This window comes from Terrabacter ginsenosidimutans, from assembly GCF_039539425.1.
Taxonomy (GTDB): Bacteria; Actinomycetota; Actinomycetes; order Actinomycetales; family Dermatophilaceae; genus Terrabacter; species Terrabacter ginsenosidimutans.
The window spans coordinates 810,280-865,805 of sequence record NZ_BAABDC010000001.1; the positions used below are offsets into that span (position 1 = coordinate 810,280).

The window sequence follows — 55,526 nt, forward strand, 5'->3', positions numbered from 1 at the left end:
GGGCGAAGCCGGTCCCCGGGGAGTGCGCCGCTGCAACGGCATCTGCACTCCCCGGGGCCCGGTGTTTCCGGGTGTGCCGTCCGCCGGTGGGCGGAGGCCGACGTGCGTTCCGGGGTGGCCGGTCAGCCGCGCAGGGCGGCCATCCCGTCGTAGCTGACCTTCGAGAGCTCCATCGACTGGTTCGGAGCTGCGGTCCCGCCGGGAGCGGTGTCCATCTCCCACATCGGGTTGTGCGAGCCCTTGGCACCGACCCGGCGCAGGAACGTCGAGTAGTCGATGTCGCCCTGGCCGAAGGGGGCCATGACGTAGCCGTTGGCCTGGGTCGTGTCGACCTTGCCGTCCTTGGCGTGGAACAGCGGGAAGCGCGACGTCTGGGCGGCGACCACCGCGGCCGGGTCGAAGATCGAGGTGACGACCGACCCGTCCGGAGCCGTGTACGACTTGTGCTTGTACTGCGCGACGTGGGCCCAGAAGATGTCCATCTCGAGGTGGACGTACTTCGGGTCAGTGTTGGCGAGGAAGTGCTCGAGACGACGGATGCCGGACGACCGGGTGGGTCGACCGGCGGCATCGAGCGGCCCGCTGTCCAGCAGGAAGCTGTAGGCGATGTCGTGGTTGTGCGTGTACAGCTTGAGACCGTGAGCGGCAGCGCGCTCGCCGTAGAAGTTCCAGCGCGCAGCCGCCGCCTCCCAGTCGGCGACGTAGGCGCTGCTCGTGGGGTCGCTGCCCGTGCCGATGTGGCCCATGCCGAGGATGTTGGCGATCTCGCAGGCCGCGTCGAACGCCGCGATGTTGGCGTCCGTGATGGTCGCCGGGACGGAGCCGTGGTTGCCCTCGGCCTCGAGGCCGAGGTCGTCGAGCCACGTGCGCAGCTGCTGGGCGCCCGCGACGGTGTTGAGGTCGGCGCCGCCCTCGGCGTTGGCGTGCTGGCGGAAGCCGGCGAACTCGATCTGGCGGTAGCCGATCGAGGACAGCTCGGTGAGCACCTCCTTGAAGCCGGAGGCGTACGGCGAGGTCAGCGGGTCGCGGCTGACGGCGTCACGGACGGTGTAGAGGATGATGCCGCGGCGCGGCGCCGGGATGAGGACACCGTTGGCGCCCGAGCCGCCCGTGGCAGCCTGCGCGGCAGCCGTACCGGTGAGGGTCACGGCGGCGGCGACGCCCGTCGTGGCCGCGAAGAACTGGCGGCGGTTGAGTCCGAGCTTGGTGACGAGCTTGAGCGGGTTGACGTCGTTGTCGTGCATGTGAGCTTGCTCCTTCGGAGGGTGACAGAGACTTGACGTGCGGGTGAGCCGATCTCCTTGTCTGGCAGTCGTGCTGGGATGGAGCTGGTGAGGCCGGAGTGGTCCGCAGCGGTCAGGACATGGCCGGTGACGTCGCGTGGGCCCCGTCGATCGGGGTCCAGGACCCCTCCCGTTCCACGCTGGTCTCGACCGCCGACAGGATCCGCTGCACCTGGAGCCCGTCGGAGAAGGAAGGACGAGGGTCGGCGCCCTCGGCGATGGCGGTCAGCAGGTCGACCGCCTGGTGGGTGAAGCCGTGCTCGTAGCCGAGCACGTGACCGGGCGGCCACCAGGCCGCCACGTAGGGGTGGGTGGACTCGGTGACGAGCACCCGGGTGAAGCCTGCGTCGCGGCTCGGGACGCGGCCGTCGAAGACGTGCAGGACGTTCATGTCCTCGAAGTCGAAGGCGATCGAGCCCTCGGTCCCGTTGACCTCCAAGCGGATCGCGTTCTTGCGCCCGTTGGCGAAGCGGGTCGCCTCGAAGGTGGCGAGGGCGCCCCCGCTCATGCGGGAGACGAGGACCGCGGCGTCGTCGACGGTCACCGGACCGGTCGTGGCCGAGCCGTTCTGCGCCGCCGTGGCGCTGATGCCGCCGACACCCACGGTCGTCGGGTCGGCCACGGGGCGCTCGCGCACGAACGTCTCCGTCAGCGCCGATACACCGGTCAGCTGCTCACCCGTCACGAACTGGGCGAGGTCGACGATGTGGGCCCCGATGTCGCCGAGGGCCCCCGAGCCGGCCCGCTCCTTCTGGAGCCGCCAGGTCAGCGGCGACTCGGGGTCGACGAGCCAGTCCTGCAGGTAGGCCCCGCGCACGTGGAGGATGCGGCCCAGCCGTCCCTCCGCGACGAGGCGACGCGCATACGCGATGGCCGGGACCCGGCGGTAGGTGAAGCCCACCATCGAGCGGACCCCCCGGATCCGGGCCGCCTCGGCCGCCACGACCATCGCCTCGGCCTCCCCGACCGAGTTGGCGAGGGGCTTCTCGCAGAGGACGTGCTTGCCGGCCTCGAGCGCGGCGACCGCGATCTCGGCGTGGGTGTCGCCCGGCGTGCAGATGTCGATGATGTCGATGTCGTCCCGCTCGAGCAGGCGCCGCCAGTCGGTCTCGACGCCCGCCCACCCGAACCGGTCGGCGGTGTCGCGTGCCGCGGCCTCGTTGCGCCCGGCGACCGCGACGAGGCTCGGCGCGGCCGGCACGTCGAAGTAGCTGCGCGCGTTGCGCCAGGCCTGGGAGTGGGCGCGCCCCATGAAGGCGTAGCCGATCATCCCGACCCCGAGGGTGGGCTTGCTGGGTGTGGTCATGACGTCCTCACATCCGACGTGGGGGTGTGCTGCCTGGCGTTCGGGTCGAGCTGGCCGTGCTGGTCGGGCGCCCGCGCCGCAGCGCCTCGTGGCAGGGCGTGCCACAGCGCGGGCACCGACCGGTCAGGACTCGAAGCCCAGGGGCAGGTACTGGTCGACGTTCTCCTTGGTCACGACCGGCGCGTTGAGGACGATGCGCCGCGGGACCTCGACCTGGACGAGGTCGCTGATGCCCTTGCCCTGCGCGATGAGACGCGCGACCTTGATGCCGTCGGCCGCCTGGGTGGGCGGGTAGAGGACGGTCGCCTCCATCTTGCCCTCCTTGATCCAGCGCATCGCGTTGGCCGAACCGGCGCCACCGATGAAGGCCATCTCGTGGCGGTTGGCCTGGTCGAGGGCTGCCATGACGCCGACACCCTGGTCGTCGTCGTGGTTCCAGAGGATGTCGATCTTCGGGGCGGCCTGGAGCAGGTTGGAGGCCTGCTTCTCGCCGGACTCGACGGTGAACTCGGCCGCGACGCGGTTGTCGACGGTCTGGCTGCACGCCTTGAGCGCGTCGGCGAAGCCCTTGCTGCGGTCCTGCGTCAGCGGGAGGGCGTCGATGCCGGCGATCTCGGTGATGACCGGGTTGCTGAGGTTCTTGTCCTTGACGAGCTTGCAGGCGTAGGTGCCGGCCGAGACACCCATGCCGTAGTTGTCGCCGAGCACGGTGGTTCGCGCGGCGAAGGGGCTCGAGAACTCGCGGTCGACGTTGATGACCGGGATACCGGCCTGCATGGCCTTGGTCGCGACCTCGGTGAGGGCGGCGCCGTCGGTCGGGAGCAGGACGATGGCGTCGACCTTGTCGTTGATGAACGTCTCGATCTGGCTGATCTGCAGGCTGGCGTCGTTGGTGCCCTCGGCCGCCTTGAGCTCGACGTCGGAGTACTTCTTGGCCTCGGCGAGCGCCGAGTTGTTGATGGCGGCGAGCCAGCCGTGGTCGGCGGCCGGACCCGAGAAGCCGATGACGACCTTCTTGCCCGGTGCGTCGTTGTCGCTCGCGGCGTTGCCCGCTGCCGACTGGGTCGACGCCGCCGGAGTCGTGACCGGGTCGTTGCTCGTGCAGCCGGCGGCGACGAGGGCGGCGCTCATGGTGATCGCCAGGACGGCGACGCGCTTGGTCGAACGGAAGAGTGATGCGGACACGCTGACTCCTATGTGAGCGGTGAGGTTGCTGCTGTGAGGGTTGGTGCTGTGTGAGTGGTGGTGCTGTGCCGTGCCGGAGCTGTCGTCGACCGACCCCGCGGCTAGGTCGACCTCGTGCGGGAGACCCGCTGCTGGAGCAGGACGGCGGCGACGATGATCGCCCCCTTGGCCACCGCCTGCGTCGACGTGTCGAGGTTGTTGAGGGTGAAGACGTTGGTGAGCGTCGTGAAGATGAGGACGCCGAGGACGGTGCCGACGATCGTGCCGCGGCCACCGCTGAGGAGCGTGCCGCCGATGACGACGGCGGCGATGGCATCCAGCTCGTAGAGGGTGCCGTGGGTCGAGGTACCGGTCGTCGTGCGGGCCATGATCATGACGGCCGCGATGCCGCAGGCGACGCCGAGCAGGATGTAGAGGTACATCGTCTGGCGCTGCACGCGGATGCCGGCGAGGCGGGCCGCCTCGGGGTTGCCGCCGATGGCCAGGGTGCGTCGTCCGAACGTCGTGCGGTTGAGCAGGACCCAGCCGACGACGGCGACGATGGCGAACATGATGACGAGCACCGGGATGCCGAGCACGCTCCCGCCGAAGAAGTCGATGAAGCCACGCTCGCGGATGATCTGGGTGCGGCGCTTGGCGATGATCTCGGCCAGGCCGCGGGCTGCCGCAAGCATGGCCAGCGTCGCGATGAACGGTGCCATCCGTCCGTAGGCGATGAGCACCCCGTTGACGAGTCCGCAGGCGGCTCCGACGACGATCGCGGCGACGACCATGACGATCCAGTGGTAGTTCGCGGCCATCGTCTGGGTCGCGACGGTGGTGGCCCACACGGAGGAGAGGGCAACGATGGCGCCGACCGACAGGTCGATGCCACCGCCGGAGATGACGAAGGTCATGCCGACGCTGACGACGCCGATGACCGAGCCGAGGCGCAGGATCGTCAGGGCGTTCTCGGGACTGGCGAAGCGGTCCCCGGCTGTGATGATCCCGACCACGATGAGGAGCACGAGCGCCAGCACGAGGCCGGCGCTGCGCCCTGCGGGACCGCTGAGGAAGCCGGCGAGGCCCCCGTCGCGGCGGGGCGCGGCCCCACCGACGGGCGGCCCGCTCGCCGTGGTGGCGGCGGCGACCGGCTCCCCTGCCTGGTCGACCTTCGTGACGTCGGCGCTCATGCCGCGTCTCCCTTCAGGATGATGTCGAGGACGGCGTGCTCGTCGAGCTCGTCGGCCGGCCCCTCGTGACGGACGGTGCGGTCGGCGAGGACCAGCACCCGGTTGGACAGCCCCAGCACCTCGGGGATCTCGCTGGAGACGACGACGACGGCGACACCCTCGTCGGTGAGGCGGCGGATCAGGGCGTAGATCTCGGAGCGGGCCCCGACGTCGACGCCGCGGGTGGGCTCGTCGAGGAGCAGGACCTTGCAGCCCCGGAGCAGCCAGCGGGCCAGGACGACCTTCTGCTGGTTGCCACCAGAGAGGGTGCGCGACTCGCGGTGCACGCCACGGGGGCGCACGTCGAGCGACTCGAGCAGCTCCTCGGCGGCCTCGACCTCGGCTGCGCCGTCGAGCAGTCCCCCGCGCGAGAAGCGCGGCAGCGTCGCGAGCGTGATGTTGGAGGCGAGCGAGGCTCCGAGCACGAGGGCCTGGCTCTTGCGCTCCTCGGGGCAGAGCCCGATCCCGGCGGCGACGGCCGCGGCGACGGACCCGCCGCGGACCGTCCTGCCGTCGACACGGATGCTTCCGCTCGTGGCCTTGCGGGCGCCGAAGATCGTCTCGACGATCTCCGAGCGACCCGAGCCGACGAGTCCCGCCAGCCCGACGACCTCGCCGGGGCGCACGTCGAACGACACGGCCGCGAACTCGCCTGCCCGGGTGAGCCCCTGGACACTCAGGACGGGCTCCACGTCGGCGACGACCTCCGGCTTGGGCGGGAAGACGTACTCGATCGAGCGGCCCGTCATGAGCCGGATGAGCTCCTGCGTCGGGGTGGACCTGGCATCGAGGCCGGTGGCCACGGTCTTGCCGTCCTTGAGCACGGTGACCCGGTCGCCGATCTCGCGGATCTCCTCGAGGCGGTGGGAGATGTAGACGACGGCGACTCCCTGGTCGGTGACCTCGCGGATGACGCGGAAGAGCTGCTGCACCTCGCCGGCGTCGAGCACCGCGGACGGCTCGTCCATGATGATGAGCCGGGCGTCGCGGGACAGGGCGCGGGCCATGCTGACGATCTGGCACGAGGCCGCCGAGAGGGTGCCCACCTCGACGGAGGGCGAGATCTCGGGGTGGCCCAGGCGGGCGAGCAGGGCGGCGGCCTCGCGTCGTGCGGCCGACCGCTGCGAGAAGCCGAACCGCGTCGGCTCGTGGCCGAGGAAGATGTTCTCGGCGACCGTGAGCCCCTCGACGAGGTCGAGCTCCTGGTACATCGTCGCCACACCGAGGTCCATGGCGGCCTGCGGGTGGTGCAGGGTGACCGACCGGCCGAGCCACTCGATGGTGCCCTCGTTGGGCTCGTGCACGCCGGCGAGCACCTTGATGAGGGTGCTCTTGCCGGCGCCGTTCTGGCCGAGCAGGCAGTGCACCTCACCGGGGAGGACGTCGAGGTCCACGCCCCCGAGGGCGACGACCCCGGGAAAACGCTTGACCACATTGGTCATTCGCAGCAGTGGTGCGTCGGCTCCATCTCGCCGTCGAGATTCCATGGGTCACACCGTGTCCCACTTTTGTCGGGGCGTCAAGCAAAAGTTTTATCGTGGACATGCCAAAGCCTCGTGCATGACATCTGGAAGTTGCATGTGCTTGACTTGAAGGGTGCGTCCAGAGCCGATGTCGTCCGCGTATGCCGCCAGCGCCGTGAGCGGCGCCGGCGAGCTGCTCCAGCTGCTGCGTGACGAGACCCCACGCACCCGGGCCGAGCTCGCCAAGCTCACCGGTCTGGCGCGTTCGACCGTCGGCGCCCGTGTCGACGCCCTCCTCGCGACCGGGCTGCTCGCCCCCAGTGGCGAGGCGGCCAGCACCGGGGGCCGGCCGCCCGTCCGCTTCGCCTTCAACCCCGAGGCGCGCGTCGTCGTCGGCGCCGACATCGGCGCCACGCACGGCCGCGTCGCCCTCACCGACCTCAGCGGTCGACCCATCTGCGAGATCGGCGAGAGCCTCGACATCACCGACGGGCCCGAGGTCGTCCTCGACTGGCTCGTCGCCACGACGCGGCGCCTGCTCGAGCAGGCGGGACGCCAGCCGCGCGAGCTCATCGGCATCGGCATCGGGGTGCCCGGGCCCGTCGAGCACTCGAGCGGGCGCCCGATGCGGCCGCCGATCATGCCCGGTTGGGACGGCTACGACGTGCCCGGGCACCTGCACCGCGACTTCGACGTGCCGGTCCTCGTCGACAACGACGTCAACATCATGGCCCTCGGCGAGCACGCCATGGCCCACCCCGACGTCGAGCACCTCCTCTTCGTCAAGGTCGCAACCGGCATCGGCGCCGGCATCATCAGCGGCGGCCGTCTGCACCGCGGAGCCGTCGGCGCCGCCGGCGACCTCGGTCACGTCGCCGCACCCCACGCCCCCGAGGTGCTCTGCTCGTGCGGCAACGTCGGCTGCCTCGAGGCCGTCGCCAGCGGACCCGCGATCTCCAAGTCGCTCAAGGAGATCGGCATCGTCGCCGAGTCCAACTCCGACATCGTCGACCTCGTCCGCGGCGGCAACATCCCCGCCGCCCTCGCTGTCCGCCAGGCCGGGCGCACCATCGGCGAGGTGCTCGCCACGTGCGTCAGCCTGCTCAACCCGTCCGTCATCGTCATCGGCGGTTCGCTCGTCCAGGCAGGTGAGAGCCTCATCGCCGGCGTGCGGGAAGTCGTCTACGGCCGGTCGCTGCCACTCGCCACCGGAGTGCTGCAGATCGTGCCCGCCACGACCGGAGTGCAGGCCGGCGTCATCGGCGCCGCGACCATGGTCATCCAGCACGCGCTGACGGCCGACCGCGTCGACCTCGCGATCGCGCAGCAGTCCGCATCCTGACGGCCCTGACGGTCCTGACGGTCCTGACGCTCCCGGGCTGGGCATCCACGCGGGCGACGGCCCGACCCACCACAATGGGTCCATGACCGATCACCGGCCCGTCGAGACCTGGCTCACCGACATGGACGGCGTCCTCGTGCACGAGGAGGACGCGATTCCCGGCGCCGCCGAGTTCATCACGGCACTAGAGCAGTCCGGCCGGCCCTTCCTCGTCCTGACGAACAACTCGATCTTCACGCCGCGCGACCTCCGGGCGCGCCTGCTCATGAGCGGGATCGACGTCCCGGAGCGGGCGATCTGGACCTCGGCGCTGGCCACGGCGCAGTTCCTGGCCGAGCAGCGTCCGGGCGGCTCGGCCTACGTCGTCGGCGAGGCCGGGCTCACGACGGCGATGCACGACGTCGGCTACGTCATGACCGACCGCGACCCCGACTACGTCGTCCTCGGCGAGACGCGCACCTACTCCTTCGAGGCCATCACCCGCGCGATCCGCTTGATCGAGAAGGGCGCCCGCTTCATCGCGACGAATCCCGACCCGAGCGGCCCCAGCCCCGCCGGGACGCTGCCGGCGACGGGGTCGGTCGCCGCCCTGATCTCGACGGCGACCGGGCGGCAGCCCTACTACATCGGCAAGCCCAACCCGCTCATGATGCGCAGCGCCCTCAACCGCCTCGACGCCCACTCCGAGACGACGATCATGGTCGGCGACCGCATGGACACCGACATCATCAGCGGTCTCGAGGCCGGCCTGCGCACCGTCCTCGTCCTCACCGGGTCGACGAGCCGCGCGCAGGTCGAGCACTTCCCCTACCGGCCGAGCCGCATCGTCGACTCGGTCGCCGACCTCGTGCAGTTCGTCACCGACCAGGACGGGCAGCAGCACTGAGCCGCAAGGGCTTTCACACCCGAGACGACGTATGCCGTCACCCCCCTCGCGACGGGAGTGACGGCATACGTCGTGGTGGCGCCCGTCAGGGCAGGTAGTACGTCGGGTTCGGCAGCTTGACCGCGCGGTCGGCGTGGCCGCCGATGAGGTCGCTGTACTGGTCGCCGAGGTTGGCGACGACGTCGTAGCCGAGGTCCTTCTCGACGTGCGCTCGGGTCGCCGACTTGTACTCGATCGTCGTGCACGTGGGGTAGGCCTTGCACTGACCCTGCATCCAGACCGGCGGCGTCTCGCTCGAGCGCCACTTGGTGAAGTAGAGGTCGTCGGTGAACTGCGGGTAGCCCTGCTCGTGCAGGTTGGCGAGCGTCGCCGCGCGCTGGCCGCTGTTGCGGCCCGTGAGACCGATGACCGCGCAGCCGGAGTCGGCGACGGCCTTGACGAGAGAAGGCATCCCGGGCGTAGCCGGGAAGAGCTTGTTCTGGACCCAGTAGTCCTGGCGGGCCGGGTTGAAGACGAACTTCATGTCGGCGACCTCCATGTCGTAGGTCCACAGCGTCGTGTCGTCGGCGTCGAACACGACGGCCGGCTTCGAGCCCGCGCGGACGCCCTGCCGGCACTCGCTGACGAGTCGCTGGGTGTTGCGCTGCTCGAGCGCGGCGAGCTCGGTGATGTAGGGCGAGCTCGTCTTGTCGGCGATGCCGGTGCCGGGGTCGCCGTAGTAGGTGGCGATCGTCTTCTTGACCGAGTCGATGTTGGGGATGCCCTCACCGCTCTCGGTCAGACCGCTCGTGCCGTCGGGCTTCATCACGAAGTGGGTGCGCGGCGTCATCGACGGCTGCTCGACACCCGGGAGGTTGGGCGACGGGAGGTAGTAGGTCGGGTTCGGCAGCTTGACGTTGCGGTCGGCGTAGCCACCCTGCAGGTCGGACCACTGGTCGCCGATGTTGAGGACGATGTCGTAGCCGAGGTCCTGCTCGATGTGCTTGCGGGTGCCGGCCTTGTACTCCACCGTCGTGCACTTGGCGGTGACGCAGGTGATGTAGGAGGGAGGCGTCGAGCCGGCCCACTTGGTGAAGTAGTGGTCGGGCGTGAAGGCGTTGTAGCCGACGTCCTTGAGGTTGCCGATCGTCGCGTCCTTCTGGGACGCGCCGCGACCGGTCAGGCCGAAGATCGTGAAGCCCATGGCGTCGGCCTCGTTGACGAGGTCGACCATGGTCGGCGTCGCCGGGAAGAGCTTGTTCTGGACCCAGTAGTCCTGGCGCACGGGGTTGAAGACGAACTTCATGTCCGCCACCTCCATGTCGTAGGTCCACAGCGTCGTGTCGTCGGCGTCGAAGACGATGGCCGGCTTCGTGCCGGCCCGCTCGGCTGCGGCATACGTGCGCTTCAGCGAGGCCCGGAGGCCGTCGGTGATCGAGCGCATCTCGGAGATGTAGGGCGAGCTCGTCCGGTTGGCCAGGCCCGTGCCGGGGTCGCCGTAGTAGCTGTAGATCGTCTTCTTGACCGAGTCGATGTTGGGGATGCCGGCACCGTCGGCGCGGGCGCCGCTCGAGCCGTCTGCCGCCATGACGAACTGGGTGCGCGGGGCCAGGGTCTGGTCGTGACGACCGCCGGCGTCGCCGTGAGCGAGGGCCGGGGACGCGCTGGCGACGACCAGCGAGCCGATGATCGAACCGACGGTCGTGACGGCGAGTCCGACGCTTCGGGGGGTGGGACGCCTCATGGGTTTCACCTCGGGGGCTGCGGAGGAGTGCGGGGGTGGGCGGCACGACGCTAGTCCCGCTCCCACCCCCGCGGGCGCCTTCGCACCCGACGCATCTCCATTCCCAGACAACTGGCATGCAGTTGCCAGACTCCTCCCAGCCTCGATCCGGCTCAGGCGAGGTGATGGGTCTCCGCGAGGGCGTAGACCGGGGTCGCGATGCCCTCGAGACGCGCCTTGAGCTGCAGCGCGAGGTAGCGCGAGTAGTGCCTCGACTGGTGCAGGTTGCCGCCGTGGAACCACAGGTTGTCCTGGCGGGTGGGCTTCCACATGTTGCGCAGCTCGCCCTCCCACGGTCCCGGGTCCTTCGTCGTGTCCGAGCCCAGGCCCCAGCACTTCCCCACGGTGTCGGCGACGTCCTGGCTGATGAGCCGGGCGGCCCAGCCGTTCATCGAGCCGTAGCCGGTGGCGTAGACGACGGCGTCGGCCTCGAGCTCCGTGCCGTCGGTGAGGACCACGGCGTGCTCGGTGAGGTGGTCGACCTGGCCGCGCACGAGCCGGATCGCGCCCTTGGCGATCAGCTCGGAGGCGCCGATGTCGATGTAGTAGCCCGAGCCGCGCCGGAGGTACTTGAGGAAGAGGCCCGAGTCGTCGTCGCCGAAGTCGAGGTCGAAGCCGGCCGACTCGAGCGCGGCGTAGAAGTCGGCGTCCTGCTCGCGGATCGCGTCGAAGGCCGGCCGCTGGAAGTCGGCGAGGATCTTGTAGGGGATGGACGCGAAGACGAGGTCGGCCGTGTCGTGGTCGATCCCGTTGGCGACGGCCTCCTCCGAGTAGAGCGGGCCGAGCACCTTGTCCATGAGCGACTCGGAGCGGACGATGTGGGTGCTCGACCGCTGGAGCATGATCGGCTCGGCGCCGTTCTGCCACAGGTCGGCACAGATGTCGTGGGCCGAGTTGTTCGAGCCGACGACGACGACCTTCTTGCCGGCGTAGCGCGCTCCGCCGGGGTGCTTGCTGCTGTGGTGCTGGTCGCCGGAGAAGACGTCCTGACCCGGCAGCGTCGGCACGTTGGGGATGCCGCTCATGCCGGTCGCGAGGACGAGCTGCGCCGGATGGAGCACGACCTCGCGGCCCTCGCGGCTCACGTGGACCGTCCACGCGCCGGTGGCCTCGTCGAAGCTCGCCGACGTCGCCTCGCTGCTGGTCCAGTAGTCGAGCTCCATGACGCTGACGTAGCTCTCGAGCCAGTCGCCCATCTTGTCCTTGGGCGTGAAGACGGGCCAGTGGTCGGGGAACGGCAGGTAGGGCATGTGGTCGTACCAGACCGGGTCGTGCAGGCACAGCGAGTGGTAGCGGCTGCGCCACTGGTCGCCGGGCCGCGGGTACCTGTCGATGACGAGCGTGGGCACGCCGAGTCGCTTCAGGCGGGCCGCGAGCCCGATGCCGCCCTGGCCGCCGCCGACGACGAGGACGTAGGGCTCCGCGTCGACGCCGTAGGACTCGACCTGCTGCTGCCGCTTGTCGAGCCAGTTCTCGGTCGAGACGTTGACGCCGTGCTCGGCACCGCGCGGGCGCCGGACGCCCGATGGTTCAGGGTGGTCCCTGAGCGCCTGCGCGCTCGTCAGCAGGGTCCACGCCCTGCCGTCGCGGACGCGGACGAGGCCCTTGCCGGTGAAGGTCGCGTTGCCGAAGGTGAACCACGCCTCGTGGACGCCGTCGGCCTCGGACTCGCTCGTCGTCTCGAGGTCGGTGGGCCACGCGCCCGGCTCGACTCCCGAGAGCATGGCGCCGATCTGCTCGCGGCCCTCGGCCGTGTGCAGGTTCCACGTCATGCTCGTCAGGTCACGCCAGTAGCACTCGTCGCCGAAGAGGCCGGTCACCCGGTCCACCTCGCCGGAGGCCAGCGCCTCGGAGAACCGTCCGAGCCACTCGCTCGCCGTCAGCTGCTCACCCATCGCCAACTCCTTTGTCCACGTGGTGGGGTCGTGGCTGACGCTAGGAGCGGACGCGGTCGCCCGACAGGGTTGCAGAACGTTGCAGTCTCCCGGGCGGACCGCTGACGCGACCCATGGGCGTATGCCGGGTGCTCAGGTCGCGTCGGGCCGCACCGTCGCGCGCGCGGTGAGGCGGTAGGGCCGGCTCTCGATGAGGCCGCCGAGACGCTTCCGCAGGCGTGACATCTCGGCACGGATCGTCACGGGCGTCGTCGCGCCGTGCAGCAGCGCCATGAGGGCAGCCGTGTCGAGGCCGGCCGGGTGCCGCGCCAGCAGGGCGACGATCTCGGCATGCCGCTCGCTGAGGGCGATCTCGACGACGGCGCCTCCCGTCGTGACGAGGACGTGGGGGCCGGGGTGCCGCACCACCTCCACGGTGGCCTCGGCGCTGACCTCCTCGTGGAGCACCCAGCCGCCGTTGATCTGCTCGGCCCGGACCTGCCCGATCTCGGGGACCCAGAGCGACCCCTCGCGCAGGGTGCTCGGCACCCAGACCCGCTCGCCGACGCCGTAGCCCTCCGCCCGGGCCACCCACCCGTGACGGTCGACGACGACGAAACGCCCGGTGCCGGCATACGACTCGCTCGTCCGGGCGACCCTGCGCAGGTCGCGGTCGTGCTGCCCAGCGAGGGTGTCGACGGCCTCGCGCACGGCCATGGTCACGAGCATGAGCGTGTGCGGGTGGGCGGTGCGGAAGGCGCCGCTCAGCGTGACGACCCCCAAGGGCACCCGTGCTCGGCGGTCGAGGATCGGGGCGCTCGTGCACACCCACGCGTGCTGGTCCTCGCGGGCGTGCTCGGGACCGAAGATCTGGACCGGGCGGCGCTCCTCCATCGCGGTGCCCAGCGCATTGGTGCCGACGTCACCCTCGCGCCAGCGGGCACCCTCGACGAAGCCGAGGCCGTCGCTGCGCCGGCGGATCGGTGAGGGGCCGAACATCCACAGCGGATAGCCCTCGTCGTCGCTGATGACGAGCTCGTTGCCGGCCTCGTGCGCGAGCGGGAGCAGCCTGTCCTTGAGGACGGGGACGACGGACGCGAGCAGCCGCGAGCGCTCGCGCCGGGCGAGCAGGGCCTGGTCGGAGATCGGCGTCGAGATCTTGTCGCCCTCGGGCGTCTGTCGCAGCCACGACCGGGCGACGACGCCGCGGGCACCCGCGGGCACCTCGTGCGTGTGCGCCCAGGTGCGGTGCAGGCGCAGCAGGTCCCGGGCCTTGGCTGCGGGGTCCTCGAAGGCCGTGAGGGCCGCCTCGAAACCGGGGACTGTGGACATGCGCACCTTTGCGACGGGTGGCCCCGGCGCGAGGTCGTGCGCGTGGGGTCACGGCTTCCCGTGATGGTGACACGCGGGCGGCGGCTTGGGTAGGCCCTGTCGAGCGTGCGGTCGGCCCGTCGGCTCAGCTGCGGCCGAGGAGCCGGCGCCACCACGAAGGCCGTGCCTCGAGCTCGACGGCACGCGCCGCGGCCCGCTCCTCGCGGGCCCGGCGCTGCTGCTCCCCGAGCTCGGCCCGCAGGGGACGCCAGCGCTCGACCATCTCGTCGGCGTCGAGCGTCTTGGCGATGAGGGGCGGCAGGTTGCCGACGGCCGGACGCAGCCGGTCGGCGAGGACGCGCCTGTTGTAGTCCTCGATGATCTCGCGGACCTGCGCCTCGGTGCGCACGTCGACGAGGGACTCGGGATAGCCCGCCGCCTCCTTGCGCAGGGCGAGCGCCCCCGGGAGTGCGCCGCCGAGGTCGAGGTTCTCCCGCGCCGCGAACCGCTTGACCCACCAGTCGGGGTCACCGGAGTCGCTGAGGTCGAGGGGCTTGCCGGCACCGGGCAGGTTGTCGAACTCCCCACGCTCCTGCGCCTCGCGGATCTGCTTCTCCACGGCGCTCTCCCAGTACGGCTGGCCCGTCATGCCGACCACGCTAACCGACGCCGTGACGGACATCCGCGTCTGCGACTCGGGCATGGTTCACGCGCGGAGCGCCATCGAGGCCGGGGCGGGGGGACTGCCCTCAGTCGGGCGGCCCGTCTCGCCGCACGAGCAGGGCTGCGGTCTCACCGTCACCGAGCTCGAGGCGGTCGCCGTCGACGACGAACGCCCGGGGTGCGTCGAGCAGGGCGAGCAGGCGCTGCTCCTGCTCCATCGCCCCGGGGGGCCCGGCCATGCGGGTCGTGGCGGCATCGAGGACCGCGAGCGTCCCGTCGGCGACCTTGTAGCGGCCCATGACCCGGTTGACTCCTGTGGTGCCGGTGACCCGGCCGTCCTCGCCGAACGCCAGCTGCGGCCTCGGGTCGGCCGTCACCGCGCCGCCGAGCTCCTGGACCACCCACGACGTGCCCGCGATCGCGCTGTCTGCCATCCGCCCACGGTATCCGGATGCGCCCTGACGGATGCATGGACGAGTACGCGTACGGACGCGGGCGACACCCCGCTCGGAGCATCGTGGGCACATGACGGAGCAGGACTCGCCGACAGCGGCGGCGGTGTGGGCTGTGGCCCTCGTCGTCGTGACGGGCGCCGTGCTCGCCGCGCTCGACTGGGCGGTGCTCGTCCTGCACGGCCTCACCTACGGGATGGCGCAGGTGATCGGCACGTCCGAGCTGTCACCCCCCGACACCGACCGCTACGGCTGGGCCCTTGCCGTGGGCGTGGTCGTCGACGTCGTCGCCACGGCCGCGGTGCTGTGGCTGCTCCGGCACGCCGCCGTGCAGTGGCCGTCGTGGGCGACCGCCCTGCTCGCCGCCGCCGTCGGCGGTGTCGTCGCTGCGTGCGCCCTGCTCGCCGTGCTCGGGATCAACCCGCTCGACGTGCTGCCGTTCCGGTGACGGCGCCGACCTTCACCACTTCGCAGTCTTCGCCGCCACCCGGGGCGAGGAGCCGTTGACCTACGAGCTCTCGCTCCCAGCGCCCGACCGCTGAGTCGGGGCGTGGCCGTCCGGCTGCTCGCCCCCGCCTCGCCGGGCCTGCACGACCGCGATGACGAGGCATGCGACGAGCCCCAGGACGAGGAGCGGCAGGGCTGCGAGGTAGCCGAGCAGGATCACCATGTCGGAGGGCGGGGGCGTGCAGCCGAAGCCGAGACCGGTGCACTGACCGGAGGCATTGTGGTCCGGGAGCAGCAGGTGCAGGGCGAGCACGAGGACCGCAGGCGCGACCCAGAGCAGCCCGAGGGCGACGAGGTAGGGGCGGAGGCTGCGTCGGTGCACCGCACCAGCCTCGCCGGCCACCGGACGAGCCGCATCCGCGCCTCTACTCAGGCCGGGGCCGGCCAGGTGTCACAGCTCCTTGCGGAGGTGCACGTCGGCCGCGTCCGGCGTCGGCACTCCCTGCCAGCGGAAGATCTCGCGGTAGCCCTGCTTCTCGTAGAAGCCCGGCGCCTGGAACGTGAACGAGGTGACGAAGACGTGCGTGCAGCCGCGCGAGCGCGCCTCGGCCTCGAAGTCGGTCAGCAGCCGCTCGCCCAGGCCCGTGCCCCGCGCGGCCTCCCGGACCCACGTCATGCCGATGCCGGCGGCGACGCCCCACGTCCAGCCGCTGACACCTGCGGCGAGCTCGCCCGACGCGTCGACGACCCGGACGGTCAGCTCGCGCGCGGCCGGTGTGCCCGCGGTCGCCGCGGCGTTGACGGCGTCGAGCTCGTCGGACAGTCGCTGGTCGAGGGCGGCGTCGGCCTCGCCGACCGCGAACGAGTACGCCTCAGGCAGGGTGCGGTTCATGACGGGCGATCCTGCCACGCCGACGGGGTGCGCCGTCCAGGACCGCGCACCCCGTCGTCCCCCGCCGTCCCGCGTCAGGCCCGGGTGTTGGAGCTGCGCACCCAGCTGCCCGTCGCGGGAACGTAGCCCTCGATGGTCGAGGGGAGCGAGACCCGCGTGTTGCAGTCGATGACGGAGTAGTGCAGGTGCGGCGCGCTCGCGGCGCCCGTCATGCCGGTGTAGCCGATGATGCGGCCCTGCGGGACCCAGTTGCCCGGCTCGTAGAAGGACTGGTTGAGGTGGGCGTACTGCGTGCACTGGCCGTTGGGGTGACGGATGATCACCTCGATGCCGTTCTGCCAGTAGGGCGACCAGTTGGAGATGACGATGGTGCCTCCCTGCGTGGCCGAGACCTCGTAGTTGGCCGGCAGCGCCAGGTCCCACGCGTAGCGGTTGTAGGCGTCCGTGTGCGAGTAGCCGCCGCCGTTGCCCTGGCTGACCTGGTAGCTCTCCCCTGCCGGGTAGGGCGCCTCGAAGTAGCCGGCCGCCGTGGCTGAGGTCGCCCCGGTGAAGGCCGTCGTGGCGGCGAGCGCGACGGCGCTGACGAGCACGCCGACCCTGCGGGCCAGCGCGTTCTTCTTCTTGCGTCCCGGGCCGGCGACGGTGGTCTTTCCGAACATGTGAGTCGTCCTCTCGCTGGGTGGTGTGGCACGTGCGGAGGCCCAGTCCAGCCAGCGACGGCACCGGCGGCAATCCTTCAAGCACCCGACTTGATCGTTCCGCGACTCGGGTGGCGGGCCCGGGGGCGTCGTGCGACGGTGAGCACGCCCCCTGCACTGAATGTCGCCATCAGCGAGGAGCGGTCGTGCTGCGCTACGAGATGACGCCCACTGACGTGAGCACCTGCAGGTTCGGCATCTCGCCACTCAACGAGATGTGCCTGTCGTTGCGGAGCCTGCGTGCCCCCGGCGCCTACGGCCCCCGCGTCGCCCAGGCCTTCCTGGCGATGCCCGAGTCCCGCGACCACCGGGAGACGCTGCTGGCGCTCGTCAACGACGAGTTCTCGACGCCCGACGTCATCAACCCCCGGCCCGAGTCTCCCTCGCCGCGGCTCGCCGTGGAGATGAGGTGCGTCGCGTCCGCGCCGGCATCGGTGCTGACCCAGGACCTCGAGCGGCTCTGGCACGACGGCGTGCCCACGGCGGTGCGGGGACCGTCAGCCGTGGTGATGACTCGCGTCCTGAGCGCCCTCGAGGCCTACTGGACGTGGGCGTTCGCCGCCTTCTGGGCGAGCCACCGGAGCATCCTCGAGGCCGACGTCCGCCACCGCGCGTCCCAGTCCGCCGGCTTCGGGCTCATGCACGCGCTGTCGGAGCTGCATCCCAGCATCACCGTCGACGACCTGGCCCTGAGCGCCCGCAGCCGGGTCGGGCCGTCCTACTCCGCTCCGGTGCGCGGGCGGCGACTCGTCTTCGTCCCGTCGCTGTTCACGCTCGCCGCGTCGCATCCGAGCAGCGACGCCGTCCCGCCGATGGTCATCTACCCGGCCCGTGGGCAGCGGCAGGAGCTGTCACCGACCTCGTCGGCCACGGCGACCGCGCTGCTCGGGCCGGCCAAGAGCGAGGTCATGCGGGCGCTCGTCGAACCCCGCACCACGACCGAGCTGGCCGCGATGCTCGGCAAGACGCCCTCGGCCGTCAACCAGCAGCTGCACGAGCTGCGCCGCGCCGGGCTCGTGCGCAGCGCCCGGTCCGGCAAGTCGGTGCTCTACTCGTTCACCGCGTCAGGCCAGGCACTCATGTCGTTCGGACCGGACGAGACATCCCGGGCAGCCTCGCCCTGACGCGGCCGGCACCGTCAGAGGCGCGCGATGACCTCGTCGAGCATCGCCTCGGTGAGCTTCCCCGTGAACGTGTTCTGCTGGCTGACGTGGTAGCTGCCCACGAGACGCACCGGGTGGCCCGCCGCCGTCCTCAGCACGACCTCGGCTCCGTGGCCGAACCTCGGCTTGGGGCGTGGCACGAGCCACCCCCGCCGCCGAGCGGCTCCCAGCGCCGCGTCCCACGCGATCGACCCGAGGGCGAGCATCGAGCGCAGGCGCGGCTCCGACAGCTCGAGGTCGCGGTCGAGCCACGGCGCGCACGTCTCCTTCTCCTCGGTCGTCGGCTTGTTCGCGGGCGGGGCGCACCGGACGGTCGCGACGATCCGCAGGCCGGTCAGCACGAGCCCGTCGCCCGAGGCGACCGACGTCGGCTGGCTCGCGTAGCCCCCTCGGTGGAGCGCGGCATACAACCAGTCGCCCGAGCGGTCGCCGGTGAACATGCGCCCGGTCCGGTTGGTGCCGTTGGCCGCCGGCGCCAGGCCGACGACGAGCACCTCCGCGTCGGGGTCACCGAACGACGGGCCCGGACGTCCCCAGTAGGGCTGGTCGGCGAACGCCGCGCGGCGCCCCTCGGTCGCCACCGACTCGCGCCACTCGACGAGCCGCGGGCACGCGCGGCACACGCTGACGCGGGCATCGAGCTCGCGAATGCCGTCCGCCCCCTTGGCGAGCCGGCGCACCTGCGCAGGCGTGGCCGCCACCGGGGTCTCGGCTGCTGCGGGGTCACCCGGCCATCCGGTTCCGGGCGGGACCGGCGACAGGAAGAGGCCTCCCGTGACGGGGTGCTGGGCCGGGTTCGGCATGGCGGCAGGGCACATGGCCCCACGCTAGGCGGGGACCGGGGCGGACGGCATACGCACCCGCCGGAGACGTGAGACGGTGCAGGGGGCTGGCCACTGAACCGGAGCAGGCGCGCAGGCGTCTTCGGACAGGGAGCACCAGTGAGGAGGTGGCGGCGGCATGCCGCTCGACGACGAGGCGGTCGCGGAGATCTACCGCGAGCACGGGCCGATGCTGCGGCGGGTCGTGTGGCGCGCGACCAGCGACGCGAACCGTGTGGAGGACATCGTCCAGGAGGTCATCCTGCGCGTCTGGAAGCAGGCGCCCGAGGCAGAGAACCTGCGCGCCTACCTCATCACCACCGCGCGGCACCTCATCGTCGACCAGTACCGCGCCGCCGGCCGCCGGCCCCAGCAGGCGCAGCTCGTCGAGATCGCCGAGCAGGACTCCGCCCTCGACCGAGCCCTCGACCAGGTCCTCGTCGAGGAGGCCCTCGGCCGGCTCCAGGCCAACCACCGTGAGATCGTGCGCTGCCTCTACTACGAACGGCTGACCGTCGCCGAGACGTCAGCGCGGGTCGGGGTGCCAGAGGGCACCGTGAAGTCCCGCGCCTACTACGCCGTGCGCAACCTGCGTGTCATCCTCGACGAGATGGGAGTGACCCGATGAACCCCGGATCGGACGACCTGCACGTGCTGCTCGGCGCGTACGTGCTCGGTGGCCTGTCCGACGAGGACCACCGCGCCTACAGCGAGCACCTGCGCACCTGCGTCCCGTGCCAGACGGAGCTCGGTCAGGTCTCGGGGCTCCCGCGGCTGCTCGACCTCGCCGGCCCCGAGGGTGGTCCGCACCTGGCCGTGCCGGACGGAGGTGCCCTGGCCGTGCCGGCCTCCCACCTGACCGAGCCCGACGACGAGCACGTCACGACGCTGCTCGCCGAGGTCGCCCGCCGCCGTCGCCGCCGCCGCCGCTGGGTCTCGGCCCTGGCGGCCGCGGCGGCAGCGGTGTTCTTCGTCGGCGGGGCGTGGCTCGGACCGAAGCTGACGGAGCCGACCACCCCTGCGCTGCCGACCACCCACGTCGTGGCAGCCCCGGCACCCGGGTCGTCGGTCAGGGTCGAGGTCGCCCTCGTGGCACGCGGCTGGGGCACGCAGCTCGACCTGAACTGCGAGGACATGCCCACCAACGGCGAGCTGCTGCTCTACGTGATCGACCGCAACGGCAGGGCGACCACGGCCGCGTCCTGGCGTGGCACAGCGACGGGCTACTCGAAGCTGACCGGCGCAACGGCATTGCGCCCCAGCGAGATCCAGGCGCTCGAGGTGCGAACCGGCACGGGCCAGGTCCTCGCTTCGGCCCGGACCTGAGCGCGGCTCAGAGACCGGTGGGCAGCTGGGTCCGTGGCGGCGTGACCGTGACCTTGGGCCCGTCGAAGGTGACCTGGCTCAGCCACATGGTGCGGCCGGGCACCTCGGAGCCGATCGAGTCGGGAGCCCACGCGTGGTAGACCATGAGCACCCGGCCGTCCTTTGTCTCCAGCAGGGCGCAGTGGCCCGGCCCGGCCGCGACGTCGGTGCTCGTCAGGACCGGGTCCGCGTCCTTGGTGAACGGGCCGGTCGGCGACGAGGACGTCGCGTGCCCCACGGCGTACTTGTCGCTGCCGTAGTCGTTGGCGGAGTAGAAGAGGTGGAAGACGCCGTCGCGCTCCCACACGAAGGGTGCCTCGACGAGGGTCCCCTCCCAGGGGAGGTCCTGTCGGATCAGGCGCTTCGGCTCACCCTCGAGCCGCGTCCCGTCGGCCGACAGGCGCTGCACCGAGATCCACGTGTCCATGCCGACGGCGTTGCCGTCGTTCTTCCAGTAGAGGTATGCCGTGCCGTCCTCGGCGACGAAGGGTGACGCGTCGATCGACCCGCCCTGCTCCTGCTCGCACACGAGTGGCTTGCTGCTCGTGTCGCGGTAGGGGCCCTTGGGGTCGTCGGCGACGGCCAGGCCGATGCACTGGATGGCCGGGTCGGGCGCCATCGTCGTGTAGTACATGACCCACTTCGTGCCGAACCGGTGTGCCTCGGGAGCCCACACCTTGCCGGGCGTGCTCCACGAGGCGACCTGGGGCAGGGCGTCGCTGCCCTGCGTCCAGGTGGCGAGGTCGTCGCTCAGGAGCGTCTGGACGTTCATGCCGTTGCCGTTCGTCGCGATCGCCACCCAGCGGTCCCCGTCGGGCAGGATCTGCGGGTCGGGGAAGTTGCTCGGCCAGACGGGGTTCGTCGCGGCTCCGGTCGTGGGAGCGGCAGGGGTGGTCACGGTGCCTCCGGAGGGGGTCTCGGGCCCGCCCCCGCAGCCGGCGAGGAGCACGGCTGCGAGAGCGAGGGCCACGGTGGTGAGGGCGGTCTGGGCGTTGCGGGTGCGGCTCATCCTGCCGCCGGGTCGGCCGGCCAGCTCGACGCGTAGAAGCGCAGGTGGTCGACCTCGGCGGTGACGGCCGGTGCCGCGCCTCCGTGGGCGACGAGCCCGATGCGCGGGTCGGTGCCGGCGCGGAAGGTCCACGTGGCTCCCCACGTCCAGTGCACGCCGTCCCGGCTCGTGCCCGCCCGGTAGAGGTGCTCCCCCGCGGCGTTGCGGTGGTGGGCGAGCCGCAGCCACAGCGTCGGGGCGGAGGTGCCGATGACGGCGCCGCCGTAGCTCGTCGGGGCACCGGGGGCGGGGGCCGCCTCCGGGTCGGCCGCGGTCTCACGGCCGAACTCGGTCTGGCGGGTGTTCCAGATGGCGACGTTGGACAGGCGCGCGAAGTCGTCGTCGGTCTCGTACGCGACGAGCCCGACCTGCTGGTAGTTGCGCACGGTGTCGACGCCGAGGTCGAGCGTCGTCTTGGCCTCGGCGATCCAGTCGCCGTCGCCGGGGGCGTCGTGGAGCAGGACGCTCGCCGTGTTGCCACCGCCGACGAGGTCGGTGCCCTCGACGGGCCAGCGCAGGCTCCCGCCCGAGACCGTGACGGCCGGGTTGCGCCGCACCCAGGTGAAGCCGGCGAGGCTCGGGTCGTCGAACTCCTCCGCCGAGAGGAGGGCGCCGGCCTCGGGCACGGGCGCGAGCGTCGGCGCATCGGCCGCGGCCGGGTTGACCACGACGTTGTCGACGACCGCACTGCTGCTGCTGAGGCGCACCGGCGCAGCGGCGGGACGGGCGTCACCGGCCACCTTCACCCGCGACACGACGTCGGCGAGGTCGCTCTCGCTGACCTCGGCGCTGAGCCCGTCGGCCGTCGCCTCCACGGTCAGCGTGCGCCACGCTCCGGCCGGGAGTGCGGGCAGTGTCGTCGTGGACGAGCGGACGGTGCCGTCGCGGTCGACCTGGGCCGTGAGGCGCCCACCCTTGGGGTCGAGCGTGACCTTGACGGCCGGGTCGCGCCCGAGCAGGACCCGGAGCGGCTCGGTGCCGCGGTGGTCGAGGCGCACGTGGAGCGGCCCGGCCGGCGCCTGCGCACTCGTCGAGGCGGTGCCGTGCACCAGTCCGGTGTCCCCGGTGACGGCGTCGACGGGTCCGTCAGCCAGCCCCGTGAAGCCCCCCGCCGGCGGGTCGGTCGGCGTGATCCCGAGCCCCGATGCCAGCGTGGGCGCGGGCTGCGGCGCATCCGAGGGTCCGGCCCCGGCGCGGGTGCGCGGCCAGCCGTCGACCCAGTCGAGGCGGTCGAGCAGCATGGGCCGGCGGTTGATCCCGAACGGCGTCGTCAGCCACGGGTTGGTGCGGTCGATCGCGTGGTAGGCGACGAAGTCGCGTCCCTCGGCGTCCGTGACCACCGCGTGGTGGCCGGCCCCGACGAAGCGGTTGCCGTTCTGCGTCAGCACGGTCGTGCCGCCGACGCGGGAGGTGAGCAGCGGGGTGCCCTCGGCGTCGACGAACGGACCGAGCGGTGAGCGCGACCGGCCGGCGAAGACGGAGTAGCCCGTCGTCGGGCCGGCGCAGCAGTTCGCGGCCGAGCCCATGAGGTAGTAGAAGTCGCCGTGGCGCACGACGTAGGAGCCCTCGTAGCGGTTGTCGACGGCGACCTGGGTCGCCGCGCCCACCGGGGTCAGCCCGTCGGCAGACATCCGGGTCACCCACAGACCGCCGAAGTAGCTGCCGTAGTAGAGGTAGCGCCGGCCCTCGGCGTCGGTGAAGCCCGCCGGGTCGAACGTCCAGAGGAACCCGCCACCCGACGCCGGCCGGGGTGGGACGGCCGGCGCGGGGGCGGGAGTCCAGGGACCCGACGGCGAGGGCGCCGTCGCAGCGCCGATCGCGGAGTCGTCGCCGGGGTTGAGCGTCGTGTCCGTCACGGTGAAGTAGAGGACGTATCGCCCTGCGACGTAACGGATGTCAGGCGCCCACAGGCCAGCCGTCGGGGTCGCCCACGACGGCCGGTTGCCGGCGTCGAAGACGGTGCCGAGGTACTCCCAGCTCGACCAGTCGCGGGTGCGCGCCATGTGCATGGCACCCGGCGCCTGACCCGCCTTGAGCGGGTCGGACGTCGCGTAGGCGTACCACCAGCCGTCGCGCCCGCGGATCACCGACGGGTCGGCGAACGTGTCCGAGAACGAGTCCGAGACGGCGTTGTCGTATGCCGTGTGCCCCGGCCCCGCAGGCACGGAACCGGCCGCCGGGGGCCCGGCGGACGGCATACGCGTTCCTGACGCGGGCGCGGCGGCTGTGAGACCAACGGCGGCGACGAGGGCTGCGAGACAGGCGGTTCCGCGGCGAAGGGCGCGGGCACGCTGGGAGGTCAGGGAACGCATACGGACTCCTCAGCCCTTGACGCCGCTGCTGGCGACGCCCTCGATGACGTAGCGCTGCACGAAGACGTAGAGCGCGAGGACGGGGATCGCGGCGAGCATGGCGCCTGCCATGACCACGGGGTAGTCGATCGTGTAGGCGCCCTGGAGCCGGCTGAGGCCGGCGGGCAGCGTGAGTCGCTCCGGCGAGAAGAGGACGTAGATCGGCCAGATGAAGTCGTTCCAGTTGGCGAGGTAGCTGAGCACGGCGAGGGTGACGAGCGCGGGCTTCGCGTTCGGCAGCACGATCGACCACCACGTGCGGAACGGCCCGGCGCCGTCGAGCCGTGCGCTCTCCTCGAGCTCCTTCGGCAGCCCCGAGAAGAACTGCCGCATGAAGAAGACACCGAACGCACCCGCCGCCCCGGGCACCACGAGCGCCCAGATCTGGTCGAGCCAGCCGAGCTTGTCGAGGAGCAGGAAGTTCGGCATCAGGAAGATGAAGCCCGGCACGAAGAGCGTGAGGATGATGGCGGTGAAGATCGCGTTCTTGAAGCGGAACTCCATGCGGGCCAGGGCATAGCCGGCCAGGGAGCACACGACGAGGACGAGCGCGGCGTGCATCGTCGCGGCCGCCATCGAGTTGAGGAACCACCTGCCCACGGGGCTCGCGGCGTCCTGGAAGAAGAGGACGTCGAAGGCACGCAGGCTCGGCTGCGACGGGAAGTAGGTCGGCGGGACGGTGCGCGACTCGTCCTGCGACTTGAACGCCGTGAGCAGCGCGAGCAGCAGGGGACCGATGAAGACCAGGCTGAGGGCGCCCATGCCGAGCCAGAAGAGGGGTCCGTTGCGGCGCCTCATGACTTCTTCTCCCTCAGTGCCCAGAAGTTGACGAGCGAGATGAGGGCGAGGAAGACGGCGAGCACGTAGCTCATCGCCGACGCCTGGCCCATGCGGTACTGGGAGAGACCGAGGTCGGTGATCTCCATGATGGCCGTGCGGGTCGACTCGCCCGGTCCACCCTTGGTGATGAGGTAGCTCTGGCCGAACATGTTGGCGCTGGCGAGCACCGTCGTGACGACGACGAAGATCAGCACCGGTCGCAGGCCGGGGATGGTGATGTAGCGCAGCTTCTGCCACGCGGTGGCTCCGTCGAGCTCGGCCGCCTCGTAGTGCTCGGCGGGGATGTCGCCGAGGCCGGCGAGGTAGATGACGGCGTTGAAGCCGATGGTCCACCAGACCGTGACGGCGGCCAGGGAGATCCACGCCCACGGCTGCTCGGTCGTCCACGCGGTGTTGTCCGGCAGGCCCAGGGCCCCGAGCAGTCCGTTGACCATGCCGAAGGAGGGGTCGAGCAGGTAGCGCCACATGAGCCCGACGACCGCGACGCCGAGGACGAACGGTGCGAAGAACACGGCCCGGAAGAAGGTGCGCCCCGGGAACTTCCGGTTCAGCAGGATCGCGAGCAGCAGCGGCAGCACGACGAGGAACGGCACGCTGATGACGACGAAGATGGCCGTCGCCTTCATGCCGTTCCAGAACGGCTGGAACTGCGGCGAGCCGCTGTCGAGCAGGTCGGCGTAGTTCTGCAGGCCGACGAAGGGCTTCTTGGGCAGCAGGAAGTCCCAGTCGTGCAGGGAGATCCAGATGCCGAGGACGCCCGGGACCGCGACGAAGGTGATGAAGAGGAGCAGGAACGGCGAGAGGAAGAGGTAGGGCGTCCACCGCGAGCCGTGGATGCCGGATGTCGCTCCCCGGGAGCGACGCCCACCCGGCGCAGGCGTCGCTCCCGAGGGCGGTCTCGTGGGCTGTGTCGTGGTCACAGCCATGGTGTCAGCCGCCGTACTTCTTGGCGTTGGCCTCGAGGATCTTCGTCGCGCGGCCGGCGGCGTCGGACAGGACCGTCTTGGGGTCCTGGCCACCGAGGATCGCGGCGTTGACGGCCTTGTCGAACTCCGGCATCGCGTCACCGATACCGGCGACTGCCGGCGGGAAGTGCAGGTCGTCGATCTGGGTGGCGAGGGTCGCCTGGTCGGTGAGCGCCTTGAACTCGGCCGACTCGCGCACCGAGTTGCGGGCCGGCACCTGACCGCCCTTGGCCCACTCGAGGCTCTTCGTGCTGATCCAGTTGAGGAAGACGCGCGAGGCCGTCTGCTTGTTCTCGTCGGGCGTACGCGACGTGGGCAGGATGAACTGGTGCGAGCCGGCCCACGCGGCCTTGGTGCCACCGATGTTGGGGATCGGCGCGACGCCCCACTCGAGGCCGGACTTCTCCTTGAGCGTGTTGATGGTCCAGATGCCGTTCCAGTTGAAGGCGGTCTTGCCGTTCTGGAGGGCGACGAGGTCGGCGTCCTGGGCGATCTTCGCGGCCGAGTAGCCCTGCTTGACGAGGTCCTGGAACCAGGTCAGCGCCTTGACGCCGGCGTCGTCGGCCCACAGCACCTGCTTGGCGTCGTCGGAGAAGAGCGAGCCGCCGAACTGGTAGATGAGCGACTGGATGCTGAGGCCGCCGGTGAAGGGGAAGGGGCTGGCCCAGTGGCCCTCGATGCCCTTGCCCTTCATGCTCTCGAGCGCGGCCATGTACTCGTCGTTCGTCATCGGCGGCTTCTCGGGGTCGATGCCGCCCTTCTCCATGACCGTCTTGTTGTAGAAGAAGCCGAGCGGGTGCACGTCGAGCGGGATGGAGTAGCGCTTGCCGTTGTAGATGCCGGCCTTCCACGGCACGGGCGCGAAGTCCGCCTCGCTGAGCTTGAGGGCCGCGGCCACGTCGTCGAGGGGCTGGATCACGTTGCGGGCGGCGTTCGTCGCGACGGAGTCGACGTGCATGATGCCGATGTCGGGACCCTTGCCGGCCGTGACGGCGGCGGGCAGCTTCGCGTAGTAGTCGGCCCACTGCATCGTGTTCATGCTGACGGCGATGTTCTGGTGCTCGGAGTTGAACTGGTCGACGAGGCGCTTCATGAAGGGGCCGTCACCGCCGGTGAAGCCGTTCCAGAACTGCAGGGCCACCTTGGGACCGGAGTAGCCCGTGGCGCCGCCGCCCGCCGACACGGCCGGGGCCTGGCCGGGGACCGCACCCGAACCCGAGCCGCACGCGGTCAGGCCGGCGATGCCCGCGATGCCGAGCGCCCCCGAGAGGATGGTGCGCCGGGTGAGCGGCGAGGCTGCTGAGGTGGTGTTCGTCATTGAACGGTCCCTTCGGTGAGTCGGATGCAGTGCCAGGAGGTGGGCGGCAGGGTTGCCGTGAGGGTGGTGCGATCGGTGCCGCCGACCGCCGCGTCCCCCGCGTGCGGGGTCACCCGGTCGGGGTGTTCCTCGGTGTTGCTGGCCGAGGTGTCGTCGTCGTGCACCTGGAGGTGCTCGACGAGGGCGTATGCCGTGGGGGTGCCCCCCACGGCCGCCGCGACGTCGAGCGTCAGCTCGGCCGTCTCGGTGCGGCTCCGGTTGACCACGAAGACGGCGAGGTCGCCGGTCCCGGGGTCGTGCGTCGCGGTGACGACGAGCTGGTCGACGGGCCCGAAGGCCTTGGTCTCCACCGTGTCGCAGGCGACGGCTGGGCGCAGCACGGTGCCCCGGGCATGCTGCGCCGTGAGCGCGAAGGGGTGGAAGATCGTCTGCTTCCACGAGGCCCCACCGGGGCGGGTGGCGATGGGGGCGATGACGTTGACGAGCTGGGCCTGGCACGCCATGGAGACCCGGTCGGTGTGCTGGAGCAGGGTGATGAGCAGGCTCCCGACGACCACGGCGTCGGTCACGTCGTAGACGTCCTCGATGAGCTCCGGGGCCTCGCGGATCGCGAGCGAGCTCTCGCCGTGGAAGCGGTCCTGGAACCACACGTTCCACTCGTCGAAGGAGACCATGATCCGCTTGTCGGAGCCCTTGACGGCGGCGACGTGGTCGGCCGTCGCGACGACGGACTCGATGAAGCGGTGCATGTCCTCGCCGCTCGCGAGGAACGAGTCGACGTCGCCGTCGAGGGGCTCGTAGTAGGCGTGGGCCGAGATGTGGTCGACGAGGTCGAAGCACCGCTCGAGGACGACGCGCTCCCACGTGCCGAAGGTCGGCATGCCGCGGTTGGACGACCCGCATGCGACGAGCTCGAGGGTGTCGTCGACCCGGCGCATGGCGCGGGCGGTCTCCTCGGCGACCCTGGCGTACTCCTCGGCGGTCTTGTGGCCCATCTGCCAGGGGCCGTCCATCTCGTTGCCGAGGCACCACACGCGCACGTCGTGCGGCTCGACGTGCCCGTTCTTGGCGCGACGGTCGGGCCAGGACGTGCCGGTCTCGGCGTTGCAGTAGAGCAGCAGGTCGATGGCCTCCTGCACGCCGCGGGTGCCGAGGTTGACGGCCATCATCGGCTCGACGCCGACGCCGCGGGCCCAGTCGACGAAGTCGTCGGTGCCGACCTGGTTGGTCTCGACCGAGCGCCAGGCGAGGTCGAGCTGGGTGGGCCGGTCGGCCTTGGGGCCGACGCCGTCCTCCCAGCGGTAGTTGGAGACGAAGTTGCCCCCGGGGTAGCGCACGACGGTGACCCCGAGCTCCCGGACGAGCCGCGCGACGTCCTCTCGGAAGCCGAGCTCGTCGGCTTCGGGGTGGTCGGGCTCGTAGATGCCGGTGTAGACACACCGGCCCATGTGCTCGACGAAGGACCCGAAGATCCTCGGTCGGACCGGCCCCACCGCGAAGGCGGGGTCCAGTCGTACCGTCGCTGCTCCCATGCGGTCCTCCTTGACCGTCGGCGTTCGGGCCGCCGCTGTTACAACGGTTACCCATTTGCGTCTGCCTGAAAATTACAACGGTTACCGAAAACTGTCCAGAGGTGGTCCGAGGTCACCACGCCCGACGCCCGCGGGCGCTAGCCTGTCCACGACGGGGCACACAGGGGGACTCAGGGGCGCAGGACGGGCCCGGACAGACGGAGGCACGGTTTGGCGGCGCGGCTGAGGGACGTGGCAGAACGTGCGGGAGTGTCGGTCAAGACGGCCTCGAACGTGCTCAACCACCACCCGCACGTGAAGGCGAGCACGCGCGAGCGCGTCGAGGCGGCGATGGCCGAGCTTCACTACCGTCCCAACCTCTCCGCGCGCAGCCTCAAGCACGGGCGGGCCGGCTTCCTCGCCCTCGCCGTGCCGGCCATGGACTCGCCCTACTTCGCCGAGCTCGCGGCCCGCATCACCGAGGAGGCGGCTGCCCTCGGCTTCATCGTGCTGCTCGACGTGACGGGCGGTGACGCCGACGCGGAGCGCGTCGTGCTCGAGGGCATGCGGTCGCACGTCATCGACGGCGTCATCTTCTCGCCACTGGCCCTCTCGGCCGACGAGATCGGCCGCCGCGCCGACAACCTGCCGATGGTCCTGCTCGGCGAGCGTCCCGTGCCCACCGGCTTCGACCACATCGCCGTCGACTCCGTCGCCGCCGCGCGCGCCGCGACGGAACACCTTGTCGCACAAGGTCGCCGGCGTATCGCCGCCGTCGGGCGCGAGACGACACGAGGCACCGCGTCCGCGCGCCTTCGCGGCTACCGACAGGCCCTCAAGGCCGCCGGGCTGGACTACGACACCGACCTCATCATCGGGGTCCCGCACTTCGAACGGGCCGACGGCCACGCCGCGATGCGGCAGCTGCTCGACCTGCCCGAGCGACCCGACGCCGTCTTCTGCTTCAACGACCTCATGGCCATCGGTGCACTTCGGGCGTGCGTCGAGGCGGGGGTGCAGGTGCCGGAGGAGGTCGCCATCGTCGGCTTCGACGACATCGCCGAGACCCGCTACTCCAACCCCACCGTCACGACGATCTCGCCCGACCTGACCGGCCTGGCCCGGGCAGCGCTCGAGCTGTTGTCGCGCCGCATCGACGGTGACGACGGACCGGCCGAGGAGGTCGAGGTGGCCTGGACCCTCGAGGCCCGCGAGACGACCCTCGGGGTCCCGGCAGCACGCTCACGACGCCCCCGACGCACGGACACCGAGTCACGCGCCGACGGGACCACTCCCCTGGCCCGCTGAACGCATCCGGCCCGCCCATCCTCCGGACTCGCGGAGGGCCACGTCACGCCGGAGCACGGCGAGGCGCGCGAGCCGGTCGCGGCCGTCAGCGGAGTCGTAGGGCGCGACGCCGGCTGCGAAGTCGATGGCGTGCTGCCGCATCGTCTCCGTCGCCTGCCGGTAGGCGATCCAGTTCTCGTGCCACTGGAAGAGCTGCTGGAGCCCCTCCAGCACCACGATCAGGGCACCGAGCGAGGCGGTGACCCACGGGGTGGCGGACAGGCCGGCCGACACGGTCGCGGCGGCGGCGGCCGTCAGGCTGATGATCCGGGCAGACTGGTACGACAGGCGATTCGTCCTCGCTCCGTGACTGTAGGACGTGAACTGGTCGCGGTACGCCGTCCACGCCGCCGAGGCCGACTGCTCGGGGTCGGCCGGGTCCGGCAGCTCGTCGGACATCCATCCCGGGTTGGCGCCCATGCCACAGTGTCGCGCCCATCCACCCGTGCTGGAAGGGTTTTCGGGCTTCGACGTCAGAGGGTGGCGAGGAGGTAGGCCGTGAGCTCGGCAGGGTGCGACAGGGCAGCCAGGTGCCCGCCGGGGACGGTCTCGAGGTCGAGCCCGAGACGCTCGCGGGCGACGCGGCGCTGGAGGGCCACGGGGAAGAAGCGGTCGTCCGCGCCCGCGACGACCCGAGTGGGCACGTCGGGCCAGGAGGCGATGTCGCACGGCGTCTCGAAGGCACGGTCGACCTCGGGTCGCTGGTGCGCCTCTCCGGTCGCCGCGACCGCCGGGTCGACGTCGTGGAGGAAGTAGGTGTCGAGGTCGACGTCCTCGGTGTAGCCATCCGCCCGGGCGGCGGTGAGCCGCGCCTCCTCCGAGCCCACGGCGTCCCACCACTGCCCCGCCGTCTCCCCCGGCAGCGGGACCATGGCGTTGAGCAGCACGACCCGGGAGACCGGGCGCCGGGCCGCGACCATCGGGGCGGTGAAGCCACCCATCGACTGCGCGACGACCACCACGTCGTCACGGCCGGCGACCGCCTCGACGACGAGCGCTGCATACTCCGGTAGGCCGGCGTGCGGGTCGTCGCCGGGCAGGTCGACGGCGACGGCCTCGTGGCCCGCCTGCTCGAGCAGCGGCACGACGCGGTGCCAGTACCAGGCGGCGCCACCGGCCCCGGGGACGAGCGCAAATGTGGTCACTGTCCACATGGTAGACCTCGACGTCGTGGGAGCCCCGTGCCAAGGTGACCACATGGCTGAAGACACCACGATCTCGGACCGCATCACCTCGCTCATCGACGAGGAGCACCGCCTGCGCTCCTCGCTCCAGTCCGGCGAGATCACCGTCGACGAGGAGCACGCCCGGCTGCGCAGCGTCGAGGTCGAGCTCGACCAGTGCTGGGACCTGCTGCGCCAGCGGCGGGCCAAGCGCGAGTTCGGGCAGGACCCCGACACCGCCGAGGTCCGCTCCGAGCGCACGGTCGAGGGCTACACCGGCTGAACAGGCCTCTCCCTGGACGACACTCGCCATTCGAGCACGGCGAGCGAGGTCGCCACGACGGCACTCGTGACGAAGGAGCCCCCGGCGGCTCTCACCTCGAGCGCCTCGCGGCGACCGCGACCCCCACGGCTCCCAAGGCGGCGCCGCCGACCGCCCCGAGCAGGCCGTGGTGCTGGGAGGCCCAGACCTGTGGCGACCGGTCGGTGGAGCGGTCCGCGAAGGGGCCGCGGGTGCCGTAGTCGCGGTGCTCGTCCGCAGGCTGCTCGAGGTTGTCCGGACGGTCGGGGTCGCTCGGCTCGTCGGTCTGCTGGGAGTCGAACCCGGTACGGGCCAGGTAGCGGTCCAGCAGGCCGGGCGCCACCGCGTTGGCCACGAGCGTGCCGACGGTGCTGCCCCCCACCCAGTACTCCCGACGCTGCGGGTGGTCGGCGGCATGGACGACGGCGCCGGCAGCGACGTGCGGCTCGTAGATCGGCGCCACGGGCTGCGGCTTGCGGGGTAGCCGGGAGCGCACCCACCTGAACTGCGGGGTGTTGACAGCCGGCATCTGCACCATCGTCACTCGGACCGGGCTCTTGTCATGGAGCAGCTCGCACCGCAGCGCCTCGTGGAAGCCCTGGGTGGCGTGCTTGGCGCCGCAGTAGGCCGTCTGCAGCGGGATGCCCCGGTAGGCGAGCGCCGAACCGACCTGCACGATCGTGCCGGCGCCGCGCGCCTTCATCCGGGGAAGGATCGCCATGGTCGCGTAGACGTAGCCGAGGTAGGTCACCTCCGTGACCCGCCGGTACTCCTCCGGCGCGATCTCGTCGAAGGGTGCGAACACCGACGTGAAGGCCACGTTGACCCACACGTCCACCGGTCCGAGGTCCCGCTCGACGGTCTCGACGGCCCCCCTGACGTCGTCGGCGTCGGCGACGTCGACCGGGACGACGAGCGGCTGCCCTCCGGCGGCGCGCACCTCCTCGGCCGCAGCCTCGAGGCCTGCTGAGCCGCGGGCGAGCAGTCCCACTTTGGCGCCGCGCGCACCGAAGGCGATGGCCGTGGCGCGCCCGATGCCGCCGCTCGCGCCGGTCACGGCGACGACCTGGTTGCGGTGGGGGCCTGCCACGTTCATGGGGTTCCTCTCGTCGTACGGGCTGCGTCACGCCGGGGTCGGGCCGCGCCCGACGCCGTGCAGATTCATGCCCCTTACCCCGGGACGACGAGGCCGACGCGGCGCGCGACACGGCGACGCGTGCCCTGTGAGCCCCTGCGGCGGCCGGCCCCTTCCGGACGGCAGACCGCCGAGGACGTCACTCCGTGTCGAGACGAAGCCCGTGGCCGAAGGGGAAGAGCGGGTCGTCGTAGCCCGGGACGTCCTCGCCGTGTGCGCGCACCTGATCCATCGAACGGGGCAGGTCGAACGGCAGACGGCCCACGGGCGCGATGGTGCCGGTGAGGGCGTCGAGCAGGGCGTCGTCGCACGAGCCGAAGCTGCCGACGACCGCGGACGCGAAGCGCAGCAGCGGGGTGAGGACGGCCGGCCGGTCGAGCACGACGTCGACGACGAGCGGGCACACCGCGGCGATCCGCTCGAGGCGGGCGACGAGGCCGGGCGGGAAGTCGAGCGAGCCCTGGTGGAACCACGACTCGAGGAAGAGGTCCGAGCGCGGGTCGAACGGCGCCGTCAGGCGCACGACCGCGACGTCGGCGTCCTCGGGCCGGTCGACGAGCTTGCCGTGCCGGGCGACCGCCTCGGGTGAGACCTGCTCGGCGTAGATGCGCAGGCCATGCTCGAGCGGCAGCCGGCCACCCTCGTGGTGCAGCACGGTCACCGAACGGGCCTGCGCGGCATACCCCTCCTCGCGGAAGTCGTCGCGCCCGACCGTCGCCGCGGCCTCGTCCTCGTCGACGTAGGGGTTCTCGAAGAGGCCGAGACGGAACTTCACCGCCAGGATGCGGCGGGCCGACTCGTCGACGCGAGCCTCGGTGACGCGCCCCTGCGCGACGAGGTCGAGCAGGATCTCGACGCACTCCTCGCCACCGAACTGGTCGGCGCCGGCCTCGAGGATGAGCTCCATGCGGCCGTGCGGGTCGAGGTGCTCGACGCCCCAGGCGCGGGCGGGCAGCACCTGGTCTCCGACGTGGTTGTCGTTGACGAGCTCCCAGTCCGTGACGACGACGCCGTCGTAGCCGAGCTTCTCGCGGAGCAGCCCGGTGACCACCTGCTTGTTGTAGCCGAAGCCGATCGGCTCGATCTCGACGCCGTCGACGACGAGGTCGACCGGCATGCCGTAGTAGGGCATGATCCCCGCGGTGCCGGCCTCGATGATCGGCGGGAACGGCTTGAGGTGGTCGGCGAAACGCCCACCGGGATAGACCTGCTCGCGGCCGTAGGGGAAGTGCGCGTCCTCGCCGTCCTTCTGGGGGCCGCCGCCGGGGAAGTGCTTGCTCGTGCACGCCACGCTGCCGGAGCCGAGCGAATCCCCTTGGAAACCCTTGAGATAGGCGACACCGAGCTCGGTCACGAGGTCGGGATCCTGGCCGAAGGTGCCGGCCTGGCGGGCCCAGCGCGGCTCGGTCGCGAGGTCCAGGGTCGGGTGCAGTGCGGCACGGATGCCCACCGCGACGTACTCCTGGCGGGCGATGTCGGCGAAGCGTCGCACGGCGTCCGCGTCCCGGAGCGCCGCGAGGCCGAGCGGCTCGGGCCACTGCGAGAACGCGCCTGCGGAGAAGGACACCCCGACGTTCTCGATGAACGCGTGACGCGGGTCTGTCGACACCGTCACGGGTATGCCGTGTGGCGTGCGCTCGGCCAGTGCCTGCAGGGCGTTGCTCCACCTGGCCGCCATCCGCGGGTCGTCGAGCGCGTGGACGTTGAAGTGCGTGAGGTGCTTGTCGAGCACGACCGTGCTCGTCGGCGACTTGCTGATGCTGCCGGGGTGCTCGAGCACCGTGCCGTCCGAGCCGGCCTCGATGACGGTCTGGAACATCAGGCCGACCTTCTCCTCGAGCGAGAGCCGACCGAGCAGGTCCTCGACGCGCACCTCTACGGGGAGCCGGGGGTCCTCGTAGGGATCCATCCGGCCGTTTCCGTTGAGGTCGCGGTAGGCGACGCCGTCCTCGGTGGTGTGGAGCTCGGGGCGCACGGGAGGTGCCTTTCGTCGTGAGGGGTCCCGTGGCCGCCCGATCAGTGCGATCGGACGGCCACGGGGTGGAGGGGCGGGTCAGGCGACCGGGCTGGCGCCGAACTCCTCGATGCCGATGACGGGCCGCAGCGCGCGCTCGACGGCCGGGGTGCTGAAGCCGCGGCGGATGACGTCGTGGCCGAGCACGTTGCCGACGGCGCCCATGATCATCGCCTGGTCGAGCGAGAGGTAGCGGCGGGCCACGGTGCCGGAACCGACCGCGATGGCGTCGAAGAAGCCGCCCCGGCCGTAGGAGTCGAAGTCCGCCTGGAGCCGGGCGAGGTTGGTGAACGCCTCGTCGGGCTCGTGCATCATCGCGAGGAACGACGCGTGCGGCGTCACGACGCCGTCACCGTACGTGGGAGACGGGTTCGTCGCCGCGCGGCAGTCGCCGAAGCCCGGGTCGTAGTTCGTCCTCTCCTTGTCGGAGAAGTAGCCGTCGGGGTTGAGGCCGAGGGCGTCGACGCCGTACTCGCGGTAGCCGGCGAACGGGTCGCTCGAGGGGCTGAAGCCCCAGTAGCCGTAGCCGGCCTCGATGAGGCCGTGCTCGCGCTGGGCGCGGACGTGGTTGGGGTGGTTGCGGCCCCAGCTCTTGGGCGCCCACGCCGCCTCGTCGACGAAGACGTCGGGCATGAGCTCCTCGAACATGCTGCCGCCCCAGCCGGGAACGATGCGCGTGCCGCGGTAGGTGTAGGCGCCCTCGTAGACGTCGATCCCGTAGTAGGTGCGGTTCTCGCCGACGGGCTGCATCTCGTGCCACGACCAGTCGCAGGTCGCGGGGAAGGTGCGCCACATCGCGAAGTACTGCTTCGCCGGGATCTGGCCGGTGATGATGCCGAGGTAGCTCGTGATCCGGGTCTCGGAGACAGTCGTGTCGTAGTGGTGCGTCGTCAGCCACACGGGGTCGCCACCGATGTGGGTGCCCTGGTAGGTGCCGCCGGGGCGACCGTCCTCGTACGGGTAGAAGCCGCCGTGGATGAGGCCCCCGGTGCGCACCTGGTGGGCGGGGTCGCTGTTGTCGTTGTAGAAGGCGTCCCAGCGCATCCGGTCGAAGATCCGCCGGGCCCACGGCGCGGCGGCGGCGTCTGAGCTCTGCACGACGAGCAGGGCGGCTCCGAGCCAACCGTTGTCGACGCTCGAGCAGAACGGGACGACCTTGTCGCCGGATCCGGGCCAGGAGTGCAGGGCCTTGGCCGTGGCCTCGTCGTACCAGTTGTAGTACATGCCGCTCGGCGTGTGGTGCTCCATGCGCTCCACGGTCTTGAGGGTGCGGATGAGGCGGGCCGTCGCCTCGCCGCGCGTGATGATGCCCAGCTCACGGGCCGCGATCGTCGACCACAGGTAGCCGCCGATGTTCGTCGGTGACGTGTAGCCCGACCGGTCGCCCGCCGCCAGGGACTCGGGGATGTTGTCGGCCGGCAGGCCCGTCTTCGAGTCCGTCATCGCGACGAGGCTGCGCCACGTGTCGGCCGCCCAGGTGTGCACCGTCGCGCGGTCGAGGGTGCGGACGGCATACGCGCTCTTGCGGGAGGACGTCGCGGCCGAGGCCGACGGCGCGAGCGCGAAGGCGGCGACGGAGGCCGCGCCTCCGACGAGCAGCGCCCGGCGGCTCGTGGTGGTGGGCAGGGTCTTCGGAGTGCTGTCGTTCATGTCTGTCATGCGGCTGTGCTCCGTTCGGTTACTTGAGGCCGGTGGTGGCGATGCCCTCGATGAAGCGCTTCTGGAAGATCAGGAAGACGACGAGGATCGGGATGATGACCACGGTCGCCCCGGCGAGCAGCAGGCCGTAGTTCGTGCTGTTCTGACCGGTCGAGTAGAGGGCCAGGGCGACCGGAAGGGTGTACCTGTCCTCGGACTGCGCCACGACCAGCGGCCACAGGAAGTTGTTCCAGCTGCCGAGGAAGGTCAGGATCCCGAGCGTGGCCAGGGCGGGACCGCAGAGCGGCAGGATGATCCGGAAGAAGATGCGCAGCTCACCGGCACCGTCGACACGGCCCGCGTCGAGCAGGTCCTTCGGCAGGCCGAGGATGAACTGGCGCATGAGGAAGACGCCGAACGGGCTGACGAGGAAGGGCAGGAACAGGCCCGGGATGGTGTCGATGAGGCCCGCGTTGGCGACGAGCACGAAGAGCGGCACGAACGTCACGACCCCCGGGATCATGAGCGTGCCCATGACGGCGGTGAAGATGACCTTCTTGCCCTTGAAGTCGAGCATCGCCAGGGCGTAGCCGAGCATCGAGCAGAAGATGAGGTTGCCGGCCGTGACGACGACCGCGACGACGATCGAGTTGGTGAAGTACTGCCCGAAGTTCAGCTTGCTGAACAGCTGGGTGTAGTTGTCGAGCGAGGCGCTCTCGGGCAGCCATGTCGGCGGGACCTGGCGCAGCTCGCCCTCGCCCTTGAAGCTGCCGAGCACCATCCAGGCGAAGGGGGCGATGACGGCGACGAGTGCGACGGTGAGCAGCAGGTAGAGCCACCAGCGTGAGCCCTGGCTCGAGCCGACCATGCCGGAGCCGGTGCGGCTGGTCCTGCCCGGCCGGGACGGCGCCGGAGCGCCGGGTGCGGCCGGTCCGACCGGTCCGGCCGGCTTCGGTGCGGTGTCGACGGACATGGTCACGTCCTCTCTCGGAGCAGGCGGAACTGGAGGGCCGTGACGATCGCGATGACGACGAAGATGAGGTAGCTCATCGCCGATGCGTAGCCGTAGTTGCCGAAGCCGAACTGCTGGTAGGTGTACATCGACAGCGAGATTGTGCTGTTGAGCGGCCCACCCTTGGTCATGACGAACGGCTCCTCGAAGAACTGGAGGTAGCCGATGGCGGTCGTGACCATGACGAACAGCAGCGTCGGGCGCAGCAACGGCATCGTGACGTAGCGGAACCGCTTCCATGCGCCGGCGCCGTCGATGGCGGCCGCCTCGTGCAGCTCGGCGGGCACCGCCTGCAGCCCGGCGAGGAAGATGATCATCGCCGTGCCGAAGTTGCGCCAGGACGCCATGAGGATGAGCGAGGGCATCGACCAGTTCGGGTCACCGAGCCAGTTGGGCCCGGTGATGCCGACCCAGCCGAGCGCGGTGTTGATGAGGCCGCCCGGGTCCTGCAGGAGGAAGCGCCACACGACGGCCACCGCGACGATCGAGGTGATGACCGGCATGTAGAAGCCGAGACGGAAGACCGCACGGAAGCGCGTGATCCCCTTGTCGAGCGCGACCGCCGCGGCGAGCGCGACGACGAGCGTCAGCGGCATCCCGACGAGGACGAAGTATGCCGTGTTGCCGGCAGCCTTGCGGAAGGTCGGGTCCGACAGCGCCTTGGTGAAGTTGTCGAGCCCGATGATGTTGACACTGAAGGGATGCCGCAGGTCGCGAGCCTTCGTGTCGGTGATGCTCATGAAGAGCGACTGGATCACCGGCCACGCCGTGAAGGCGAGGAAGAGCAGGCAGAAGGGGATCGCGAGGATCCAGGCCGCCCGCCCCTCCCGCCGGCGGGACGAGTCGTCCCGCCGACGGGTACCGGTCGTGCCGGTCTGGACGGTCATCGGACTACAGACCCGTCCCGATGGACTCGGCCTGCTGCTGGGCCGTCTTGAGGCCCGTCGCCGGGTCCTCACCGGTCTTGGTGATCTTCTCCATCTCGGTGTCGAGACCCTTGACGGCCTGCTCCCACGTCGGGAACGACGGCGGCGCCTTGGCCGTCTCGAGCTGCTTGCCGAAGACGGCGAGCTTCTTGTCCGAGGCGAGGGCCGGGTCCTGCCAGGCGCTCTTGACCGAGGGGAGGTCGGTGGAGATCGTGTACCACTTGGCCTGGACCTTGGGGTCGCTCAGCCACTGGACGAACTTCCACGAGGTGTCGCGGTTCTTCGTGTTCTTGAAGACGACGAAGTTCGAGCCACCGACGAACGAGGACGACCCGGCCGAGCCGGCGGGGATCGGCGCGACGTTGTACTTGTCCTTGAAGCCGGCGCCGCCGACCTTCTCGACCGCGGACATCATCCACGGGCCGGAGATGAACATCGGGACCTTGCCGCTCGCGAAGTCGGGCTCGGTCGTCGGGGTCGCCGGGGCGCTCTTGTTGGAGATGCCGTCGGTGAAGAACGACTGGTAGTACTGCGTCGCCTTGAGCATGGCCGGGCTGTCGAAGTTGTAGGACTTGCCGCCGTCCTTGGTGAGGTCGGCGCCGTCGCTCCAGGCGAACGGCATGACGGTCTGCCACGAGCCCTCGCCGCCGGCCTGCAGGCCGATGCCGTACTTCGCGCCGGCCTTGGTCTGCATGGCCTTGGCCATGTCGTGCAGGCCCTGCCAGTCGGACGGCGGCGCGTCGTAGCCGGCCTTCTTGGCGAGGTCGGTGCGGTAGTAGAGGACGCGGGTCTCGACGTACCACGGGATGCCGAAGGAGGTGCCGTTCACCTCGGTCGTCTTCTGCGCGCCGTCGAAGAAGGCGGACTTGTCGATCTGCGCGGGGGTCGGGTCGAGCGCGTCGCTGCTCGCGAACTCGCCCATCCACGTCGTGCCGACCATGGCGACGTCCGGGGTCTTGCCGGCCGTGATGGCGGTGGTGAACTTGTCGTGCGCGGCATCCCACGGGATGGCCGTGACCTGGATCTTGACGCCGGGGTTGGCGGCCTCGAAGTCCTTGGTCAGCTTGGACAGGTTGTCACCCTCGGCACCCATGGCCCAGACGGTGATCGTGCCGCTGGCCTTGCCGGTGCTGACGGCGGCGCCCGTCTGTCCGGCGGCCGTGCCGCCGTTGTCGGCGCTGCGACCGCAGGCGGTCACGGTGAGGGCCGCGGCAGTCATGCACGCGACCGTGATGGCTGTAGTGCGTCTCATCGGTGTCTCGCTTTCTCAGGTGTTCTCCGACGGCTGTGTCGGGGTGTGGGGGGCGGGGTGGTGTCGGGTGGTGGGGTGGCTGGTGGCGTGGGTGGGTCTGGCGTCGGGACGCCGGGCCGGTCAGCGTCGGGCGCAGCCGCAGGACCCGCGGATGACGACCTCGGTCGGCAGGACCTGTGGCTCGAGCCGGGGCTGGCCGCCCGAGACGCGCTGGTGGAGGCGCTCGGCGGCGATGACGCCGAGCTCGTGGACGGGCTGTCGCACCGTCGTCAGGCCGGGCCGGACGTAGCGGGAGGTCATGACGTCGTCCCAGCCGACGACCGCGATGTCGCCGGGGACGTCGCGGCCGGCGTCCTGCAGGTGGGTCATGATCGCGAGGGCGAGCTCGTCGTTGGCGCAGACGAGGGCGTCGGCCTCGATCTCGCCGGCCAGGATGCGCTCGGCGACGGCCTCGCCCTCCCCCTCACGGAAGGGCACGCGGACCGGCGGGGCGGGCTCGAGACCCCGGGCGCGGTGGGCGGCGACGAAGCCGGCGTGACGCTCGGTGATGTCGGGGGCGCCTTCGGGATCACCGACGAAGACGAGCCGGGTGCGGCCGTGGGCGAGCACGTGCTCGGTGAGCTGCTCGGCGCTGTGGGCGTTCTCGGCGCGGACGCTCTCGATGCCCTCCTGGGGCGTGCCGGCGATGATGACGACGGGCTTCTGGCCGTGGAGCGCCCGGGCGACTGCGGGCGGCATGGCGGCCGAGCCCAGCACCGCGATCGCGTCGACGTGGGTGGCGAGCTGGCGGACGGCGCGGGCGAGGTCGGCCTTGCCGTCGGTCAGCATGAGCGTGACGCTCTGGCCGAGCTCGGCGGCGCGGGACTCGAAGCCCATGAGCAGCTCGGAGTAGTAGGGACCGGAGAGCTCGGGGAGCACGAGACCGTGCGCCTCGTGGTGCCGGACAGCGAGGCTGCGGGCGGCGCCGAGCGGCACGTAGTTGAGCTCCTCGACGGCGTCGAGCACCTTCTGGGTCGTCTTCGCCGAGACCGTGCCGGCACCCTGCAGGACCCGCGAGACCGTGGCGATAGAGACGCCCGCGTGCTCGGCGACGGAGTAGATCGTGGCGCCGGCCGACGTCGTCGACGTGAGAGCGGGTGTTGAGCTGCCGTCGTGCGTCCGTGCTGTCGCCATGGGGGTCCCGCCTCTCGCGTCTCGTCGTTGAGTGATGTGTCGCGACCAGGCCCCCGTCCGGGTCTCCCCGGCTCTGTAAGCGCTTACATCTGCGCTCCCCATAGTGCACAGGTCGGACCAATCACGCAAGGGCTGGTCGCCGTCGGGGACGCAGATGAGGGGCCGGTCGGGGTGTCGGCGACACCCCTTCCAGCCCCTCGTCGTCAGTGCTGACAGGTACCCGCGGGCGTATGCGGTGCGGTGCTTCCCGCGACGCCGCTTGGTCGGAGCTACGAGTCGCCTAACCCGTTGCCGCGCAAGCGGATCGGGTCGAAGCGCCTATGCCGGCTCGGCAGTCCATCGGCTGTCGAGCATCACGCCAGGCTCCCGCAGCTCGTTCTCCCCAGGCCAGGCCCGGATCCGGACCGGGACGTCCCGGAAGAAGAAGTACGAACTCGTGGCTGTCGAGGGGACTCGGGCACACCGGCGGACGGGTGGCACGCGTCCACGGAGGCCTCGCAGGTCACCCCTGCATCAGGCCGATCATGTTGCCGTCGGCGTCCGCGAGGACGGCGACGGTGCGCCCACCGCCGACGTTCGTCGCCTTCTGCCTGACGGTGGCCCCGGCCTCGACGAGGGACGCCGTGGTCGCCTCGAGGTCGTCGACCGACCAGTAGGGCGTGCCGCCCGTCAGGCCCTTGCGGTGGCCGTTCGGGTCGAGCGCGATCTCCTGGCCGTCGACGTTGTAGCCGACGTAGTAGGCCTCGTCGGTGTGCGGCTGCGCGCCAAGCAGGGTCGAGAAGACCTTCTTGGCGGCGTCGAGGTCGGCGACGGGGTAGATGAGGGTGTTCACGGCAGACATCGGTGTCTCCTTCTCTCGTGCGGTGTCACATCGGGTGGCACCGGCTCGTCAGTGCTATGACGGATCACGACCCGAGGATGTGACGACGATGGACGAGAGCTCCCGCGAGGAGTGGCTGGCCCGCGACTTCGAGCAGCAGCGACCGCGGCTGCGCGCCGTGGCCTACCGGGTGCTGGGCTCGGCGGCCGACGCGGACGACGCCGTGCAGGAGGCGTGGCTGCGGCTCAGCCGGAGCGACACGAGCGAGGTCGCCAACCTCGCCGGCTGGCTGACGACCGTCGTCGGGCGGATCAGCCTCGACATGCTGCGGTCACGTGGCTCCCGGCGTGAGGACAGCTGGGACGCCGGCCTCGCCGAGCTCGTCGGGACCGGTGACGCCCGCGTCGCCGCGACCTCTCCGGCGCAGCAGCCGCCCGACCCGGCGAGCGAGGCCGAGCTCGCCGACAGCATCGGCCTGGCCCTGCTCGTCGTCCTCGACACGCTCGCCCCCGCCGAGCGGCTCGCCTTCGTGCTCCACGACCTCTTCGGTATGCCGTTCGAGCAGATCGCGGACATCATCGACCGCTCCCCTGCCGCCACCCGCCAGCTCGCGAGCCGCGCCCGACGACGCGTGCGGTCGGCAGACGCCGAAGAGTCGAGCCCCGCCCGCACGCGGCAGCGCGAGGTGGTGGGCGCCTTCCTCGCGGCGGCGCGCGGCGGCGACTTCACCGCGCTGCTCGGGATGCTCGACCCCGACGTCGTGCTGACGGCTGACGCCGCGGCCGTCGCGATGGGCGCCCCCGAGGCGCTGCGCGGCCCGAACGCCGTGGCCCAACGCTTCAACGGCGGCGCCAGGTCGGCGCGGCTCGCGGCCTTCGACGGCGGAGTGGGTGCGGTGTGGACGTTGCACGGCGAGCCCCAGGTGGCCTTCCGCTTCACCGTCGAGGGCGACCACGTCACCGGGATCGAGATGGTGGCCGACCGGACCCGGCTCGCCGCGATGGAGATCTACTACCTGACCTCCTGAGACCTGGACGGTCCTCCGGAGCCGCGGGCGGCCACCGTCTATCGTCGATGGTGTGGCGGAGGGGATGCGTGCGGCGGTCGTGCTCGGCTCGGGCGGGGCCCGGGGCTATGCCCACATCGGGGCGCTCGAGGTGCTCGCGGAGCGCGGGTTCGAGGTCGTCTCGATCGCGGGCACGTCGATGGGCGCCCTCGTCGGCGGCGTCGCGGCGGCGGGCAAGCTCGAGGCCTACACCGCCTGGGCGCGCAGCCTCACCCAGCGCGAGGTGTGGCGGCTGCTCGACCTCAGCATCACCTCGCCGAACGGCGCGATCCGCGCCGAGCGCATCATCGCCAAGGTCGGCGAGATCCTCGAGGGAGCGACGATCGAGAGCCTGCCGATCCCCTACACGGCGGTCGCGACCGACATCAACGCCCGGCGCGAGGTGTGGTTCCAGCGCGGGCCGGTCGAGCACGCGATCCGGGCCTCGATCGCGATCCCCGGCGTCATCACCCCGGCCGTCATCAACGGGCGGGTGCTCGTGGACGGCGGCCTCATCAACCCGATCCCCATCGAGCCGACCGCAGCGGCGGCCGCCGACCTCACGATCGCGGTCTCGCTCTCGGGACTGAGGGCGACCGGGGGCCCGACCACCCCGGTCAAGGAGTCGTCGGAGCAGCGCCCTCACCAGGAGTGGACGACTCGCCTGCGCCGGAGCGCCGCCGAGGTGCTCGAGTCCGAGCGCGTCCGGGCCATCACGAGCCGGTTCGGGGGGCACTCGCGCGACCTCGAGCACGACCAGACCATCCCGCCCGAGGCCGTCGACGGCCTCCCGCAGACACCGATGGACGCGCTCGTCGTCCGCTCCGCCGACGTCGGGCTCGTCGACCTGCTCAACATGTCGTTCGAGACGATGTCGGCCCTCATCTCGCGCTACCGGATGGCGAGCAACCCGCCCGACGTGCTCGTGACGGTCCCGTCCAACGCCGTGCGCACGCTCGACTTCCACCGGGCCGCGGAGATGATCGAGCTCGGCCGCCAGCTGACGACCGAGGCCCTCGACCACGCCGGCTACTGATCCCGGCGCGCTGTCGGTGGCGCGGGCGAGACTGGCACTGTGGTCCTCCTGCACGCCGACGCCGACGCCTTCTTCGCCTCGGTCGAGCAGCGCGACGACCCGTCCCTGCGCGGGCGCCCGATGGTCGTGGCCCACGAGGTCGTCGCCTGCCCGTCCTACGAGGCCCGCGCCCTCGGCATCCACGCCGGCATGCCGCTGCGCCAGGTGCGGCGGCGCTGGCCGCAGGTGCTCGTGACGGGCTACCGCTCCGAGGCCTACGAGGAGGCGTCAGCGCGGCTGTTCGAGATCTTCCGCCGGTTCACGCCCCTCGTCGAGCCGGGCTCGGTGGAGGAGGCGTTCCTCGACGTCACCGGGCGCGACCGGGGCGACCCGCGAGGGCTCGCCGTCGCCCTGCGCGCCGCGGCCCGCGCCGAGGTCGGCCTGCCCGTCTCGGTCGGGGTCGGGCGCACCAAGCTCATGGCCAAGCTCGCGAGCCGCCGCGCCAAGCCCGACGGCCTGATCGTCGTCGACGCGGAGCTGGAGGCCCGGGCGCGGCCGCGCCTGCGTCTCGACGAGCTCTGGGGCGTCGGGCCCACGACCTACGAGAAGCTCCACGCCGCAGGCCTCTTCGTCGTCTCGGACCTCCACGGCCTCGACGAGGACGACCTCAAGCCCATCGTCACCACGGCCATGGCGCGCCGTCTCGTCTCCATCGCGCGCGGCACCGACGACGCGACGGTCCGCCTCCCGGGGCCGCGCCGGTCGGTGAGTGCGACCCGGTCCTTCGCCGCCACCCGGACCCGGTCCAAGGTCGTCGCCGTGCTCGACGAGTGCGTCGACCGCGCCGTGACCCGGGTGCTCGGGCTGGACGGCCCGCCGCGGCTCCCGAACCGGCTCGAGGTGCTCGTCCGCTACGACGACGGAGCCCAGGCGCTCCGGCGCGGGCCGCTCGAGGCCCCGACGCTCGACCCTGCCGTCCTGCGGACCGCGGCCGGACACCTGCTCGAGCAGACGGCATACGAGGACGACGGGCGTGGCGTCTCCATGGTGGGCATCACCCTGCCCCTGCCTGCGCCCGCTTGACCTCCAGTGGGCTCGAGGTCGCAGCATGGTCGCGTGACCACACCCCCCTCCGCTCCCGAGGTGGCTGCCTACCTCTCGCGCATCGGCGCCGCGGCTCCCCAGGCGCCGACGGCAGCGGCCCTCGCCTCCCTGCACCGGGCGCACCTGCTGGCGGTGCCCTTCGAGAACCTCGACATCTCCCTCGGCCGGCCCATCCGACTCGACCGGGATGCCTTGCTGCGCAAGGTGGTCGACGCGCACCGGGGCGGCTACTGCTACGAGCTGAACGGGCTCTTCGCGCTGCTGCTGCGCAGCCTCGGGTATGCCGTCGACCTCGTCTCCGCGCGGGTGGCCTCTGCGGGCGGCGGCCTCACCGAGGACTTCGACCACCTGGCGCTCGTCGTGACGGGCGGCGACCTCGACGGGGCGGTGCTCGCCGACGTCGGCTTCGGGGACGCGTTCATCGAGCCGCTCGCGCTGCGAGACGGGGAGCAGCGCGCCGAGCCGGGCAAGCACGTCGGCCTGGTGCGCGACGGGGCACTCTGGCACTACCGGGAGCGACAGCCCGACGGTGAGTGGCACACGCAGTACGTCTTCACCCAGGCGTCGCACCCGCTGGCCGACTTCGAGGAGCGCAACGTCTGGCAGCAGACGTCGGCCGAGAGCCACTTCACTCGTTCGCGCGTGGTCTCACGCCTGACCGCCACCGGGCGCATCACGCTGAGCGGCGACCGGCTCATCACGACGACGCACGGGCGACGGCACGAGACCGCGCTGCCCGACGAGGACGCCGTCCGGGCCGTCCTCGCCGAGCACTTCGGCATCGACCTCGGCTGAGGCCGGGCGGCACTCAGTCCCAGGCGTCCCTGGTCGGGCGACACAGGCAGAACGGGTGGCCGGCCGGGTCGGCGTAGACGCGGAAGCCACGCTCGGGCCGTTGCTGCGGCGGGTCGACCGGGTCGAGGGCCGTGCCGCCCAGGGCGAGCACCCGCTCGTGGGCGGCCACGATGTCGCCGACGACGAAGTCGAGGTGAGCCTGCTGCTGACCGCGCGGCCAGTCCGGCGACTCGTGGCCGGGCGCGACCTGGGTGGCGATGCGCGGCCCGTCCCACACGACGTTGAACCAGTCGCCGTCCGGGTCAGCGTCGACCGTCCCGCCGAGCAGGTCGGCATAGAACTGCGCGACTCCGGCGGCGTCGGCGCAGTCGAGCGCGACGCAGTCCCAGCCGATCTTCGATGCAGGGGTCTGAGGGTCCTGAGTGCTCGTCATGCACCCAGCCAACCACCGCCGGGGGACAGCGGTCAGCGGGACGGCTCGGGCCAGACGAGGGTCGTCGAGGTGACGGGTCGCACCGTCGAGCTCGGACTCGAGCCCGCGAGGGTGACGGTGTGCGTCCCCGGCGGCAGGTCGGCGAAGGTCGCCACCCCGTGACCGGCCCGCAGCTTCGGCTCGGCCGTGGCGAGCACCTTCCCCTTGGCGTCCCGCACCGAGACGGTCACGGCCTTGCGCGGCGGGTCGTCGCCCGGGTCGTCCGCCTCGAGGTCGAAGGCCACCTTGAGCGGCTGGCCCGCCGTGACGAGGTCTGGCACGACGGCCCGCACGTTCGTGTCGGTGATCTCGCGGCGGCGGACCGGCTGGGCCGTCAGGATCTCCTGCACCTGGTCGAGGACGAACTGGTTGCACTGGAGGTTCGTGTGCTGCTCGGGCACGCGCACGGCCAGGTTGGTGTCGAGGGCCTCCCCCAGGCCGACCGCGCCGGTCAGCGAGACCGTGCCGTCGCCGTAGTCGTTGTCGGAGCCGAAGGTCTGCGACGTGACGGCGTGCCCGTCCTGGAACGTGACCGTCGTCTGGCTCGGCTGGCGGATGCCGACGACCATGTGCGTCATGGTGCGGCTCGCCGGTCGCGCCGTCTCCGCGGCCTGCAGGTCGGTGTGGAAGGCCATCGCGTCGGCGACCATCGCCGTGCTGACGTTGGGCACCGAGACCTCCGTCGTCTTGGCCCAGCCGCCCCCGTTGCTGATGCAGGCGTACTCCGGCAGCAGCTGGAAGAGCGAGGGCATGCTGCGGGAGAAGTCCGTCAGGTCGAGCGACAGCGGACCGATCCCCTTCTTGACCCCGTTGACGAGCTGCTCGAGCGCGTCGGTCGCCCCGCGCCACGGCGTGCCGAGCGTGATGAGCTTGCGGGTCACCTCGGCCCCGCCGCACTTCTCGATGTACCAGCGTGCGATCAGGCCACCCATGGAGTGGCAGATGAAGACGACCCTGGCGTCGGCATACGCCCCGCCCTGCGCCCGCAGCTGCTCGAGCGCCGGCTCGACGACGGTCTTCAGGCGCTCCCCGTTGTAGCGGTTCGACAGGCGCCAGTCGTAGGCGAAGGCGATGAGGGTGGCCGGCTTGCCGCCCGTCCCGCGCTGGTAGCCCTGCTTCTCGAGGGCACTGACGAGCACGTCGTAGCCGCGGATCGGCGTCCAGATGCCCGGCAGGACGTGGACGTCCGGCATGAGACCGACCGGCTCGACGCCGTCGTCCGGGTGGCCGTCGCCGATCCCCTCGGGCAGGGCCTTCTTGAGGATCGACTGGCCGCCGGTGAGCAGCTTCCACACGGCGCCGGCGCTCGGGGCCCAGATGAGGTGCTCGCTCGCCGGGGAGCCGTCGTCACCGCGGACCCCGAGGGTGCTGCCGGTGATGCCCGGAAGCACCACGACCAGATCGTTGCTCGTCATGCCGAACCACCCATCCTGCGTCGGTGAACTGTCGGTGGAGTCCCCCCGCACAACGGTGGCACCACCGACCCACGCTGATACGCAAAACGGCCAAGCCTGCCCTCGAACCCGGCGTCCGCGGACAAGGGGTATGGATGCGGCACAGTGGATCCGGAAGCCTCCGGACGACAGAAAGGCCCACCGTGGACATCACCGACGTCATCCTTCGCCAGCACGACGAGCAGCGACGGATGTTCGCCATGCTCGAGGAGTGGCCGCGCGACGACCACGAGGGCCTCGCCGCGATCTGGAAGCGCCTCGAGATCCTCCTCGAGACGCACGCCGAGGCCGAGGAGCTCTACTTCTACCCCGAGCTGCTGCGCATCGGCACGGGCGGCGCCGATGCCGAGTCCGTCGACGAAGAGGTGGAGGACGCGGTCAAGGACCACAACGACATCCGGAAGTCCGTGCGCAAGGTCGGCCGCTGCCGCACCGGCTCCGAGGCGTGGTGGACGGCGGTCGTCGACGCCAACGTCCACAACAGCGACCACATGGGCGAGGAGGAGCGCCAGGACCTCGCCGACTTCCGCCAGCGCGCGAGCCTCGAGCTGCGCCACGAGATCGCCGTCCAGTTCCTGCGCTACGAGGCGGTGCGCTGGGCCGAGGGGATCACCCCGAAGGACAAGGACCCGAAGCGCTACGTCGCGGCGAAGAAGACGAGCACGGCGTCGGCCACCGCCAAGAAGGCCGCGAACCAGGCCAGGAAGGCAGCGAAGACCGCCCCCGCCCGCGCCGCCCGGTCCAAGAAGGCGTCGGCCGGCGCCTCCGAGGAGTAGCGAGCCGAGCAGAGCTGGGCACTCGAGTCGGCCGGTCGGCCGGTCGGCCGGTCGGCCGGTCGAGAGGTCGCCGGTCGAGAGGTCGCCGGGAGGTCAGGGCAGGTGGGCGCTCGAGGCGAGCGCACGGCATACGTGGTCGTATGCCGTGGGGCTGCCGGCGGCGACCAGGCCCGGGGGCGCGGTGTCGCGGGGTGAGTAGGTGACGCCCTCGGTCGTGCCGAGCAGCCCACCGGCCTCGGCGAGCAGGAGCGAGCCCGGCACGTGGTCCCACGGGGCGGCGGACGCGTAGAGGATGTAGTCGGCCTCGCCCTCGACGAGCTTGGGGTAGTCGATGCCGCAGGACACCCAGGTCAGCGTCATCGGCTGGAGCCCGGCGAGGGCCTGTCCGATCCAGGCCCGGCGCGACGTGCGGCCTCTCAGCGCGGCGTCGTCGCGCTGCGGGACCGTCAGGCGCTGCGAGCCGTCGGCGTCGTGGCGCCAGGTGCCGGAACCGCGCTCGGCGACGTAGCCGACCTCGTGCTGCGGCTGCCAGATCCAGGCCCGCACCGCCTCGCCGGCGACGGTCTCGCTCACCATGACGGCGTGGTCCTTGGAGCCGTGGACGAAGTTCTTCGTGCCGTCGACGGGGTCGACGGTGAACGCGTGGTCCGCGACGGCATAGCGGTCCATGAGCGCCGGGTCACCGGCGAAGGTCTCCTCGCCGAGCACGACGGCGTCGGGGTAGGCGGCGACGAGGGCCTCGGTGATGAGCACCTCCGCCTCGCGGTCGGCGTCGGTCACGAGGTCACCCGGGCGCTTCTCGTGGATCTCGCCGTCGGCGAGCGCCCGGAACCGGGGGTTGATGACCTGCTCGGCCACGTCCTTCAGGAGGCTCAGCACCTCGTCCGTCTGCACGCCCCCAACCTAGCGACCCCGACTGGGCGCGCCGTCTCCACCGCCCAGTACTCAGCGCTCCGTGGTCAGCGCTCCGGTCGCAGGTGCTCGGGCACGGCGAGCCACCAGCCGAGGATGCCGCGCGCGATCTCCGGCATCGCCCGGGGGTCCGGTCCGGGCACGGGCAGTGCGTCGGCGAGCGCCCTCAGCAGGTCGCGGCGCCCGCGCATGCCGAGGACGTAGACGAGGCCCCGCAACAGCTCGGCGTGCAGCTCGTCCTGCAGCTCGGCGGGCCCGCTCCCCGTCCCGGCCGCGACGACCTCGGCGACGCGACGCGCGAAGGCGGCCTCACGCTCGTCGCGCCGGCGGCCCGGACCCTCGACGGTGTTGCCGACGACGTAGCCGGCCTCCATCGCGACGGTGGGCGGCGTGGCGGGTGACAGGGCGTAGCGCTCGAACATGTCGAGGTCCTCGACCTGTCCCATCCAGCTCAGGACGGTGGCGCTCTCGTGCGCGGCCACGTGGTCCTGTCGTGCCATGGCGTCGGCGAACGCGGCAGCGTGCACGCTGCCGATGATCGAGCTCTGCGGCGAGAGCATGAGGATGCAGAGGGCGTTGGAGCGGTCCTCCTCGTTCGTCTCGCCCAGCGCCGTCTGCAGCAGGTCGCCGAGGATCGGCTCGCCGGCGGCGGCCCGCCCCTCGCCGGCCTCGAGCACCGACCGGATCCGCTGGTGCGCCTCGCGGATCGCCCGCGAGGTGATCGCCCGCCCGTCCCGGATGATCGAGGCGGCGGCTTGCCGGTCCTCCGCCGTGAGGACGGCCGCGACGCGGTGGCTGCCGGCCGGACCGAGGGTGCGCACGAGGTTGGCGGCGCCGCGGTGCACGAGGTAGGGCTGGTCGGGGTCGCGTAGGTGCCGCACGGCGAGACGGACGGCCTCGAGCCGGGTCTCCGGGTCGAGACGGGCGCCGCGCACGAGGGTCGTCAGGACGATGAGGCAGGCGCGCAGCGAGCTCGGGCTGGTCGGCTCGCGCAGCTGCCCGAGGAGCACCGAGAGGGCCTGCGGGTCGCGGGTGAACTGCAGCAGGCTCAGGGTGTCGTTGTAGAACTGCGCGTCGGGACGGGCGACGACCTCCTCGGCGAGCCCGGCGACGACGGCTCCGCTCCGGGGGTGCCCGGCGAGGCGCGCGAGGGCCTCGGCGCGCCGGGCGTAGTCGAGGTGGAGGCCGAGGCTGAGCTCCTGGAGCAGCCGTCGGAAGATCCGCTCCCAGTCCGACGCGCGGACCATCGCGTGCGGCATCCGGCCGAGGTTGTCGGAGAGGCGGTCCCAGTCCAACCCGGTCATCCGCTCGTCCGCGAGGGCGCGCTCGAGGAGCACGAGGGTCGCGTCGACGTCGGGGTCGGTGCGCGGCGGCAGCGTCGCGGCCGACCGGACCGGCTTGCGGGAGCGGGCGAAGAAGTCGATGGCGCTGAGCAGCTGCCCCTCCGGCAGGGCGAGCACCGTCTCGTAGCGACGCACGAGCGCCCGGGTCATCTCGACGCCGCCGTTCTCCCACCGCCCCACCTGCGCCCGGTGGACCGGCTCGGCCCGGCCCGCCCCCTGGGCGAAGCCGGCGGCGCTGCGCAGCGCCGGGTCGGCGGCGTGCAGCCGGGCGTTGCGCAGCACCCACTGCATCTCCTCGCTCAGCACGCCGTGCTCCGGGTGTGCGTCGGCGTTGTTGCGCGCGGCACGGACCTGCGCAACCTGGGACGGACACGGCATACGACCTTCATAGGGTGGCGGTCGAGCCCGATGCTCAGGGACGGGAGTCGCGGCCAGGGGGAGACTCCCGTCCCGACATCGGGCGTCCCTGTGTCCCAGGCCCGCCCGCACGACTGTGCGACCCCTGTCAGCGAGCTCACCGCAACCCCTTTCACGTGGCCGACGACCCGTGTCGCCTGGCCCGTACCCACCCCCGAGTTGCGCCCGTCAGGTCGTCACGCAACGCGTGTTCGTCCCGACCGTCCATTGGGTACGGTAGGCCTCGGAACGCAGCCTGTGGAGGGGAAGCGGGCCACTGGACCGGGAGCCGGCTGTGCTGGCTCCCGGTCCTTGTCGTTCCCCGGACGCCTCGCGGGCGGCAAACCGCGGTGACGAGGGCGTATGCCGGCTGGCAGGCTGACGCCGTGACCGACACCTCCCAGCCGCCCGCCGACGCCCCCCGCGACACCCCACCGGTCGTCACCCTGACCGATGGCGTCGTGACCCTCCGGGCGCACTCCGTGGACGACGCCGACGCGATCGTCGAGCAGAGCACCGACCCCGAGAGCCTGCGCTGGACGACGGTCCCCCGCCCCTACTCGCGCGAGGACGCGCTGGGCTGGGTCGAGCACAACCTCGGCGCGTGGGGTGAGCCCGGCGGCACCCGCTCGTGGGCGATCGAGTGGACGGACGAGACGGGCGCGGCCCGCTACGGCGGCACCATCGACCTGCGTCCCGGGGCGGCGCCGTCCGCCGGCGAGCTCGGTTTCGGCCTGCACCCGGACGCCCGGGGCCGGGGACTGATGTCGCGCGCGGTCCGGCTCGTCGTCACGCACGCCTTCGCGACGCCGGTCTGGGGCGCGCCGGTCAGCCGCGTCCACTGGCGCGCGGTCGTCGGCAACTGGGGCTCACGCCGCGCCGTGTGGGCAGCCGGCTTCTCCTTCCACGGCACGATCCCGGGCAGCCACCCCGACCCGGAGGGCGGCCTCGAGGCCCTCGACACGTGGACCGGCAGCATCACCCCGGGCGACCCGCTCTCGGCGCAGACGCCGTGGCTCGCCCCGCCACCGATCGCGGGCGAGCGGGTGCGCCTGCGGCCCTGGCGACCGGACGACGTCGACGCCATCGAGCCGCGCCACGACCCCGAGCACTGGATGCCGCCCCGGTCGATCCTGCGGCCCGAGACCTTCCCGACGTGGCTGCGCACGCGGCAGGAGCGGATGTCCGAGGGAACGGCCGTCGACTGGTGCGTGGCCGACCTCGAGACCGACCGCGCCCTCGGCAGCGTCACCCTCTTCAGCCGGGGCGGCCCGATCGGAGACACGGCCGAGCTCGGCTACCAGTTCTTCCCGAGCGCCCGCGGTCGCGGCGCCGCCAAGGAGGCGTCCCGGCTCGCCGTCGGCCACGCGCTGGCTCCGGCGGGCGAGGGTGGCCTGGGGGTGCGCCGGCTCGTCGCCGAGACCGCGGCCGACAACGAGGCGAGCAACGCCGTGCTGCGCTCGGTCGGCTTCGTGGAGTTCGGGCGTGAGCACGCCGTCGACCGGGTCGCCGGCGGCGGCTGGGGCGACGGCCTCCACTGGGAGCTGCTGCCGCCGGGCGCGACCGACTGACGGACCACGGCGCCCCTGTCGGGGTCGGTCCGGGTATGCCACGGTTGAACCCTGCGCCGCCCGCCACGAACCGGGCGGCGCGGCCGACGGAAGGACACCCGATGAGGCTCGCTCACGAGCAGGAGCTCGACGCACCGCGCGACGCGGTCTGGGCGAACTTCATGGACCTGCGCCGGATCGGTCGCTGCTTCCCCGGGGCGAAGGTCACCGAGGTCCACGGCGACGACTTCGTGGGCGAGATCAAGGCCAAGCTCGGGCCGCTGTCGATGTACTTCGACGGGACCGGGTCGATGGTCGAGCGCGACGAGGACGGCGGCCGGGCGCGCCTCACGGCGACGGGGCAGGAGCGGCACGGTCTCGGCAAGGCCACCATCGACATCACGCTGACGTTGCGCGCGACCGGCACGGACGACCGCACCCGCGCGCACCTCGTGACCGACCTCGTCTTCCTCGGCTTCCCGATGGACTTCGGCACCGGTCTCGTGCAGCGCGCCTCCGACCCGCTCATCGAGCGTTTCCTCAGCTGCATGGCCGTGTCCGGGGCGGTCCCCGACGCCGAGGCGGACGACGAGGGGTCGCTCGACCTCGTCCGCTCCGCGAGTGACCTGCTCGGCTCGTTCCGGCGCGACCGCCGTGAGCGCAAACGCCGATGAGGGTCGCTGTCGTCGGCGCGAGCGGCTACGTCGGGTCGCGGCTCGTGCCGGAGCTGCTCCGCCGCGGCCACGACGTCGTGGCCACGCACCATCGGAGCCCGTCGACGGCATACCCCTGGTCGGGTGACGTCGAGTGGCGACGCGTCGACGTGCAGGACGAGGAGCGCGTCGTCGAGACGCTGCGTGGTGTCGACGCGATCTGCTACCTCGTGCACGGGCTCGACGACCCGGACTTCATGCGGCTCGACCGTCAGGCGGCCGACAACGTCGCGTATGCCGCGGGCGTCGTGGGCGCGTCGCGGCTCGTCTACTTCTCGGGGATCGTGCCCGACCTGCCCACCGACGAGCTGTCGGACCACCTGCTCTCGCGGCTCGAGGTCGAGGAGATCCTCGCGACGGCGGACTGCTCCGTGCTGACGCTGCGGGCATCGATGGTCGTGGGGGCCGGGTCGACGAGCTTCGAGGTGATGCGTCAGATGTCGCACCGGCTCGGGCTCGTGCAGACCGTCCCCGCGTGGATGGGCAGCTCGGTCATCCAGCCGGTCGCGGTCGCTGACGCCGTGTGGTTCCTCGCCGAGGCGCTCGAGCGGTCCGGAGTGACCGGGCACCTCGACGTCGTCGGGCCCGACCGGCTCAGCTACGTCTCGCTGCTGAGGACGTATGCCGCCCGCGCCCGCCTGCTGCGCGTGCAGCTGCCCGTGTGGCTGGCGCCGGTCGAGACGGTCGCGCGCGTGGCCGGCCTCCTCGTCGACGTGCCCAGCGGGACCGTGCAGTCGCTCATCCCGAGCCTCGGGCACGACATGGTCGGCGACCGCGATGCTGCCGACGTGCTCGGAGAGCCTCCGGCCGGACGGTTGGGAGTGGCCGACGCCGTGTCGCGGTCGCTGGCCACGACCCGGGCTGGCGACGGCGCAGTGGACGGCGCCTCGGTCGATGGTGACCCGCAGGCCCCGTCGGCCGGTGACCCGGCGTGGGCGCGGCACCGGTCGGTCACGGGCTGGATCTGGTCGGCCGTCCGCGGCCGGTAGCCGTGGACGGCCGGTGCCCCGTCACACCGCCGGGGCAGTCTGGGTGCCGGTCACTTCGCGATGTAGCCGCCGTCGATGTAGAGCTCGAGGCCGGTGACGAACGACGCGTCGTCGCTGACGAGGTAGGCGACGCCGGCCGCGATCTCCTCCGGCCGTCCGAGGCGTCCCATCGGGGTCAGGTCGAGCATGACCTGCTCGAAAGGCGTGCCGCGGGCCGTGTCGAGGATCGGGGTGTCGATGAAGCCGGGGTGGATCGAGTTGACCCGCACGCCCTCGGTGGCCCAGTGCAGGGCGACGTTCTTCGTCAGGGTCCGCACCGCGCCCTTGGCCGCGTGGTAGGCGGGTGAGGTGCCGAAGCCGCCGCTCGTGCCGAAGATCGAGCTGATGTTGACGACGGACCCGTGACCGGAGGCCTTGAGGTGGGGCGCGGCGGTCTTCATGCCGAGGAAGACCCCCGTCTGGTCGATCGCGATGGTGCGCTGCCAGTCCTCGAGGCTGGTCTCCTCGATCGTGGCGAGGTCACCCATGCCGGCGTTGTTGACGACGATGTCGAGCCCGCCGAACTCCTCGACCGCCTTGGCCACCGCGGCCTCCCAGTCCGCCTCGCTCGCGACGTCGTGCCTGAGGAAGTCGACCTTGGCGCCCGCGGCCCGGAGCTCCTCGGTGGTCGTGGCGCCCAGGGACTCGTTGACGTCGGTCAGCAGGACCGCCGCGCCCTCGTCGGCGAGGCGTCGTGCCGTGGCCTTGCCGATACCGCTCGCCGCGCCCGTCACGAGCGCCACCCGTCCTTCGAGCCTCTCCATGGTGATCACTCCAGTTCAGTTGTGGGGCAAGGCTTTTGCGTCCATCTCCAGTCTCCACCCTGGGCTCGCGGAGCGCGGTCCCTTTGGTCCCCTATCTCCCGGACGTGACGCACCAGACACGGGGCCGACACACCTGCACATCACGGACATCCGGGCTGCCCGGCACCCGACTCAGGGTCGGTCGGGGTCGATCTCGGGGTCGACCCCGGTTGCGACGGGAGGCCTCCGGGTATGACTGTGGAAGCAGTGAGCCCGACGTGGGTCGGGCCCAGTGCGAGATGAGGAGACACCGTGTCTTTCGGTGAGCAGCTGAAGCACAAGGCGGACGAGGTCCACTTCCAGGAGAAGGCCAAGGACTTCGGTGACGCTGTCGTCGAGATGGCCAAGGCCGTCATGTCGGCCGCAGCCGGCTACGCCCAGCAGAACCGGGGCAAGGTCGACGCGACGCTCGACAAGGCCGAGGCCAAGATCGGCGAGAAGACCGGCGCCAAGCACGCCGACACCGTGACCAAGGTTCGTGCCTCGGTCGACAAGGGCATCGACAAGCTCGTCGAGCAACACGACAAGGCGGCACCTCCCACCCCCGCCGCCTCCGCCGTGCCCGACGACAAGCACAGTGCCTTCGACGAGGACACCCCCGCCGGCAACCCCACCTGAGCCGGCACCCCTGAAGAGCCGTATGCCGTTGCGACCCCCCTCGGCGGCATACGGCTCTTCTCCTGCCCTGCCGCCGGCGTCCGGGCATGCTGGGAGCGACACCCGGTCCGCCGGACGTTCGCCCACCCCCTGGAGGTCACCATGACGCAGCAGCCCGACCAGACCCCGGCCGCACCCCGCGAGATCCCGGCGGGCTGGTATCCCGACCCCGAGGGCAAGCCGCAGTCACGCTACTGGGACGGGGACTCGTGGACGGACCAGATGGGGCCGCTACTGCCGGAGCCGGCACAGGCTGCGCCGTCGCTCGCGGCTGCCTTCGTCCCGGTCAGCGTCGACGCCCAAGGGCTCCCGGTCAGCGACCGGTCGAGGCTCGCCGCCGCCCTGCTCTGCTTCTTCGTCGGGGTGCTGGGCGTGCACCGCTTCTACGTCGGCAAGGTCGGCACCGGCATCCTGCAGCTGCTGACGGTCGGCGGCCTCGGCATCTGGGCCCTCGTCGACCTCATCCTCATCCTCGTGGGCTCCTTCCGTGACAAGCAGGAGCGGCTGCTCATCAACTGGTGACGC

Annotated in this window: 53 protein-coding genes; 18 read left to right on the plus strand and 35 right to left on the minus strand. The window is 71.5% G+C overall.

The genetic code is table 11. The annotated features are described in order from the left end of the window. Positions 1-122: 122 nt before the first annotated feature. The 5 genes from ABD831_RS03880 to ABD831_RS03900 form a co-directional block, all read right to left on the minus strand. Positions 123-1,244 (minus strand): sugar phosphate isomerase/epimerase family protein, encoded by a 1,122-nt coding sequence (locus ABD831_RS03880; RefSeq protein ID WP_344941770.1) that lies wholly within the window; start codon positions 1,242-1,244, stop codon positions 123-125. Positions 1,245-1,356: 112 nt separating this feature from the next. Then, positions 1,357-2,589, minus strand: a complete 1,233-nt coding sequence (locus tag ABD831_RS03885) for a Gfo/Idh/MocA family protein (RefSeq protein ID WP_344941774.1) — start codon at positions 2,587-2,589, stop codon at positions 1,357-1,359. A gap of 123 nt (positions 2,590-2,712) precedes the next feature. Then, entirely contained in the window at positions 2,713-3,774 is a 1,062-nt protein-coding gene (locus tag ABD831_RS03890; RefSeq protein WP_425582774.1) for a substrate-binding domain-containing protein, read from the minus strand. 101 nt (positions 3,775-3,875) lie between these two features. Further along, entirely contained in the window at positions 3,876-4,946 is a 1,071-nt protein-coding gene (locus ABD831_RS03895) for an ABC transporter permease (RefSeq protein WP_344941778.1), read from the minus strand. After that, positions 4,943-6,427, minus strand: coding sequence for a sugar ABC transporter ATP-binding protein (locus tag ABD831_RS03900; protein WP_344941780.1), 1,485 nt, complete (start codon positions 6,425-6,427; stop codon positions 4,943-4,945). The genes ABD831_RS03895 and ABD831_RS03900 overlap by 4 nt, the downstream gene beginning before the upstream one ends. Before the next feature lie 169 nt (positions 6,428-6,596). On the opposite strand from ABD831_RS03900, the gene ABD831_RS03905 reads away from it, so the two are divergent. Both ABD831_RS03905 and ABD831_RS03910 read left to right on the plus strand, forming a co-directional pair. After that, positions 6,597-7,790, plus strand: coding sequence for an ROK family transcriptional regulator (locus tag ABD831_RS03905; RefSeq protein WP_425582790.1), 1,194 nt, complete (start codon positions 6,597-6,599; stop codon positions 7,788-7,790). A gap of 82 nt (positions 7,791-7,872) precedes the next feature. Beyond that, positions 7,873-8,676 carry an HAD-IIA family hydrolase gene (locus ABD831_RS03910; protein ID WP_344941786.1) on the plus strand — a complete coding sequence of 268 codons (804 nt, stop codon included), beginning with the start codon at positions 7,873-7,875 and terminating at the stop codon, positions 8,674-8,676. A gap of 85 nt (positions 8,677-8,761) precedes the next feature. Here ABD831_RS03910 and ABD831_RS03915 read toward each other — a convergent pair whose 3' ends face one another. From ABD831_RS03915 to ABD831_RS03935, 5 genes are all read right to left on the minus strand, one after another. Continuing rightward, complete coding sequence (locus tag ABD831_RS03915) at positions 8,762-10,399, minus strand: HAD family acid phosphatase (protein ID WP_142175918.1); 1,638 nt, start codon at positions 10,397-10,399, stop codon at positions 8,762-8,764. Between the two features lie 152 nt (positions 10,400-10,551). Further along, positions 10,552-12,333: an NAD(P)/FAD-dependent oxidoreductase gene (locus ABD831_RS03920; RefSeq protein WP_344941789.1), complete on the minus strand. Its 1,782-nt coding sequence runs from the start codon at positions 12,331-12,333 to the stop codon at positions 10,552-10,554. Between the two features lie 132 nt (positions 12,334-12,465). Further along, complete coding sequence (locus ABD831_RS03925) at positions 12,466-13,644, minus strand: helix-turn-helix domain-containing protein (protein ID WP_344941792.1); 1,179 nt, start codon at positions 13,642-13,644, stop codon at positions 12,466-12,468. Positions 13,645-13,768: 124 nt separating this feature from the next. Then, a complete protein-coding gene (locus tag ABD831_RS03930; protein WP_344941794.1) occupies positions 13,769-14,272 on the minus strand; it encodes a DnaJ family domain-containing protein in 504 nt (167 codons plus the stop codon). A 100-nt stretch (positions 14,273-14,372) separates the two neighbouring features. After that, positions 14,373-14,720, minus strand: coding sequence for an META domain-containing protein (locus ABD831_RS03935; protein ID WP_344941797.1), 348 nt, complete (start codon positions 14,718-14,720; stop codon positions 14,373-14,375). A 91-nt stretch (positions 14,721-14,811) separates the two neighbouring features. On the opposite strand from ABD831_RS03935, the gene ABD831_RS03940 reads away from it, so the two are divergent. Continuing rightward, positions 14,812-15,186: a hypothetical protein gene (locus tag ABD831_RS03940; RefSeq protein WP_344941800.1), complete on the plus strand. Its 375-nt coding sequence runs from the start codon at positions 14,812-14,814 to the stop codon at positions 15,184-15,186. A gap of 60 nt (positions 15,187-15,246) precedes the next feature. On the opposite strand, the gene ABD831_RS03945 is transcribed toward ABD831_RS03940, so the two are convergent. From ABD831_RS03945 to ABD831_RS03955, 3 genes are all read right to left on the minus strand, one after another. Further along, positions 15,247-15,567 carry a hypothetical protein gene (locus tag ABD831_RS03945; protein WP_344941803.1) on the minus strand — a complete coding sequence of 107 codons (321 nt, stop codon included), beginning with the start codon at positions 15,565-15,567 and terminating at the stop codon, positions 15,247-15,249. A 69-nt stretch (positions 15,568-15,636) separates the two neighbouring features. Then, on the minus strand, positions 15,637-16,077 hold the full coding sequence (locus ABD831_RS03950; RefSeq protein ID WP_344941805.1) for a GNAT family N-acetyltransferase: 441 nt from the start codon (positions 16,075-16,077) through the stop codon (positions 15,637-15,639). 74 nt (positions 16,078-16,151) lie between these two features. Continuing rightward, a complete protein-coding gene (locus ABD831_RS03955) occupies positions 16,152-16,736 on the minus strand; it encodes a M23 family metallopeptidase (protein ID WP_344941809.1) in 585 nt (194 codons plus the stop codon). Positions 16,737-16,921: 185 nt separating this feature from the next. Between ABD831_RS03955 and ABD831_RS03960 the strand changes: the two genes are divergently transcribed. Beyond that, complete coding sequence (locus tag ABD831_RS03960) at positions 16,922-17,899, plus strand: ArsR/SmtB family transcription factor (protein ID WP_344941812.1); 978 nt, start codon at positions 16,922-16,924, stop codon at positions 17,897-17,899. 14 nt (positions 17,900-17,913) lie between these two features. Here ABD831_RS03960 and ABD831_RS03965 read toward each other — a convergent pair whose 3' ends face one another. After that, positions 17,914-18,756, minus strand: coding sequence for a uracil-DNA glycosylase (locus ABD831_RS03965; protein WP_344941816.1), 843 nt, complete (start codon positions 18,754-18,756; stop codon positions 17,914-17,916). Positions 18,757-18,898: 142 nt separating this feature from the next. On the opposite strand from ABD831_RS03965, the gene ABD831_RS03970 reads away from it, so the two are divergent. Together ABD831_RS03970 and ABD831_RS03975 are read left to right on the plus strand one after the other, a co-directional pair. Further along, positions 18,899-19,387, plus strand: coding sequence for a sigma-70 family RNA polymerase sigma factor (locus ABD831_RS03970; RefSeq protein WP_344941819.1), 489 nt, complete (start codon positions 18,899-18,901; stop codon positions 19,385-19,387). Then, positions 19,384-20,085 carry a zf-HC2 domain-containing protein gene (locus ABD831_RS03975; protein WP_344941822.1) on the plus strand — a complete coding sequence of 234 codons (702 nt, stop codon included), beginning with the start codon at positions 19,384-19,386 and terminating at the stop codon, positions 20,083-20,085. The genes ABD831_RS03970 and ABD831_RS03975 overlap by 4 nt, the downstream gene beginning before the upstream one ends. 7 nt (positions 20,086-20,092) lie before the next feature. Here ABD831_RS03975 and ABD831_RS03980 read toward each other — a convergent pair whose 3' ends face one another. Genes ABD831_RS03980 through arfA form a run of 6 tightly spaced genes read right to left on the minus strand, consistent with a single transcriptional unit; the run spans position 20,093 to position 28,178 of the window. Further along, positions 20,093-21,133 (minus strand): glycoside hydrolase family 43 protein, encoded by a 1,041-nt coding sequence (locus ABD831_RS03980; protein WP_344941825.1) that lies wholly within the window; start codon positions 21,131-21,133, stop codon positions 20,093-20,095. Then, positions 21,130-23,484, minus strand: coding sequence for a family 43 glycosylhydrolase (locus tag ABD831_RS03985; RefSeq protein WP_344941828.1), 2,355 nt, complete (start codon positions 23,482-23,484; stop codon positions 21,130-21,132). Before ABD831_RS03985 ends, ABD831_RS03980 begins: the two co-directional genes overlap by 4 nt. Before the next feature lie 9 nt (positions 23,485-23,493). Beyond that, entirely contained in the window at positions 23,494-24,321 is an 828-nt protein-coding gene (locus ABD831_RS03990; protein ID WP_142175887.1) for an ABC transporter permease subunit, read from the minus strand. Further along, positions 24,318-25,289 (minus strand): carbohydrate ABC transporter permease, encoded by a 972-nt coding sequence (locus ABD831_RS03995; RefSeq protein WP_344941832.1) that lies wholly within the window; start codon positions 25,287-25,289, stop codon positions 24,318-24,320. Before ABD831_RS03995 ends, ABD831_RS03990 begins: the two co-directional genes overlap by 4 nt. 4 nt (positions 25,290-25,293) lie before the next feature. Beyond that, the gene (locus ABD831_RS04000; protein WP_344941836.1) at positions 25,294-26,646 is read right to left on the minus strand and encodes an ABC transporter substrate-binding protein; all 1,353 of its coding nucleotides are present in this window, start codon (positions 26,644-26,646) and stop codon (positions 25,294-25,296) included. Beyond that, positions 26,643-28,178: an arabinosylfuranosidase ArfA gene (gene arfA / locus ABD831_RS04005; protein WP_344941839.1), complete on the minus strand. Its 1,536-nt coding sequence runs from the start codon at positions 28,176-28,178 to the stop codon at positions 26,643-26,645. The genes ABD831_RS04000 and arfA overlap by 4 nt, the downstream gene beginning before the upstream one ends. 231 nt (positions 28,179-28,409) lie before the next feature. Here arfA and ABD831_RS04010 point away from each other — a divergent pair, with 231 nt between their 5' ends. Continuing rightward, positions 28,410-29,465: a LacI family DNA-binding transcriptional regulator gene (locus tag ABD831_RS04010; protein WP_344941842.1), complete on the plus strand. Its 1,056-nt coding sequence runs from the start codon at positions 28,410-28,412 to the stop codon at positions 29,463-29,465. Here ABD831_RS04010 and ABD831_RS04015 read toward each other — a convergent pair. Both ABD831_RS04015 and ABD831_RS04020 read right to left on the minus strand, forming a co-directional pair. Next, positions 29,430-29,924 carry a DUF4231 domain-containing protein gene (locus ABD831_RS04015; RefSeq protein ID WP_344941845.1) on the minus strand — a complete coding sequence of 165 codons (495 nt, stop codon included), beginning with the start codon at positions 29,922-29,924 and terminating at the stop codon, positions 29,430-29,432. The two genes, ABD831_RS04010 and ABD831_RS04015, sit on opposite strands and share 36 nt — an antisense overlap. A gap of 53 nt (positions 29,925-29,977) precedes the next feature. Next, positions 29,978-30,649, minus strand: coding sequence for an alpha/beta fold hydrolase (locus tag ABD831_RS04020; protein ID WP_344941848.1), 672 nt, complete (start codon positions 30,647-30,649; stop codon positions 29,978-29,980). A gap of 52 nt (positions 30,650-30,701) precedes the next feature. Between ABD831_RS04020 and ABD831_RS04025 the strand changes: the two genes are divergently transcribed. Further along, complete coding sequence (locus tag ABD831_RS04025) at positions 30,702-30,950, plus strand: DUF2630 family protein (protein WP_344941851.1); 249 nt, start codon at positions 30,702-30,704, stop codon at positions 30,948-30,950. Positions 30,951-31,041: 91 nt separating this feature from the next. On the opposite strand, the gene ABD831_RS04030 is transcribed toward ABD831_RS04025, so the two are convergent. The 8 genes from ABD831_RS04030 to ABD831_RS04065 form a co-directional block, all read right to left on the minus strand. Continuing rightward, entirely contained in the window at positions 31,042-32,064 is a 1,023-nt protein-coding gene (locus ABD831_RS04030; RefSeq protein WP_344941854.1) for an SDR family oxidoreductase, read from the minus strand. A 178-nt stretch (positions 32,065-32,242) separates the two neighbouring features. Then, positions 32,243-34,078, minus strand: a complete 1,836-nt coding sequence (locus ABD831_RS04035; protein WP_344941857.1) for a glycoside hydrolase family 3 protein — start codon at positions 34,076-34,078, stop codon at positions 32,243-32,245. 78 nt (positions 34,079-34,156) lie between these two features. Beyond that, positions 34,157-35,776 (minus strand): glucoamylase family protein, encoded by a 1,620-nt coding sequence (locus tag ABD831_RS04040; protein ID WP_344941861.1) that lies wholly within the window; start codon positions 35,774-35,776, stop codon positions 34,157-34,159. A gap of 19 nt (positions 35,777-35,795) precedes the next feature. Beyond that, positions 35,796-36,728 carry a carbohydrate ABC transporter permease gene (locus ABD831_RS04045; protein WP_142175866.1) on the minus strand — a complete coding sequence of 311 codons (933 nt, stop codon included), beginning with the start codon at positions 36,726-36,728 and terminating at the stop codon, positions 35,796-35,798. A 2-nt stretch (positions 36,729-36,730) separates the two neighbouring features. Beyond that, positions 36,731-37,654: a carbohydrate ABC transporter permease gene (locus ABD831_RS04050; RefSeq protein ID WP_344941864.1), complete on the minus strand. Its 924-nt coding sequence runs from the start codon at positions 37,652-37,654 to the stop codon at positions 36,731-36,733. A 4-nt stretch (positions 37,655-37,658) separates the two neighbouring features. Beyond that, entirely contained in the window at positions 37,659-38,912 is a 1,254-nt protein-coding gene (locus ABD831_RS04055) for a sugar ABC transporter substrate-binding protein (RefSeq protein WP_344941868.1), read from the minus strand. A 153-nt stretch (positions 38,913-39,065) separates the two neighbouring features. Next, positions 39,066-40,118: a LacI family DNA-binding transcriptional regulator gene (locus tag ABD831_RS04060; protein ID WP_344941871.1), complete on the minus strand. Its 1,053-nt coding sequence runs from the start codon at positions 40,116-40,118 to the stop codon at positions 39,066-39,068. A gap of 502 nt (positions 40,119-40,620) precedes the next feature. After that, the gene (locus ABD831_RS04065) at positions 40,621-40,959 is read right to left on the minus strand and encodes a VOC family protein (RefSeq protein WP_344941874.1); all 339 of its coding nucleotides are present in this window, start codon (positions 40,957-40,959) and stop codon (positions 40,621-40,623) included. A gap of 88 nt (positions 40,960-41,047) precedes the next feature. On the opposite strand from ABD831_RS04065, the gene ABD831_RS04070 reads away from it, so the two are divergent. Genes ABD831_RS04070 through ABD831_RS04085 form a run of 4 tightly spaced genes read left to right on the plus strand, consistent with a single transcriptional unit; the run spans position 41,048 to position 44,897 of the window. After that, positions 41,048-41,965 carry a sigma-70 family RNA polymerase sigma factor gene (locus ABD831_RS04070; protein WP_344941877.1) on the plus strand — a complete coding sequence of 306 codons (918 nt, stop codon included), beginning with the start codon at positions 41,048-41,050 and terminating at the stop codon, positions 41,963-41,965. Between the two features lie 52 nt (positions 41,966-42,017). Then, positions 42,018-43,019 (plus strand): patatin-like phospholipase family protein, encoded by a 1,002-nt coding sequence (locus tag ABD831_RS04075; protein WP_344941880.1) that lies wholly within the window; start codon positions 42,018-42,020, stop codon positions 43,017-43,019. Positions 43,020-43,058: 39 nt separating this feature from the next. Further along, positions 43,059-44,081, plus strand: coding sequence for a Y-family DNA polymerase (locus tag ABD831_RS04080; protein ID WP_344941883.1), 1,023 nt, complete (start codon positions 43,059-43,061; stop codon positions 44,079-44,081). Positions 44,082-44,114: 33 nt separating this feature from the next. Then, positions 44,115-44,897 carry an arylamine N-acetyltransferase family protein gene (locus tag ABD831_RS04085; protein ID WP_344941886.1) on the plus strand — a complete coding sequence of 261 codons (783 nt, stop codon included), beginning with the start codon at positions 44,115-44,117 and terminating at the stop codon, positions 44,895-44,897. Positions 44,898-44,910: 13 nt separating this feature from the next. Here ABD831_RS04085 and ABD831_RS04090 read toward each other — a convergent pair whose 3' ends face one another. After that, the gene (locus tag ABD831_RS04090; protein WP_344941889.1) at positions 44,911-45,330 is read right to left on the minus strand and encodes a VOC family protein; all 420 of its coding nucleotides are present in this window, start codon (positions 45,328-45,330) and stop codon (positions 44,911-44,913) included. A 32-nt stretch (positions 45,331-45,362) separates the two neighbouring features. After that, positions 45,363-46,784, minus strand: a complete 1,422-nt coding sequence (locus ABD831_RS04095) for an esterase/lipase family protein (RefSeq protein WP_344941894.1) — start codon at positions 46,782-46,784, stop codon at positions 45,363-45,365. A 182-nt stretch (positions 46,785-46,966) separates the two neighbouring features. Here ABD831_RS04095 and ABD831_RS04100 point away from each other — a divergent pair, with 182 nt between their 5' ends. Beyond that, positions 46,967-47,599: a hemerythrin domain-containing protein gene (locus ABD831_RS04100; RefSeq protein WP_344941897.1), complete on the plus strand. Its 633-nt coding sequence runs from the start codon at positions 46,967-46,969 to the stop codon at positions 47,597-47,599. A 93-nt stretch (positions 47,600-47,692) separates the two neighbouring features. Here the strand turns inward: ABD831_RS04100 and ABD831_RS04105 are convergent, their stop codons facing one another. Both ABD831_RS04105 and ABD831_RS04110 read right to left on the minus strand, forming a co-directional pair. Next, the gene (locus ABD831_RS04105) at positions 47,693-48,493 is read right to left on the minus strand and encodes an inositol monophosphatase family protein (RefSeq protein ID WP_344941899.1); all 801 of its coding nucleotides are present in this window, start codon (positions 48,491-48,493) and stop codon (positions 47,693-47,695) included. Between the two features lie 65 nt (positions 48,494-48,558). After that, positions 48,559-50,232, minus strand: coding sequence for a hypothetical protein (locus tag ABD831_RS04110; RefSeq protein ID WP_344941902.1), 1,674 nt, complete (start codon positions 50,230-50,232; stop codon positions 48,559-48,561). A gap of 404 nt (positions 50,233-50,636) precedes the next feature. Here ABD831_RS04110 and ABD831_RS04115 point away from each other — a divergent pair, with 404 nt between their 5' ends. From ABD831_RS04115 to ABD831_RS04125, 3 genes are all read left to right on the plus strand, one after another. Beyond that, positions 50,637-51,821 (plus strand): GNAT family N-acetyltransferase, encoded by a 1,185-nt coding sequence (locus ABD831_RS04115; protein ID WP_344941907.1) that lies wholly within the window; start codon positions 50,637-50,639, stop codon positions 51,819-51,821. A gap of 101 nt (positions 51,822-51,922) precedes the next feature. Continuing rightward, complete coding sequence (locus ABD831_RS04120) at positions 51,923-52,474, plus strand: SRPBCC family protein (RefSeq protein ID WP_344941910.1); 552 nt, start codon at positions 51,923-51,925, stop codon at positions 52,472-52,474. Continuing rightward, positions 52,471-53,502, plus strand: coding sequence for an NAD(P)H-binding protein (locus ABD831_RS04125; RefSeq protein WP_344941913.1), 1,032 nt, complete (start codon positions 52,471-52,473; stop codon positions 53,500-53,502). Before ABD831_RS04120 ends, ABD831_RS04125 begins: the two co-directional genes overlap by 4 nt. 50 nt (positions 53,503-53,552) lie before the next feature. Here ABD831_RS04125 and ABD831_RS04130 read toward each other — a convergent pair whose 3' ends face one another. Continuing rightward, entirely contained in the window at positions 53,553-54,305 is a 753-nt protein-coding gene (locus ABD831_RS04130) for an SDR family NAD(P)-dependent oxidoreductase (RefSeq protein ID WP_344941916.1), read from the minus strand. Between the two features lie 291 nt (positions 54,306-54,596). Between ABD831_RS04130 and ABD831_RS04135 the strand changes: the two genes are divergently transcribed. Both ABD831_RS04135 and ABD831_RS04140 read left to right on the plus strand, forming a co-directional pair. Beyond that, positions 54,597-54,962, plus strand: a complete 366-nt coding sequence (locus ABD831_RS04135) for an Rv0909 family putative TA system antitoxin (protein ID WP_142175830.1) — start codon at positions 54,597-54,599, stop codon at positions 54,960-54,962. Positions 54,963-55,103: 141 nt separating this feature from the next. Next, a complete protein-coding gene (locus tag ABD831_RS04140) occupies positions 55,104-55,523 on the plus strand; it encodes an NINE protein (protein ID WP_344941922.1) in 420 nt (139 codons plus the stop codon). Positions 55,524-55,526: the final 3 nt, after the last annotated feature.

Excerpts from the sequence above, each read along its gene's own strand:
- ABD831_RS03880 (WP_344941770.1), bottom strand. The coding sequence starts at position 1,244 with ATGCACGACAACGACGTCAACCCGCTCAAGCTCGTCACCAAGCTCGGA.
- ABD831_RS03885 (WP_344941774.1), bottom strand. The coding sequence starts at position 2,589 with ATGACCACACCCAGCAAGCCCACCCTCGGGGTCGGGATGATCGGCTAC.
- ABD831_RS03895 (WP_344941778.1), bottom strand. The coding sequence starts at position 4,946 with ATGAGCGCCGACGTCACGAAGGTCGACCAGGCAGGGGAGCCGGTCGCC.
- ABD831_RS03900 (WP_344941780.1), bottom strand. The coding sequence starts at position 6,427 with ATGACCAATGTGGTCAAGCGTTTTCCCGGGGTCGTCGCCCTCGGGGGC.
- ABD831_RS03905 (WP_425582790.1), top strand. The coding sequence starts at position 6,597 with ATGTCGTCCGCGTATGCCGCCAGCGCCGTGAGCGGCGCCGGCGAGCTG.
- ABD831_RS03910 (WP_344941786.1), top strand. The coding sequence starts at position 7,873 with ATGACCGATCACCGGCCCGTCGAGACCTGGCTCACCGACATGGACGGC.
- ABD831_RS03915 (WP_142175918.1), bottom strand. The coding sequence starts at position 10,399 with ATGAGGCGTCCCACCCCCCGAAGCGTCGGACTCGCCGTCACGACCGTC.
- ABD831_RS03920 (WP_344941789.1), bottom strand. The coding sequence starts at position 12,333 with ATGGGTGAGCAGCTGACGGCGAGCGAGTGGCTCGGACGGTTCTCCGAG.
- ABD831_RS03925 (WP_344941792.1), bottom strand. The coding sequence starts at position 13,644 with ATGTCCACAGTCCCCGGTTTCGAGGCGGCCCTCACGGCCTTCGAGGAC.
- ABD831_RS03930 (WP_344941794.1), bottom strand. The coding sequence starts at position 14,272 with ATGACGGGCCAGCCGTACTGGGAGAGCGCCGTGGAGAAGCAGATCCGC.
- ABD831_RS03935 (WP_344941797.1), bottom strand. The coding sequence starts at position 14,720 with ATGGCAGACAGCGCGATCGCGGGCACGTCGTGGGTGGTCCAGGAGCTC.
- ABD831_RS03940 (WP_344941800.1), top strand. The coding sequence starts at position 14,812 with ATGACGGAGCAGGACTCGCCGACAGCGGCGGCGGTGTGGGCTGTGGCC.
- ABD831_RS03950 (WP_344941805.1), bottom strand. The coding sequence starts at position 16,077 with ATGAACCGCACCCTGCCTGAGGCGTACTCGTTCGCGGTCGGCGAGGCC.
- ABD831_RS03955 (WP_344941809.1), bottom strand. The coding sequence starts at position 16,736 with ATGTTCGGAAAGACCACCGTCGCCGGCCCGGGACGCAAGAAGAAGAAC.
- ABD831_RS03965 (WP_344941816.1), bottom strand. The coding sequence starts at position 18,756 with ATGTGCCCTGCCGCCATGCCGAACCCGGCCCAGCACCCCGTCACGGGA.
- ABD831_RS03970 (WP_344941819.1), top strand. The coding sequence starts at position 18,899 with ATGCCGCTCGACGACGAGGCGGTCGCGGAGATCTACCGCGAGCACGGG.
- ABD831_RS03975 (WP_344941822.1), top strand. The coding sequence starts at position 19,384 with ATGAACCCCGGATCGGACGACCTGCACGTGCTGCTCGGCGCGTACGTG.
- ABD831_RS03980 (WP_344941825.1), bottom strand. The coding sequence starts at position 21,133 with ATGAGCCGCACCCGCAACGCCCAGACCGCCCTCACCACCGTGGCCCTC.
- ABD831_RS03985 (WP_344941828.1), bottom strand. The coding sequence starts at position 23,484 with ATGCGTTCCCTGACCTCCCAGCGTGCCCGCGCCCTTCGCCGCGGAACC.
- ABD831_RS03990 (WP_142175887.1), bottom strand. The coding sequence starts at position 24,321 with ATGAGGCGCCGCAACGGACCCCTCTTCTGGCTCGGCATGGGCGCCCTC.
- ABD831_RS03995 (WP_344941832.1), bottom strand. The coding sequence starts at position 25,289 with ATGGCTGTGACCACGACACAGCCCACGAGACCGCCCTCGGGAGCGACG.
- ABD831_RS04000 (WP_344941836.1), bottom strand. The coding sequence starts at position 26,646 with ATGACGAACACCACCTCAGCAGCCTCGCCGCTCACCCGGCGCACCATC.
- arfA (WP_344941839.1), bottom strand. The coding sequence starts at position 28,178 with ATGGGAGCAGCGACGGTACGACTGGACCCCGCCTTCGCGGTGGGGCCG.
- ABD831_RS04015 (WP_344941845.1), bottom strand. The coding sequence starts at position 29,924 with ATGGGCGCCAACCCGGGATGGATGTCCGACGAGCTGCCGGACCCGGCC.
- ABD831_RS04025 (WP_344941851.1), top strand. The coding sequence starts at position 30,702 with ATGGCTGAAGACACCACGATCTCGGACCGCATCACCTCGCTCATCGAC.
- ABD831_RS04030 (WP_344941854.1), bottom strand. The coding sequence starts at position 32,064 with ATGAACGTGGCAGGCCCCCACCGCAACCAGGTCGTCGCCGTGACCGGC.
- ABD831_RS04040 (WP_344941861.1), bottom strand. The coding sequence starts at position 35,776 with ATGACAGACATGAACGACAGCACTCCGAAGACCCTGCCCACCACCACG.
- ABD831_RS04045 (WP_142175866.1), bottom strand. The coding sequence starts at position 36,728 with ATGTCCGTCGACACCGCACCGAAGCCGGCCGGACCGGTCGGACCGGCC.
- ABD831_RS04050 (WP_344941864.1), bottom strand. The coding sequence starts at position 37,654 with ATGACCGTCCAGACCGGCACGACCGGTACCCGTCGGCGGGACGACTCG.
- ABD831_RS04055 (WP_344941868.1), bottom strand. The coding sequence starts at position 38,912 with ATGACTGCCGCGGCCCTCACCGTGACCGCCTGCGGTCGCAGCGCCGAC.
- ABD831_RS04060 (WP_344941871.1), bottom strand. The coding sequence starts at position 40,118 with ATGGCGACAGCACGGACGCACGACGGCAGCTCAACACCCGCTCTCACG.
- ABD831_RS04065 (WP_344941874.1), bottom strand. The coding sequence starts at position 40,959 with ATGTCTGCCGTGAACACCCTCATCTACCCCGTCGCCGACCTCGACGCC.
- ABD831_RS04070 (WP_344941877.1), top strand. The coding sequence starts at position 41,048 with ATGGACGAGAGCTCCCGCGAGGAGTGGCTGGCCCGCGACTTCGAGCAG.
- ABD831_RS04090 (WP_344941889.1), bottom strand. The coding sequence starts at position 45,330 with ATGACGAGCACTCAGGACCCTCAGACCCCTGCATCGAAGATCGGCTGG.
- ABD831_RS04095 (WP_344941894.1), bottom strand. The coding sequence starts at position 46,784 with ATGACGAGCAACGATCTGGTCGTGGTGCTTCCGGGCATCACCGGCAGC.
- ABD831_RS04110 (WP_344941902.1), bottom strand. The coding sequence starts at position 50,232 with ATGCCGTGTCCGTCCCAGGTTGCGCAGGTCCGTGCCGCGCGCAACAAC.
- ABD831_RS04120 (WP_344941910.1), top strand. The coding sequence starts at position 51,923 with ATGAGGCTCGCTCACGAGCAGGAGCTCGACGCACCGCGCGACGCGGTC.
- ABD831_RS04125 (WP_344941913.1), top strand. The coding sequence starts at position 52,471 with ATGAGGGTCGCTGTCGTCGGCGCGAGCGGCTACGTCGGGTCGCGGCTC.
- ABD831_RS04130 (WP_344941916.1), bottom strand. The coding sequence starts at position 54,305 with ATGGAGAGGCTCGAAGGACGGGTGGCGCTCGTGACGGGCGCGGCGAGC.
- ABD831_RS04140 (WP_344941922.1), top strand. The coding sequence starts at position 55,104 with ATGACGCAGCAGCCCGACCAGACCCCGGCCGCACCCCGCGAGATCCCG.